This window comes from Streptomyces sp. NPDC054813, assembly GCF_053611365.1.
Genome location: NZ_JBSHAF010000007.1, coordinates 204,430 through 258,121 on the forward strand (window position 1 = coordinate 204,430; position 53,692 = coordinate 258,121).

Consider the following 53,692-nt stretch of genomic DNA (forward strand, 5'->3'; position numbering starts at 1 on the left):
CGCGCCCGGCCCCTAGCGTCACCCCCGCCCCCCGCCCGTCCACCCGGGGGCCCGGGGCGCCGGGCGGCCCGCCCCCCCCCGCCCGGGCGCGCCCGGGCGGTCGGGTCGTCGTCACAGGTGGTCGGGGCACCGCGGGTGCGGGTGCGGGTGCGGGTGCGGATGCGGATGCGGGGTGGGGGTGCGGACGTCGTCGTACGCGGACAGCGCGGCAGGGGATCTGCGGGGCCGGGATCTCCAGGGCCTCAGGCGCGTCCGCGGGTCCAGTCCGGGCCGGTGCGTGCCCACTCCTGCTCCCACTCGGCGAGCCGGTGCCGCAACGCGACCCGGCGGACGACACCGTGGCCGAGCAGTACCACGGCCGCGGCGCCGCCCGTCCCGCACAGGCCCACGGTGACCGTGTGCTGCCAGACGGCGACCTCGTCGGGTGGCGGGCCGACACCGTGCCCCCGACGGTCGAACCACACGTCCACGGTGTCACCCGCCCGGGTCCCGGCCGGCACCCGGGCCAGGGCGGTCTTCGTCCCCTTGCCGGGTTCGGTCCAGCGGACGTCCGTCTGATAGGCGTGCTCCCGGTCGCCGCCCTCCGCCGTCGGGAGCTGCTCCGGCGTGCTCCCGACGACCACCGCCCGGACCATGTGCCGCTCGGCCCGCTCCATCGTCGCCACCGACCGCGCCCGCTCATGGGCCCACAGCCCCGCCACCGCCCCCACCAGGGGCGCACCCACGCACAACAGGACCGCCACGGACAGCGCGATCCATGCCTCCACCAGGTCGGACCTGCGCCGCAGCGGGTTGTGCCGCCAGCGCCAGCCACGCACTCGGGTACGCATGTCGACCTCCTCGCCGCCACGGGAGCCGTAGGGCCGGACAGCCGGTCCGCAGCTCCCAGCGTGCCCCCCTTGCACGCGGGCGTCCACATCGATCTGTTACCCCGTACGGAGTACCTGGCCCACCTGCCGGAGCCACCAAGGCGACACCGGCCGAAGCGCACGTTCCGCCACGCGCCGCATCCCCGGCCCCGGCGCCCCGAGTCACCCGGCCCGCACGCGCCCCCACCAGGCCGACCTGCAGGCCGCCCGGCAGGCCGCTCCTGGGCCGACCCGCTGGGTTCGGCCCAGGTCAGGACCACGATCATTGCGGCCGTATGAACGATTCGAGGGCGCGGGAATAGCGGCCGGACGATCGTCCTTGGCCCAGAGTGCCGGTACCGGGACACCGGTGACAGCATCCGAGAGCGAGGAAGAACGATGCCCAAGGCGTACGTCTACACCAGGCACGGCGGGCCCGAGACCGAGGCCTTCGCCGATGTGGACCGTCCCGTTCCCGGCCCCGGTGAACTGCTGGTCGCGGTGCGGGCGGCGGGGGTCAACCCCGTCGACTGGAAGCTGCGCACCGGTTTCCGCCGCCCGGGCGAGGGCGAGGCGCGCTTCCCGGTCGTGCTCGGCAGCGAGGCCGCCGGAGTGGTCGAGGAGGTCGGCGAGGGCGTGAGCGGGTTCGCGGTCGGCGACGAGGTCTTCGGCAACGCGCCCGCCGGCGCGTTCGCCGAGTACGCCCTGCTGACGGCGTCCGTGACGGCGCACAAGCCGGCCGCGCTGTCCTTCACCGACGCCGCCACCCTGCCGGTCGCCGCGGCCACCGCCTACGACGGGGTACGCCAGCTCGACCTGCCCGAGGGCGCGACCCTGCTGGTCACCGGCGCGGGCGGCGGAGTCGGCGCGGCGGCCGTGCAGATCGCCCGCGCCTGGGGGCTGCGGGTCGTGGGCTTGGCGAGCGAGGCCAAGAAGGACTTCGTCGAATCGCTCGGCGCCGTGCACGTGCCCTCCGGCCCCGGCCTGGCGGAGCGGGTGCGGGCCGCCGCGCCCCAGGGCGTGGACGCGGTGTACGACCTGGTCGGCGGCGAGGTGCTCGCCGAGGCGGCCGATCTGCTCGCCGACCGCACCAAGCTGATCACCGCGGGCGCCGCCCCGGACACCGTCGCCGCGCTGGGCGGCAGCCGGGTCGAACGCGCCCGTACCGCGGCCGTTCTCGACGAGGTGGCCGAACTGGTGGTGGGCGGTGAGCTCGACCCGCATGTCTCGCGGACCTTCCCGCTCGACGAGGCCGGCCAGGCGCTGCGCACCGTCGAGGACGGGCACGCGCGCGGCAAGGTCGTGATCGAGGTCGCCGCATGAGCATCCCGGGGCCCCGCGAGGGCGCGCCGCACATCCTGGACAACCCCGCTCTCGCCTCGCTCACCGGCCCGCACGCCCTCTTCGCCGAACGGCGCGGACGGATCCTGCGCTACCCGGTCGACGTCTCCCCGTGGCTGGCCCTGCCCGACGAGCCCGACGCCGACGACTGGGCCGATCTCGCCGCTCTGGCCGGGCCCGGCACGGAGGTCGGGCTGCCCGGCTACCGCGGCGACCTCCCCGAGGGCTGGGAACTCACCATGAACATCGCGGGCGTGCAGCTGGTGGACGAGGGCATGGACGCCGTCCCGGAGCCGCAGGCGATCCGCCTCGGCCCAGCCGACGTACCCGAGATCCTCGACCTGATCGAGCGCACCCGGCCGGGCCCCTTCCTGCCCCGCACCATCGAACTCGGCACCTACCTGGGCATTCGCCGGGACGGCAGGCTGATCGCGATGGCGGGGGAGCGGCTGCACCCGCCGGGCTGGACCGAGATCAGCGCGGTCTGCACCGACCCGGCGTACCGGGGCGAGGGCCTGGCGACCCGGCTGATCCGCGCGGTCGCGTACGGCATCCGGGCCCGCGGCGAGACCCCGTTCCTGCACACCGGCGCGGGGAACACCACCGCGATCCGGCTGTACGAGTCCCTCGGCTTCCGACTGCGCCGCCGTACCGCCTTCCTGGCGGCCCGGGTGCCGCAGACGCTCGGTCAGGCCTCGCCGGTGCCCGCCGACGTCCCGGCGTTGTAGCGCTCCAGGTATCCCGCGAACCTGACCAGGTCATCCTCCGGCCAGTCCGCCAGGCGCTCCCGGAACGCGGCCCGGCGGCTGCCCGTGACCTGGGCCAGGATCTCCTGGCCTGCCGCCGTGAGATGCAGTACCTGGACCCGGTGGTCCTCCGGGTCCAGGCGCCGCTCGATCAGCCCCGCCCGCTCCAGCGCCCCCACCTGCCGGCTGACCGTCGACTTGTCCAGCGCGTAGTGCGCGGCCAGGTCGGTCGCCCGGCAGCCGCCGCGCTCCTCCAGATGCCCGAGGAGCGTGTACGACACCAGCGACAGCTCGGGGTGCATGCGCCCGGCGGACGCCCGGGCCCGGCGCGCGAAGGCCGTCATCTCGCGCTGGATGGTCTCGACGGCAACCTCGGCGGCCGTCATGGGAGGACCTTCGACGGCGGCACCTGCCCCAGCAACACCCTCACGGGAATACCTCCTCCGACGTTCTAGTTGTATAGTACAACTTGAATGTGAGTTGTATAAGCCAACTAGTTTGGCCGGAAGATCCGGAAGATATGGAGGTCGTACGCGATGAGGTCACCGGCACTGCGCCATGTGCTCACGCACCTGATCACCCCGCTGCTGATGTGCCTGGGCATGGGACTGGCGTACCTGGGAGCGTTCGTCCACCCGGCACCCCACCAGATGCCCGTCGCCGTGGTCGGCGCCGGACCGGAGGCGAAGGTGTTCGCGCAGACCGTCAAGGACACCGCGGGTGACCGGCTCGACGTCCGTACCGTCCCGACCCGCGCCGCGGCCGTCGACCTGCTGACGTCCCGGACCGTGACCGGCGCCTATGTGCCGAGCGCCAAGGCGCCCGAGCTGATCGTCGCCAGTGCCGCCTCCGACATGGACGCCACCGCCGTCGAGAAGGTCTTCACCCCCGTCGCCGCCCAGGAGGGTGCCCCGCTCAAGGTCACCGACGTGGCCCGGCCGGTCGCCGACGACCCCACGGGACAGGGCCTGTTCTTCCTGCTCATCGCGGTGAGCATCGGCTCCTACGCCTCGGTCGCAGCCCTCGGCGCGGCCGGCGGCACGCTCCCCATGCGGATCCGCGCCCTGCTCGCGCTCGGCGTCTCCGCCGTCGTCAGCGGCATCGGCGCGCTGCTCGCCGGACCGGTGTTCCACCTCGCCCACCACGACCTGGCCGGCGTCTGGGGCATGGCCTGGCTCTACTCGGCGGGCATCCTGCTCATCGGCGTCGGCCTGCACACCTTCCTGAAGCGGTGGACCACGCTGGCCATGATGGTGCTCTTCGTGATGCTCAACTTCACCAGCTCCGGCGGGTTGTTCCGGCCCGACCTGCAGAACGGCTTCTTCGGCACGCTGCACACCTTCTGGAACGGCGCCGGCTTCGTCGAGGGCGTCCGCAGCCTGCTGTACTTCGGCGACGACGGCCTGGGCCGCCACGTGTGGACCCTCGCGGTCTGGCTGCTGGCCGGCCTCGCGGTCACCGCTCTCGCGGCGGCGTACGAGCGGGCCAAGGCCAGGGCCGCGCGCCTGGTCGTACCGGACTCGCCCGCCGGGCTCACGGCGGAGGTGACCGAGGCCGAGGCCGAGGCGGAGGCGGAAGAGGAGGAAACGGTCGGCGTGTGACCGTCGGACCGGCGGCCGGATAGGCTCCCGGTGATGCTGCCACTCTCCGACACCACCGCCGTCGTCTCCGTGCTGCGCGCCGCGGGCTGCGTCTTCGCCGAGGACGAGGCGGACCTGATCCTCGCCACCGCCCGCACCCCGGACGAGCTGGCCACGATGGTGGACCGGCGCGCCGCCGGACAGCCCCTCGAACACGTCCTCGGCTGGGCCGGCTTCCACGGGCTGCGGGTGCTCGTGGAACCGGGCGTGTTCGTGCCCCGCCGCCGTACCGAGTTCCTGGTCGACCAGGCCCTCGCGCAGGCCCCGCACACGTCCGTCGTCGTGGACCTGTGCTGCGGCTCCGGCGCGGTGGGCGCGGCCCTCGCCGCCGCCCTCGGAGACGCCGAACTGCACGCCGCCGACATCGAACCGGCCGCGGTCGACTGCGCGCGGCACAACATCGCCCCCTACGGCGGACACGCACACCTCGGCGACCTGTTCGACGCGCTGCCCGCCGCCCTGCGCGGCCGGGTCGGCATCCTCGCGGCCAATGTGCCCTACGTCCCCAGCGGCGAGGTGGGCCTGCTGCCCGCCGAGGCCCGCGACCACGAGCCGCTGGTCGCCCTCGACGGCGGCGGTGACGGCCTCGACGTGCTGCGCAGGGTCGCCGCCGGAGCGCCCGAGTGGCTCGCGCCCGGCGGCTGCGTCCTCGTCGAGACCAGCGAACGCCAGGCCGAGGCAGCCGTCGACGCCTTCGCCGCCGTCGGTCTGACCGCCCGGCTCGCGGTGTCGGACGAGCTGTACGCCAACGTCGTGATCGGTGTACGGGACCAGGACTAGGTCGTCGCGCCGCTGTCCGAGGGGCTCGGGGACGGTGAGCGGTCGCCTGGGCGCTGCCACGGGCCGCCGTGGTCATGCATGCCGCCCCGGCCCATGAAGTCGCCCGAGAAGGCGGCGGAGGCGGTCGGCTTGCCGTCGTCGCGGGTGCCGACCAGGAACGCCGTCGCGTCCTTCTTGAGCGAGTCGGCGTCGCCGCGCACCTTGACGTCCGAGCCCACGGTCCACGTCCACGACGTGCCGTCGTCGCTCTTCACGGTGACCTGGTCGTCGGCCACCTTCTCGACCGTGCCCCGCTGCCAGACCCGTACCACGTACTTGCCGGTGTCCGGGTCCTTGACGGTCGCCTCGCCGTGCACACCCATGCCGCCCATGCCGAACGGGCCGTGCCCGGGGCCGTGCCCGTCCGGGGCCGAGGGCGCCGACGGTGCACCCGAGGCCGCGGGCGGGGTGTCGGAGCCGTTCCCTCCGGAGCCGGCGGCGAACGCCGCGGTGCCGCCCAGGGCCAGTGCCCCGACGGCGAAGGCCACGGTCACGGCACGCGCGCGGGCCGGCTGCCGGCGCCACAGGTCGCGCACCCGCGCACCCGGTTCGCGGTCCGGTCCCGGTCCGGCGAGCACCTCCCACCCCGGGTCGGCCTGCGGGGGATGGTCCGGCATCGGCGGGATCGACGGCTCGGTTCCGTCGCCGTCACGGCGGTGTTCCTGCTCGGGTTCGTGCGTCACGGCTCGCTCCCATCGGCGAACGGCACGCGGCACAGCGATGCGTGCCTCTCTGGAATTGTGGTGGTTCGCCGATAAGAACCCGGTAATCAGTCCCTGTGAATTCGATGAACCCGCGGGCGGGCGGCCCCGGAGCCGTCGCCCTTTGCGGCTACGGCAGGTCCAGCGCCCGTGCGATGAGCAGCGCCACGTCGTCGTGGTTGTCGGGGTGGTGCAGCTCCCGCAGCAGCAGGTCGCAGACCTCCTCCAGCGGGCGGGCGGGGCCGTCCAGGAGGGCCAGCAGCGCGTCCAGCCGCTCGTCCAGCGAGTGGCTGCGGGTCTCCACCAGACCGTCGGTGTAGAACACCAGCTCGTCGCCTGGCTCGAAGTCCACGGTCGTCGTGGCGAAGGGGATCCCGCCGACGCCCAGCGGGACCCCGGTGGGCAGATCGAGCAGTTCCGGCGGCCGGCCGGGGCGGACCCGGGCCGGCGGCAGATGGCCGGCGTTGGCGATCCGGCACTGCCGCAGCCGCGGGTCGTGCACGGCGTACACGCAGGTCGCGATGGAGTGGTCGAGGCCTGAGGTGGTCTTGTCCAGGTGTTCCAGCAGGACGGCCGGGTCGAGGCCGAGGGAGGCCAGCGTGTTGGTCGCGGTGCGCAGCCGGCCCATCGTCGCGGCCGCGTTGATGCCGCTGCCCATCACGTCGCCCACCACCAGGGCCGTTCTGCCGCCGTCCAGCGGGATGACGTCGAACCAGTCGCCGCCCACCTCGACGGTGGCGCCGGCCGGCTGGTAGCGCGAGGCCACCTCCAGGCCGTTGGTGACCCTGGGGTGGGTGGGGAGCAGGCTGCGCTGGAGGGTGAGCGCGGTGGTGCGGGCGTTCTGGTACCAGCGGGCGTTGTCGATCTGCACGGCCGCGCGGGCGGCCAGTTCCCGGGCCAGCAGCAGATCGTCTTCGTCGAAGGGCGCCGGCTTGCGGGTGCGCTTGAGTTCGAGGGCGCCCAGTACCTCGCCGCGGGCGATCAGCGGCACGGCCAGGTACGAGTGCAGTCCGGCCCGGACCAGCAGCTCGGCAGCCTCGGGGGAGCGGGCGATCCTCGGCAGGTCCTCGTCCTTGACCTGCGGCACCAGGACCGCCTCACCGGTCCGTACGCACTCGGTGACCAGCAGGTCCGGGGCGTACCGGGCGACCGTGCCCGGCGCGTCGGCCGCCTGCACCGCGTCCGCGTCCAGCTCCGCGCGCACGGCGAGAGCGCGGAGCATGGCCGGCTCGGCCGGTCCGAGCGTGCTGCGCCGGCCCTCGGCCACCGTGTCCAGCAGGTCCACGACCGCCACGTCGGCCAGCTCCGGCACGGCGACGTCGGCCAGCTCGGCGGCGGTGCGCTCCAGGTCCAGGGTGGTGCCGATCCGGGTCGAGGCGTCGGCGATCACGGCCAGGCGCCGGCGCGCGTTCTCGGCCTCGACACCGGCCCGGTAGGGCTCGGTGATGTCCACCACCGAGGTCGCCACGCCCAGGACGTTGTTCAGCGCGTCCTCCAGCCGGTAGGCCGACAGCGACCAGATGTGCTCCTCGTCCGGGTCGGCCGGCGTACTGCCCACCGCGGGCTGGTCGATCACCGGCTCGCCGGTCCGCAGCACCCGCAGGTACGCCGACTCCAGGGCGTCGGCATCCATATGCGGCAGCACCTCGCGGAGCGTCCGCCCCACGTGCTCCTCGGCCGGTACCCCGTTGATCCGTTCCAGTGCCGGGTTGACCGAGACGAACCGAAGCTCCGTGTCGAGGACGGCCAGCCCGATCGGCGACTGCTTCACGATCCGCTCGGACAGCGCCACGTCCTGCTCCAGCCGGCGCACCGTCGACTGGTCGGCGGCCAGGCCCAGCGCGAAGACGTCGCCGTTGGCGTCCGTGAGCCGCATGTTGCGGAACTCCACCACATGGGTGGAGCCGTCCTTGTGCCGGATCGGGAAGCCGCCCGCCCAGCTCTGCCCGGTGCTCATCACGTCCGCGAACAGCTTGCCGACCAGACCGATATGGCGTTCGTCCACCATCAGCCGGGCCGCGTACTGGCCGAGCGCCTCGCGGGCCGGGTAGCCGAACAGCTCCTCGGCCTGGGGGCTCCACAGCACGATGCGCCCCTTGGCGTCCAGCACGACCGAGGCCATGCCGAGGACGTCGAGCAGCCCGCCCGGACGCACGGGTCCGCGCACCGGCTCCTCGCCCTCGGCCGCTGACGCCTCGGCTGGACTCATCCCACGCACCGCCTTCGAACCTGCGCACGGCACGTCGTCCCCCGTGCCGACTCCCCTTGTTCTATCGCGCTCACACCCGACTCTCCGCCGCCGCCGCCGACTTTTCCACCATCTCTCAACACGGCGGCTTCCGTACTGCGAAACGACCACAGGTGCGGCAGGGGCGTGAGTTCACCTTCCCGTTCCGTCATTGGTCTGTACATGTCTGTCAGGGGCACGTCAGACTGACCGCCGCACGCGCGTCCCACCCCCCGAACCGAGGAGTAGGCTTCCATGCCCGCGTCCACCCGGCAACGTTGTCGCGCAGGTCTGACCGCCCTGGTCGCCCTCGCCGCGGCCTTCGCCCTCTCGACCGGCCCGGCGTCCGCCGCCGACACCTGGACCGAGACCGGCTCCGACCGCGCCGACCCGCTCACCGAGAGTCAGGGCCTGACCTCGGTCGAGGTCCCCGCCAACAGTGCCAACCGCTACACCGGCGTCGGCACCATCCCGATCGGCGTCTCCAGCCGCGGCTGGAACCACGTCGGCGACCCCGACGAGTCGTACGACGGCTACTACGTCGAGCCGTACCAGGCCGACTCCGGCACCGCCAAGATGTACCGGGTGCAGGCTCCCGGCGGCGCCTGGTCGGAGTACGTGCACACGCTCGCCTCCGGCGAGGCCCTCAACAACTCCTGGGACGCGATCTCACCCGACGGCCAGTACATGCTCTCCGGCGAGTACGGCACGATGACCCGCTTCTTGGTCTTCCCCACTCCGGGCGTCAACAAGAGCACCTCGCCGTCCGCGAACCTCCCGCTGGCCTCCGTCGTCAACCTGGACCACGCCGTGCGTGACGTCCAGGGCTGCGACTTCTCCGGCGCCACCACGCTGCTGTGCTCCTCGGACGACCCCGACGGCAGCCTCTTCGGCTACACCAAGCCCCTGCTGCAGATCGATCTGTCCGCCCAGCCCGGGTCGAGCAACGTCACCGGTCATGTCACCGCGCTGCGCCAGCTCCCGCTGCGCAGCTCCTGCTCGGGCACCTTCGAGGCCGAGGGCATCGACTACGACCGGCGCACCGGCACCCTGCGCGTCATCGTGATGTCGCCCGGGTTCTGCATCCTCACCGACAGCAAGACGTACAAGTTCACGCGGGGCTGAGTTCTCGGCCCGGGTGGTGAACCGGGTTCTGCACCACCGGGAAATCGGTGCTTTTCTGTTGGCATGGCGCGGTTCGCGGGGGAACCCGTGAGACCGCGCCATCGCCATGAGAGGAGCGACCACCATGGGTCCTGAGCGACTGCACGAGGAACCCGTCTCGCTTGAGATCAGCGGATGCAGCAAGGAAGACGCCCGGATCGTGTTCGACGCGCTGTGCCAGTGCTTCGAGTCCGACCGGGAGGCCGAGGACGTGCCCCAGCAGCTCCATGAGAGCCGCCCGATGGTGTGGCTCGGCACGTTCGAGGTCACCGACGCCCACGAGTGCACCCCGCCGCCCCGGCTCGCGGCCTCGGTCGAGGCCGACGCGCAGGGCGGCTACTGGGCGATCGACCGGCTCCGTACGACCCTCGACTCCCTGTTCACGGTGCGCAGCCTGTCCTCCGCCTCGGGCGACCAGGAGAGGGAACTGCACGTCCTGCTCGAAAGCCGGTGACCGGTGATCTGTCCGGTGATCTGAGACACGTAACCCCGGAGCCTTTGTGCAACTAGTTGCATAATCCGTGCGCGGTCCTCTAGAACTGGTACGACGACACCGCGCACGGAGGCCCCGATGAGCCGTTACCCGCACCTGCTGAAACCCCTCGACCTGGGGTTCACGACCCTGCCCAACCGCGTGCTCATGGGCTCCATGCACGTGGGCCTGGAGGAGGCCGAGCGCGGCTTCGAGCGGATGGCGGAGTTCTACGCGGCCCGGGCCCGCGGGGGAGTGGGCCTCATCGTCACCGGCGGCATCGCGCCCAACGAGGAGGGCCGGCCCTACGAGGGCGGCGCCAAGCTCACCACGGAGGAAGAGGCCGGACAGCACCGCGCCGTCACCGAGGCCGTGCACCGCGAGGGCGGCCGGATCGCGATGCAGATCCTGCACTTCGGCCGTTACGCCTACCACCGGGACCTCGTCGCGCCCAGCCCGCTCCAGGCCCCGATCAGCCCCTTCCCGCCCCGTGAACTCACCGACGAGGACATCGAGCGGACCATCGACGACTACGTCCGCGCCGCCCGCCTCGCCCGGCAGGCCGGCTACGACGGCGTCGAGATCATGGGCTCCGAGGGCTACCTCGTCAACGAGTTCATCGCCGCCCGGACCAACCACCGCACCGACCGCTGGGGCGGGTCCTACGAGAACCGGATGCGGTTCCCCGTCGAGATCGTCCGGCGGGTGCGCGAGGCCGTCGGCACGGACTTCATCATCGTCTACCGGCTGTCCATGCTGGACCTGGTCCCGGGCGGTTCGTCCCTGGCCGAGGTGATCACCCTCGCCCAGGCCGTCGAGGCCGCCGGGGCGACCATCATCAACACCGGCATCGGCTGGCACGAGGCCCGGATCCCCACCATCGCCACCTCGGTGCCGCGCGGCGCCTACACCTGGGTCACCAAGCGGCTGATGGGCGAGGTCTCCGTCCCGCTGGTCACCACGAACCGCATCAACACCCCGGAACTCGCCGAGGAGTTGCTCGCCGGAGGCGGCGCCGACATGGTATCCGTGGCCCGCCCGATGCTCGCCGACCCCGACTTCGTCAACAAGGCCGCGGCCGGCACGCCCGAGGCGATCAACACGTGCATCGGCTGCAACCAGGCCTGCCTCGACCACACCTTCAGCGGCAAGGTCACCTCCTGCCTGGTCAACCCGCGCGCCTGCCACGAGACCGAACTGGTCCTCGCCCCGACCCGGCGGCGCAAGCGCGTCGCGGTCGTCGGCGCGGGACCGGCCGGCCTCGCCTGCGCGGTCTCCGCCGCCGAACGCGGTCACCAGGTCACCCTGTTCGACGCGGCGGCCGAGATCGGCGGCCAGCTGAACGTGGCCCGCAAGGTCCCCGGCAAGCAGGAGTTCGACGAGACCCTGCGCTACTTCCGCCACCAGCTGGACGCCCACGGTGTGGATGTACGCCTGAACACCATGGTCGAGCCCGAGGACGTCACCGGCTACGACGAGGTCGTCGTCGCCACCGGCGTCACCCCGCGCACCCCCGACATCCCCGGCGTCGACCACCCCCGCGTCCTCGGCTACCTCGACGTGCTGCGTGACGGCGCCCCCGTCGGCGACCGGGTCGCGATCCTCGGCGCCGGCGGCATCGGCTTCGACGTCGCCGAGTACCTCACCGACGGCGGCGACAAGGCGAGCGAGGACCCGGCGACGTACTTCAGGCACTGGGGCGTCGACATGGACTACCGGGCCCCCGGCGGCCTCACCGCCCCCGAGCGCCCCGCGCCCCCGCGCACCGTCCACCTGCTCCAGCGCCGGACCGGCAAGGTAGGCGCCGGCCTCGGCAAGACCACCGGCTGGATCCACCGCGCCGAACTCAAGCACCGGGGCGTCACCATGGTCCCGGGGGTGCGGTACGACCTGATCGACGACGCCGGACTGCATGTCACCGTCGACGGGGAGAGCACCGTCCTGGAGGTCGACACCGTCGTGCTGTGCACCGGGCAGGAACCGCGCCGGGACCTGTACGAGGAACTGGTCGCCGCCGGCTGCAGCGTGCACATCATCGGCGGTGCCGACGTCGCCGCCGAGCTGGACGCCAAGCGGGCCATCAAGCAGGGCACCGAGCTGGCGGCCGCCCTGTAGGGGCCGTCCCTAGGATGAGCCCATGTCACTCCCGCACGCGATCCTCACCGCCCTGCTAGAGAAGCCGTCGTCGGGGCTGGAGCTGACCCGCAGGTTCGACCGGTCGATCGGCTACTTCTGGTCGGCGACACACCAGCAGATCTATCGCGAGCTGGGCAAGCTGGAGGCCGAGGGCTACATCCGCACCCTGCCGGCCGAGCAGCCGGCCCGCGGGCAGAAGAAGAGCTACGAGGTGCTGCCCGCGGGCCGCGCCGAACTGGCCCGCTGGACCGCCGCCGCCCAGGACCCCAAGCCGCAGCGCGACGTGCTGCTGCTGCGGTTGCGCGCGGCGGCGGTGGTCGGCACCGATGGACTCGAAGCCGATCTTCACCGTCATCTGGAGCTGCACCGACGGCAGTTGGCCGAGTACGAGGAGATCCAGCGGCGCGACTTCCCGCCGGGCAAGGACGCCCCCGAGGACCGGCTGCGGCACCTGGTGCTGCGGGCCGGCATCGACCTGGAGTCCTTCTGGACGCAGTGGCTCAGCCAGGCCCTCCGGGAGTTCGGCGAACTCCCGGAGACCTGAGCGGGGTCAGAGCCGGTACGGCTTCGAGCGCTTGCGCAGGTACCAGCCCGTGGCGATGACGCCCGAGCCGACCAGCGCCGCGCCGATGCCCAGCGTGAGCGGGCCGTAGTCGCGGGCGGCCCCGCCCAGACCGCCCATCACGCCCCGGGAGGGCGCGGCCGACCTGGTGGTGGAGGAGGTCGTCGGCGCCGCGGCGGTTCCGGACACGATCACCGACTGGGTGCCCGCCGTTCCGCCGTTGGAGCAGACGACGACCACCGTGTAGGTGCCCGGCGACACCCCCGACCAGGCGGCCGACTGGCTCACCGTGGTGCCTGCCAGAGCCGCTTGCCGCCCTTGGGCGAAGGCGGTCTGGCCACTGTTGAGCAGCGAGGCGTTGCCCCAGGTGCCGCCGCTCTGCGTGCAGGCGCTGGTGACCACCGAGACCGTGGTGCCGGTGGTGCTCACCGAGATGCCCGAGAGCGCGGCGGACGGGCCCGCGAGCCAGGTCGGGAGCGCGGCGGCGGCCGCCAGGGTCAGGCCGGAGCGGAGGAGAAGTCGTGAGTTTCGCATGTGGCTGCCCTCCGGCGGCACGGTAGGCGGAACGTCCCTTGCGCCGCCGAGGATCGGAGACTCCCGTGCTGCCTCAGGGTCAGCCAAAGCGGCGCAGGCCCGCACCGCACCCGGGGGCGGCCGTCCAGGTGACCTATTCCTCCGTCCGGCCCAGACCGTGATGCGGTTCACGCCCCCGTCGTGACGGCGCGCTGCGCCGACCACCCGCCCCAGGTCCCGTCCGGTAGCCGCGCCCGCAGCCGCACATGGTGCACCACCCCATGGTCCCGCCCCACATAGAAGCTATAGGTCGAGTGGCCTGTGGGTGGGATGCCGCCCCAGACCAGCGAGGTCGTCGTACCTCTGTCGAGCCGGATCTGGTACTCCGTGATCACTCCGTCCACGCGCGGCGGATCCCAGGCCAGGTCGAGGTAGTACGCCCCGCTCTGCTCATGGCTCCCGGCCGTGAACCCGGTCGGCGCGGTGTTCCGGCCGTCGTCGCTGCCCGGTGTGGTCAGGCGCACCGCCGCGCCGGCCGGCGAGAGGTTGTCGGCCGCGTCCCGGGCCCGGACGGTGAACACATAGCGCGTACCCGGCCGCAGCCCCGTGACCACGGTCGCGGTCTGGTTTCCGCCCACACTGTGGATCTTCGCACCGCCCTGGTAGATGTCGTACGACACCACCGCCCGATCGTCCTTCGCGGCGTCCCAGGACAGCTGCACCGCACGGCTGCCCACGGCCCGGCCGCTCGGGTGCGCCGGCCGGGTCGGCGCCGAACGGTCCGCCGCGACCACCGCCGGGGTCGTCGCCCGCACCGCACGGCTGCGCGGGCCGAGGCTGCCGTCGTCGCCCCGCGCCCGGACGGTGAACGCATACATGGTGGACGGCCTGAGCCTGGTGACGTCCACCATGTGCTGTGACCCCGGCACTTCATCGACCTTCGTGGTGCCGCGATATACCTCGTAGCCGCGGACTCCCGAGCCGGCCGGCAACGCGTTCCACATCACATGCACGCTCGTCGCGCTCCCGGCCGCCGCGGTGACCCCCGTCGGGGCGCCGGGCTGCCGGCCGCTGTCGTCGTCGGCGGTCCCGCCCCAGCCACAGGACGTCATGAACAGGAGGGCGCAGACCAGGACGACAACTCGGCGCACGGTTCCGCCTCCCCGGGGACGGCAGGACGGCAAAGGTCCGGACCAATATGGCCTGCCCGGGATGCGGACATCAAGAGGGCCGTATTGGAGACAGCGGGGGAGAGTTACGTATGCTGAGGGCTCTACGGCCGAACTTCCCAAGAGGAAAGGGGAGTTCGCGCCCGTGGCGCGGAACGCTGTCGTCGCTGATCCCGCGCCGACGCGGGCGGCCGGGGTGACCGGGCTGACACCGGCTCAGCGCCCCGGCCCCTGACGGATTCTCACGGAGTGTCACTTCGTTGCTCCGTACGGCCCTGTACGGCCCCCTCTTCCTGGCCCGGCCGCCCCGCCCCCACCACATTGGTCCGGTTGACTCCATGTCCCCCACGGAGAGGGTCCCTCATCGTGCGTCTCCAGACGCTGACGCTGGCCACGGCCGGCGCCGCCCTGCTCGCCCCGACCACACTGCCCGCCCCCGCCGCCTCGCTCACCGCCCCCGGTGCCCGGCACCGGATCACCGCCATCGACCTGCTGCACCGACTGGACCGGCTGCGCGACTGCACCGAGGTCTCCAAGGACCGCTATCGCACCGACGCCGGAACCGCCGCCACCGTCCCCGTGTGCGGCACCGAGCAGGCCGTCTTCTGGAAGGCCGACCTCGACATCGACTGCGACGGCCGGATCACCGGGCACTGCAACCGCACCGCCGACCCGGCGTTCTCCGCCGCCACCGCCTTCCAGCAGTCCGACGGCAGCCACCTCAACGCCGAGACGCTGCCCTACGTCGTCGTACCGGGCCCCAGCAGCCGCTGGGACTACCGGAAGTCCGGCATCCAGGGCGGTGCGGTCGCCGCCGTGATCTACAAGGACCAGGTTCAGTACGCCGTCGTCGGCGACACCGGACCGAGCGACATCATCGGCGAGGCGTCGTACGCCACCGCGAAGGGCCTGGGTGTGGACCCCGACCCACGCGTCGGCGGGGTGCCGTCCGGTGTCACCTACATCGTCTTCAAGGACTCCGTGGTCAAACCCATCGAGGACGGCGACGCGGCGCAGGCGGAGGGGGAGCGCCTGGCGGCGCTGTTCGCCGAGGGAGGCTGACCGGGCCACCCCCGGCAGGGTGTCAGACGGCCGCCCAGCCGTTGTCCACCGGCAGGATCGCGCCGTTGATGCTGCCGGCCGCGTCGGAGGCCAGGAAGACGATCGCGGCCGCCTGCTCCTCGGGTTCGGAGACCTGGCCGACGTTGCCGAAGTACGGGCCGAGCGCGGCCGGCCCGTGGGCACCGTCCGCCAGGTCGACCTGGATCCCGGTCCTGGTGCCGCCGGGCGCGATCGCGTTGGCCCGGATGCCCTGGTTGCGGTACATCACCGCCAGGTTCTTGGTCAGGCCGACGACACCGTGCTTCGAGGCCGTGTAGGCGGCGCCGGCCGCGCTGCCGCGCAGACCGGCCTCGGAGGCGGTGTTGACGATCGTGCCCCGGCCGGCCGCCAGCATGTGCGGCAGCACCGCGCGGGTGAGCAGGAACGGCGCGGTGAGGTTGACCCGTATCACCCGCTCCCACTCCGCGTCGCTCACCTCGCCCAGCGCCGACATCCGGTCCATGATCCCGGCGTTGTTCACCAGCACGTCCACCGCGCCGAACCGCGCCACGGCGGTAGCGACCACCTCGTCGACCACGGACTGCTCGCTCAGGTCGCCGGTGACGGCCACGGCCGTACCGCCCGCCTCCTCGATCTCCTTGACCGCGGCGCCCGCGACCTCGGCGTTCAGGTCGGCGACGACGACCCGGGCGCCCTCCCTGGCGAAGGCCAGGGCGGCGGCCCGCCCGATCCCCGATCCCGCGCCGGTGACGATGACGGCGCGCCCGTCGAGTCCGCTGGCCATGTGGTGCTCCCATCAGGTGGTTCGAGGGCGCTCTGCGCCCGGTTGCGGTCACACCATACGACTTAATGTCGTTGACTGACATAAAGTCGTGGCGAGAGGTTTCCCGGGCTTCGAGGAGAATTCCGTGCAGCACTCAGGGGCACGGGAGGAACAGATGACCGCAGCAGCGGGACGCACGGGACGGCCGCCCCTCACCGAGGAGCGCAAGGCCGAGACCAGACTGGAGATCGCCCGTGCCGCGGTGGACCTGTTCGTCGCCCAGGGGGTGGCGGCGACCACGGGTGAGCAGATCGGCCAGGCAGTCGGGGTCTCCGCCCGCACGGTGTGGCGCTACTTCCCGAGCAAGGAGGCCTGCGTACGACCGCTGTTCGCGGCCGGCATCGAGGTGGTCGCCGACTGTCTGCGGGCCTGGCGGCCGGGCCGGCCGCTGGAGGAGGCCTTCGAGAGCGCCGTACCGACCGACAGCCGCCTGGTGCGGGGCCCCGACCGCGCCACCATCGGCGCCCTGGTCCGGCTGACCCGCACCGAGCCGGGCCTGCGCGCGGAGTGGCTGCAGACCTACGACGAGGCCGAACCCGCGTTCGCCCGCGCCCTCGCCGAGCGCTCCGGGCTGCCCGCCGAGGACCTGCGGCCCACCATCCAGGCCGCCATGTTCAACGCGGCGCTGCGCGCGGCCGTCGAGCACTACGCCTGGCGGGCCGCCGAGGGGACGACGGACCCTGCCACGGCGGAGGCCGAACTCGCGGCGACCCTGCGCGCGGCCCTCACGGTCGTGGCGGACGGTCTTGCCTAGGGGCGGCGGAGCGGATCAGGAGCCGTTGTCCCGGCATACGGTGGGCGTAACCGGCCCTGACAGGACGCCCCACGTCGCCCCCGCCCTCGCCGGCCGGCTGACCGCACGCCTGTGGGGCCCGGCGCCGCACACCGGTACCGGGCCCCACAGGAGGACTTCAGCTCCTCAGGAGGACGGCCCCCAGTTGACGGGGCTGGTCGTGAAGGAGTCCGGCGAGGTCAGCGGCAGGTTCACGAACGACGCGGCCCGCGGGGAGCGTTCGACCGTGTAGATCCCGCCCGCCAGATCGGCCTGCTCCTGCGGGGTGGGCATGAGCGAGGCGTGGAAGCCGGCCGGCGGCTGGCTGTCGATGACGATCTGGATGCGGTGGCCGACCGGGATCCGGGTGAGGTTCGACAGCAGCGAGATGTCGTAGCGCGTGGTCCTGCCCGGCACCACCGCCTGCTGGGAGGCCCGGGTGAAGGGGTGGCCCGGCTTCAGCAGGGTGCCGTTGTCCCCGTACCAGTTGTCCCGGGAGTCCAGCGCGCGCCGGCTGCCGAGCAGGATGCCATCGGCCTGCTTGGTCACGGTTCCGTCGGGCGCGACGATGTCCAGCGTCGCGGTGAGTTCCGTCTCGGGTGTGGTCGACTCGGCGTAGAGGGTGACGTCGGTCGGCCCGTCGAGGACGGCGGCCCGGGTCAGCGGAGCCGTCGTGTACGTCAGGGTGTTCGCGGAACTCGCCGCTGGCCAGGTCAGTCTGTCGCGGCCGGCGGCCGACGGCCTGCCCGGGTGAGGGTGCCGTCGCCGAGGTAGTAGGTCCGGGCGTCGTCCGACGGGGGCCAGGCGGCACTGTCGACCCAGCGGTTCGCGCCGTTCTCGAACAGGTGCAGGGGCGTGGAGGTGGACGCCATACCGGTGGGCTCGTCCTTGAGCCAGGTGTCGAACCACTCCAGGCGGATGGCCTGAAGGGTGCTCTCGTCGACGTGTTCGCCGTGCGTCCAGGGGCCGACGATCGCCTGGTAGCGACCGGTGACCCGCTGACCGGCGGTGACGGGGGTGTTCAACGGCCGGTGGTGGTACGCGTTCTGCGCGGAGACGTAGGCGCCGAGGTCGCCGCCGGGGAACAGGTCGTTCCAGCCGCTCTCGGTGAGCGCGGGGATGCCGTTGGCGACGATCCGCGGAATGAGCTTCTGCACGTTCCGCGCCTGCCAGTACGCGTCGTTGTACGAGCGCGAGCCGCCGTTCTCCTGCTGGGCGATGGTGACGGACTGGGGGTCGGTGGCGGGGTCGTCCTCCGGACCGCGCGGCTCGGCCCGTGCGATGCCGGCCACGAAGGTGGTGGGGATGCCGCCGTCGGCGGTGAGGTCGTTGTAGAAGTCGGAGTCCGTGCAGAACGGCGTGATCGCCTTGAGGGGAGAGTGCTTGCCCACCGCGGCCGCGGTGAACCACTGGTTGACCCCGAGGTACGAGCAGCCGTCGAGACCGACCTGGCCGTCGCCGCCGGACAGCGTGTGGGCCGCCCAGTCGACGAGTTCGGCCCCGTCCTTGCCCTGGCGGCCGCCGAACCAGTCGAGTTGGCCCCCGGAGGCGCCGGTGCCGCGTACCGCGGAGGCCACGTAGATGTAGCCGCGGCGCACGAAATAGTCACCGGTGCCGGTCGGGTCGGAGCGGGCCGTGCCGTACGGGTTCTGCGTCAGCAGCACCGGATAGTTCCCGGTCGCCCGCGCTCCGCTCGCCGGGTCGGTCGGATAGGTCACCTCGACGGAGATGCTGACCCCGTCGTCCATCCTGACGGTGGTGTGCACCGGCGCGCTCACCCCGTAGGAGGCGGCCTCGGGCTGCCACCCGGTGCCTTGACGGGACGGCGGCATCGGCCGCCTGCCCTGAGGTCAGGGCGCCGAGCAGACCCAGCACGGCCGCTCCGGCGCGCAGGCGATTGTTCCTCATGGGTGTGTTCATGGGCACGTTCCTTGTCATGCGGGCCGACGGGCGGCACGAGCCGTACGGATCACGCAGACAACACGGGCTGTGCCGCCCCGACCGGCGGTCGGCGGTTCAGCGGGAAGAGCGGCAGGAGATGCCGGCCGAAGTCCAAGACGATCGTGACGACGAGCCAGGCGGTCAGGAACATGCCCACCGCGGTGGCGTGACCGATCGGGGCCGCCGGCTCCGGCGGGCGGCTGTTGCGTATCGGGGTTTGTTGTCTCCGACACCTTGATCACCCCTTGCTCCAGGAGGAGTCGGTGGGGTCGCCGAAGGCACGCCACCGACCGAATGTTCGGTAGCTTCAAGTAGGTGGGAAGTGCCGGTCAAGGGATCGCGCACGGCGGTGAGTTCCGGTTCCGCGGCAGCCAGGACCGCGGTGGTACGGCGTACGGGACGGACGCGCGGTCCGGGCCGCGCCGACCTGGAGCGACGGTGTGGCGGCGCAACGCGGCAACCCCTCCGACGCTGCCGGACCGGCGCCTGCAAGGGGTTGGCTTTCGGTCCGCTCCGGCGGGCCGGGACCGCCGCGGTACCAGCGCCCGTTCGGCGGATCGGGTCGGCTGCGAGAGAAGGCGCTTCCCGGCGGTGAGGTGAGGCGAGGTGAGGTGCGGAAGTGGGGACCGGCGGCAGCATCGTCATGTGCCGCCGGACACCCCCAGGGGTGGTCAGACCTTGCGGTAGGAGTACGCCTCCACGGCGGCCGCCTCCACGGCGCCGAGGTCCGCGCCGGTGGCCGCCGTCACGACCGCGGCGACCGCGCCCTCGACGAACGGGGCATCCACCAGGCGGGTGCCGTCCGGGAGTTCGTCGCCCTCGGCGAGCAGCGCCTTCACCGTGAGCACAGCGCTGCCCAGGTCGGTGAGGACGGCGACGCCCGCACCCCGGTCCACGGACGCGGCGGCGGCCGCGATCAGCTCTGCGCTGGTGCCGAGCCCACCGCCCTCGGTGCCGCCCGCCGCGGCGACCGGTACCGCCGTACCGCCGCCCGCCAAGCCCTTGGCCAGCTCGGCGACGGAGGCGGCGACCTCCGCGCTGTGCGACACCAGCACGATCCCGACCAGCTTGTCGTCACTCACCGGCTGCCTCCTGAAGTCCCGCGACGAGCAGCGCCGACGAGGTGGCCCCCGGGTCCTGGTGACCGATGCTGCGCTCCCCGAGATAGCTCGCCCGGCCCTTGCGGGCCTGCAGTGGTGTGGTCGCCAGGGCACCCTCCTCGGCGGCGGCCCGCGCGGCGCCGAAGCCGTCGCCGAGCGCGTCCACGGCCGGCACCAGGGCGTCGATCATCGTCTTGTCGCCGGGCGCGGCCCCGCCGAGCGCCATGACCTTGTCCACCCCGGCCCGCAGCGCCTCGGCGAGCTGAGCCTCGCTGACCTCGGCCGCATCGCCGAGCGCCTTGCCGGTACTGCGCAGCAGCGTGCCGTACAGCGGCCCCGACGCGCCGCCGACCGTGGAGATCAGCCGGCGCCCGGCGAGCGTCAGTACGGCACCCGGGGTGTCGGGCGCCTCCTCCGCCAGCGCGGCCACCACCGCCCTGAACCCGCGCTGGAGGTTGCTGCCGTGGTCGGCGTCCCCGATGGGGGAGTCGAGGGCGGTGAGCCGCTCGGCCTCGCGGTCGACGGAGGAGGCGGTCGCCGCCATCCAGCGGCGGAAGAAGTCGGCGTCGAGCACGGGATCTCCTTGCGTTGCGGTACGGGCGCGGGTCGCTGCTTTTCCTCGCTCACATGCCCCAGCGCAGGGCCGGCGTGTTCACCGGGGCGTCCCACAGCCGCAGCAGGTCCTCGTCGACCTGGCAGAGGGTGATCGAGGCGCCGGCCATGTCCAGGGAGGTGACGTAGTTGCCGACCAGCGTGCGGGCGACGGTGACACCACGCTCGGCGAGCACGCGCTGGACCTCGGCGTTGAAGCCGTACAGCTCCAGCAGCGGGGTCGCGCCCATGCCGTTGACCAGGACGAGCACCGGGTTGCGCGGCGACAGGTCCTCCAGGACGGCGCTGACCGAGAAGTCGGCGATCTCGCCCGAGGTCATCATGGCCCGCCGCTCCCGGCCCGGCTCGCCGTGAATCCCGATGCCCAACTCCAGTTCGCCGGGCGGCAGGTCGAAGGTGGGAGTGCCCTTGGCCGGGGTGGTGACGGCGCTCAGGGCGACACCGAAGCTGCGGGAGTTCTCGTTCACCTGGCGCCCGATGGCCTCCACCCGCTCCAGCGGCTGTCCCTCGGCCGCGGCCGCGCCCGCGATCTTCTCCACGAAGAGGGTGGCGCCGGTACCGCGCCGGCCGGCGGTGTAGAGGCTGTCGGTGACGGCGACGTCGTCGTTGACGAGCACCTTCCCGACCTGGATGCCTTCGTCCTCGGCGAGCTCGGCGGCCATGTCGAAGTTGAGCACGTCGCCCGTGTAGTTCTTCACGATGAACAGGACGCCGGCGCCGCTGTCCACGGCCGCGGCTGCCCGGGCCATCTGGTCCGGGACAGGAGAGGTGAACACCTCACCGGGACAGGCCGCCGACAGCATCCCGGGGCCCACGAATCCGCCGTGCAACGGCTCGTGCCCGGAGCCCCCGCCCGACACGAGCCCGACCTGGCCGGCGACGGGAGCGTCCCGCCGTACGATCACCCGGTTCTCCACGTCGACGGTGAGATCGGGATGAGCGGCGGCCAGACCCCGCAGCGCATCCGCCACCACGGTTTCCGGGACGTTGATCAGCATCTTCACGGCTGTCTCCCTCATAGGCTAGCAGTTGGGTCCCTGACCGGCATTTTTCCTGTTCAAGCCAGGTGTGGCAGGTTATTGATCTTGACGGTCCCGGGCGCTGGAAGGCGGGTTCTGGCGGTACTGATGCTGACCCAACGCTGACCTAATTGACGGGTCATCAGTCTTCGCGGGGATGTCTTGGAGTCGGGGGCGGGCGTCCTGTCCACCAGTATCGACCTTGCGGCAGCGAAGGTCATGTGCGCTGCGAGGCCCCGTTTCGTCAGCGCTGGGTGTGCCGCTTTCGCGCCCCCACGGCCTCGTGGGAGTCATGTTTAGGTTGTGTGTATGTGATTTCAGAGAGTGGCCCACCCCATGGATGTCGGGGGAACGCGCCGACAGGTTCTTGGTCTCATGGTGGTACAGCGGCAACGCACCGCTGACCTGCGCACATGGCGGCTATGGGCAGCTCGTCGGAGTCGTTGGCCCGGGAATGGTCCGGATCTTGCTCTGCCCGGGGCGGCCGCCTGGGGGTCGGCGGCGGTCGGGCTCTGCGGCAACTGCAGGTACTCCGGCCAGGCAGTGGCACCGGCGGCCAACACTGCCCTGCAGCTGCTACCGCAGGGCGACGTCCGCTGGCCGTGGCCGCAGGCGGTGGCCAAGCTCTCTGACGGGACGGTCCCAAGCCGGCGCGCCGTTCCCATGCGCCCTTCGGGGCCCGCCGGTCGGTGTGGCGGACAGGCGGGCCCCGAAGGCTGAACGTAAGTCACACGGCTGTGCAGGCATTCCCGTTCAGGCTGAAGCCGGAGGGTCTGACGAAGGTTCCGTCGGCAGTTCCCTGGAACCCGAAGGCCACCTGGCCGCCGGCCGCGATCTGGCCGTTGTGGGCCACGTTGCTCGCCGTGACAGCTCCTGACGACGAGGACAGGTTCGCGTTCCAGGCGTTGGTGATCCGCTGCCCGGAGGGGAGAGCGAACGCGAGCTGCCAGCCGTTGACGGGGGAGGAGCCGGTGTTGGTGATGGTGACGTCTGCGGTGAAGCCGCCCGGCCAGACGTTCGTCGCGTACGCCACCTTGCAGGACGTGGAGCCGCCGGGGTTGCCCGGGCCGCCACCGGAGGCCCCGGTGTTGACGGCGGAGGAGAACGAGGTCACGGCGAGGCCGGCGCCGTTCTGCCAGGGCTCGAATCCCGCCTGAACGCTCGTCAGATACCAGTTGATCTGCGCGAGTCCGCGCGAGACGGCCTGCCGGGCGAAGTCCATGACGTCGAAGGACCAGCTGGTGAGCGCCGACGGTGCGACGAACGACAGCACGTCGTTCGAGCCGTTGTTGCCTGACCACACCTGCCACTCGCGCCCGCCCACGGTGGCGTTACCGACCGGGGAGCCGATGGGCTGGATGGATCCGAACTTGTTGAACCAGATCATGATCTCGGTCCGGTTCACGCCGTCGGTGCGCGGCGTGGGGTCGAGCCAGATGTCGTACGCGGCGTCGTACACCGCATCGTTCACATAGGTGTAGGAGATGCTCGTGGGCGCGGTGGAGACGGTGCTGAGCTGAGCGGGGAGGTTGGTGCCGGGTGAGCAGTTGGTGTAGTGGCAGCCGTTGTAGACGGATGGGTACGACTTCGGAGCTCCGTTCGTGGGGACGGATCCGTCGGCCTGGGAGATCTTGAACCCCGACTCCGTCGCGGTGATGCACTGGGTGGCACTGGTGCCCCAGCGGTTGTTCTGGACCACGTAGCGGCCCTGGATGGTCGTCGTACCGAAGGGTTGGCAGATGGAGGTGTCGGCCTGCGCCACCGTCGCGGTGGTCAGAAGCGCGGTGAGCGAGACGAGCGAGGTGAGCAGCGCGCCGAGCAGGCCACGCACGCTGTGGGCATGGTGCGGTGAAGGACGCATGCGGATCCTCTTCAGAGGGATGGGGGGTAATGGGGAAGTGCTTCCATGACCTTGCGAGTGGGAGCGCTCCCAATCCTGGGTTCGGCAGGACTGTAGGGATGGTTCAGGTTCATGACAAGACTGTCGGCGTGAACCCGTTGAACCGATTTCGGAGCCGCAGGTCGGACAGGGGTGCGAGACGTGGCGCGCCGGCTCCGGTATCGCTCCCCGGACGGGTTCGCCGACGGGTCAGGTCGACTCGCGGACCACCAGTTCCGTACGGAGGATGACGTGACGCCAGGCCACGGCGCCCTCCTCCATCTCCTCCAGGAGCAGTCGGATCATGGCCCGCCCGATCTCCTCGATCGGCTGACGTACCGTGGTCAGCGGTGGTGCGGTCTGCTGGGCCAGCGGAAAGTCGTCGAAGCCGACCACGGAGACATCCTCGGGCACCCGGCGTCCGGCCGCGCGCAGGGCCTCCAGAGCCCCCGCGGCCGTGGTGTCCGACGCGGCGAGGACGCCGTCGATGTCCGGATGCCGTTCGATGAGCTCGGCCATGGCGCGGCGTCCGCTGTCCGTCGTGAAGTCGCTCTCGGCGACAAGGGTCGGCTCGCCCTTCAGGCCCGCGAGTTTCAGGGCCTCTTCGTAGCCGCGCAGCCGGCACTGGGCGGCGTACAGGTCGAGCGGTCCGGTGATGGTGGCTATGACTCTGCGGCCCCGCTGGACAAGGTGGGAGACGGCGCTACGGGCGCCCCCGATGTTGTCCGCGTCGACGTAGCTGACGTACTCCTCCCCGGAGCGGCGCCCCAGCAGCACCGTGGGCAGCCGGGCCTCGGCGAGCATGTCCGGCAGGGGATCGCCGGCGTGCACGGACATCAGCAGGACGCCGTCGACCCGGCCGCCGCGCGCGTACTCGAGGAAGCGCTGCCGCTCGGTGTCCGAGCGGACCAGGGTCAGCAGCAGTTGCATTCCCGTGTCTGTGAGCGCGTTCCCGAGTGAGCTGACGATCTCGGAGAAGAAGGGCTCCGCGAACTGCCGCCAGTCCGGCTCCGTCATGACCAGGGCGACGGCGTCGGCCCGCCGTCCCGCCAGGGAACGGGCGGCGAGATTGGGCACGTAACCCAGTTCCTCGATGGCCCGCTGTACGGCCCGACGCGTCGAATCCTTCACGCCCGCCGCATTGTTGATGACGCGGGAGACCGTGCCCCGCCCCACCCGCGCGTGGGCAGCCACCTCCTCCAGCGTCGGTGTCCCCGGGCGTCGCCTGCCCATGACCACCTCCCCCAAGAGATCACCGATCTTACTGGCTGGAGGGGGGTGAGCACACGAATTCACCAGTGGCATAGTTGCCGGCGATTGCTCTGCTCCCCATGGTTGGGAGCGCTCCCGTTACGGGCGGGGAAGTGTGGGCGTTGTCGTTGGTGGTCATGGTGGATTGGGCTGCCATGGCTCTGGTGATCTGCGTTTGCACGGGGAATGCCGGTCGCCCGTGTAGCCGTAGGTCAGGGTCCAGCCGTCGATTGCGGCGGTGGCGCGGTTGGTGAGGGTGAGGTCGGCGGTGAAGCCGGAACCCCAGTCGTTGGTCTTGCAGTCGACGCTGCACTGCACGGTCGCCGTGTTCGCGGTGGTCGTGCCGGTGGCGAGCATCGACAGGGGCAGGACGACCGCGGCGGCGACGGCGGTCCAACCCGCCGTTCGGCTCTGCGTTTGCGTCCGGGATCCATGTGCTGTTCCTCCTTGCGCCACGCGACTCACGGAGAGGTGCCAAGGACCGAATCCAGTGGGAGCGCTCCCATCGTGGGGATGGAGGCGAGCGCGGTCAAGACGCTGGGGACTTCAAAGTTCGAACTGAGCTGATCCAGCGAAAAGTTTCGCAGGGCCCTATGAAACCTCGCCGGTTGACGCTAACTTCCTCCCCACCAGTGGGAGCGGTTCCATCAGGCGACGCGTCCGTAGCGGCGCGCCAAGCTGTAAGGACTCGCTCATGCGACACCCCCCGCATTCAGTACTTTTAGTCAGCGACGCTCTCTCGAGCACTGCTCTGCCCCGTGCTCTCGGACCGGAGAGCCACGGCCGCGTGCGCCGTGGACACGAACTCCGAGGCAGCTCCGTCGACCGGTGCACGAGCGCCGAGCCGCACCGCACTCACTTTGCGCCACTCCCGCATCACGCCCGCCGGCAAGCCCGGGAACGGCAGCTCGAACCGCAGCGACACCGCCGAGCTCTTGGTCGACCACACCGAGACCCGCGGCATGAAATCCCCGCACGACCCGTACGGGTGCTGCGTCGGCGGTCGGTGCCTTCAGACACCGCCGGGCGACCCTGCGCCTGACCCGGCGACGCCCAGCACAACCGAGGCCTTGAAGAGCCGGCATCACGGCCGCGCCTTCGAGTAGATGCCGGACGTACCGGCGCACCGACCACTGGAACGCCACGTGTGCCCCAGGCGTGGCCCAGACGTCGGCTCGCGCGATCGTCCGTGCGGCCTCTGTCCGTAACTCCCCATCCAGAGAAGGAAACCCGCACTCATGAGTCACACCAGGACATCGCTGCTCGCCGCCCTGGCGCTGGTCGCCGGGACGACCGGGACAGCGCTCGTCGTCGGCCAGGCCGGCGCTGCCACCTCGGCCGTCCCCTGCACCGTCGACTACAAGGTGCAGAGCCAGTGGGACACCGGCTTCACCGCCGCCGTGACCATCACCAACAACGCGGCCTCCAAGTCGAGTTGGTCGGTGAAGTGGTCGTACGCCGGCAACCAGAAGGTCACCAACGCCTGGAACTCGAAGCTCAGCCAGAACGGTGCCGACGTCTCCGCCGCCAACGAGGCCTACAACGGCACGCTCGCGAGCGGCGGTTCGGTCAGCTTCGGCTTCAACGGCTCCTACAGCGGCACCAACAGCGTGCCCGCCACGTTCACGCTCGACGGCGTCACCTGCAACGTCGACAGCGGCGGCGGCACTGGCGGCGGGACCGGTGGTGGCAGCGGCGGCGGTACGGGCGGTGGTACCGGCGGCGGTACGGGCGGTGGCGGTGGCGGTGGCGACACCGGCAGCCGTGCCGACAACCCCTACACGGGCGCCAAGGTGTACGTGAACCCCGAGTGGTCCGCCAAGGCCGCCGCAGAACCGGGCGGCAGCCGCATCGCCGACCAGCCCACCGCCGTCTGGCTGGACCGCATCGCGGCCATCAACGGCGTGGGCGGCGGCATGGGCCTGCGCGCCCACCTCGACGAGGCCTTGAAGCAGAAGGGGTCCGGCGACCTCGTCGTCCAGCTTGTCATCTACGACCTGCCCGGCCGCGACTGCGCCGCCCTCGCCTCCAACGGCGAGCTGGGGCCCAACGACCTCGACAAGTACAAGTCCCAGTACATCGACCCCATCGCGTCGATCCTGTCCGACGCCAAGTACGCGGGCCTGCGGATCGCCACCGTCATCGAGCCCGACTCGCTGCCCAACCTGGTCACCAACGCCGGCGGCACCCCCACGACCACCGACGCCTGCGTGACCATGAAGTCCAACGGCAACTACGAGAAGGGCGTGGGCTACGCCCTGGACAAGCTGGGTGCCATCCCGAACGTCTACAACTACATCGACGCCGCCCACCACGGCTGGCTCGGCTGGGACAGCAACCTCGGTCCCGCGGTGCAGGAGTTCCACAAGGTCGCGACGACGAACGGCGCGAGCGTGAACGACGTGGCCGGCTTCATCGTCAACACCGCGAACTACAGCCCCACCAAGGAGCCGTACCTCAAGGTCACCGACACGGTGAACGGTCAGACCGTACGTCAGTCGAAGTGGGTGGACTGGAACCAGTACGTGGACGAGCAGTCCTTCGCCCAGGCGCTGCGCGACAAGCTCGTCGCGGCCGGATTCGATTCCGGACTCGGCATGCTGATCGACACCTCACGCAACGGTTGGGGCGGCTCCGCCCGGCCCACCGGTCCCGGAGCGCCGACCTCCGTGGACGGCTACGTCGACGGCAGCCGCGTTGACCGGCGGATCCACGCCGGCAACTGGTGCAACCAGAGCGGAGCAGGCATCGGGGAGCGGCCGACCGCGGCTCCTGCCGCCGGTATCGACGCCTACGTATGGGTCAAGCCGCCGGGGGAGTCGGACGGCAACAGCGCGGCCGTCCCCAACGACGAGGGCAAGGGCTTCGACCGGATGTGCGACCCGACCTACGGTGGCAACGCGCGCAACGGCAACAACCCCACGGGTGCGCTGCCGAACTCGCCGCTGGCCGGACACTGGTTCTCCGCCCAGTTCCAGCAGTTGGTCCAGAACGCGTACCCGCCCTTGTCGTGACCTGCTGACGCGGTGTGTCCGCCGGGGTCGGTCCCGCTCGGCAGAGAGAGGGACGGATCCGGCGGCGTCCCGTCATTTGAGGCGGGAGGCCGCCGGGTTCACCGGTCAGTCAGGTGGCGGCGTGGACGCACTGCGGGTCGGTCTGGTCCGGCTTCCACCGCTGCTTCTCGTAGATGAGGAAGGAGAGTGCGGCTGGCAGGGCCGTGACGGCGCCTGCCAGTCGCACGTCGGCCGGGCTGCCCGTCAGGTGCTGCTCGAGCCGGCTCCCGTGGATCACGGTTGGGGCGGAGCTCCGGGAATTGGCGAGAATGGCGCACGTGATGGCCGGCAGAGCAGGCGATTCGCGCTTCTGCCAAAATGGGACGTACCCGTTGGGCCTCTGCGCCGCTACCCTGCCATACAGATCTACCGAGGTTGTCGTGACCAAGCCACTGGCCCGCGCGCCTCAGCGCCGCGATGCACGGTCCAACCGGGCGCGCATCCTGGACACGGCCCGCCAGGAGTTCGGCCGGAACCCGAACATCACTATGGAGGAGCTCGCACGAGCCGCCGGTGTCGTACGGCGCACGCTCTTTGGGCATTTTTCCGGACGGGAAGCCCTGCTGGGTGCGCTCGCCGACGAGGCGTCCGCAGCGCTGCGGACGGCGGCGGAGGACGCAGTGGGGCTGGATGACCCGGCTGAGCGGGCCCTGGCCCGGCTGTTTCTTGGGATGTGGCCCGTCGGAGACAGGTACCGGATGCTCTTGGCGCTGGCTCGCAGGCACGTGGGAACCGAACGTGTAACGGGAATCCTGGATCCGATCCGAGAAGCGGCGACGGACATTTTGGAGAGGGGACAGCGGGAGGGAGTTTTCCATTCCCACCTGCCACCCGTGGTGCTCAGCGCCGGACTGGAAGCGCTGACGGTCGCCTTGCTGGAGAGCGTCAATGACGGGGTTCTGGATGATGAAGTCGTCCCACTCGTCATCGCCACCCTGATCGCTGCCGGGGTGCCGGAGAAGCGTGCGAGTGACGTGGTCGAGGACGTCTCTTTCGTGATCAACGCGAAGCCAGGCTTCGATGACGGCAGCTGATCCCTGTCGCTGCGCCTCCATCGAACCGAGCCGCGCCGCGGCCGCGAGGCAGGGGGCCGCTCCTGCTCGCAGTCTCCGGTCTCGGGTAGCTACCGCATGGCTCACCGGGTCGAGAGACGTCGGAGCTGTGGGGTTTCTCTGCCTCGACCCACTCTGGTGAGCCGTAGCTTCAGGGGGAATCCTGGATGACTTGCTCGGACCAGATCGTCTTGCCGTTCTGGCCATGGCGGCAGCCCCATCGTCCGCCGAGTTGCGAGACGAGGAACAGGCCGCGTCCTCCCTCGTCGGTTGTGCGGGCACGCCGCAGGCGGGGTTGGGTGCTGCTGGAGTCGGTGACCTCGCACACCAGGACGTGGTGGCGAATCAGACGGAGGTCCATCGGCGCACGGCCGTAGCGGATGGCGTTGGTCACCAGTTCGCTGACGATGACTTCGGTGGAAAAGAGGAGGTCGTCCAGGCCCCATATGGTGAGTTGGCGGGATATCCACTCTCGAGCTTTGGAGACAGCGGCCGGATCGGCCGGGATCTCCCAGTGCGCGGTGTCCGCCGCTGGGACGGCGCGGGTGCGGGCCAGCAGCAGGGCCGCGTCGTCGCGCGGGGCCTGGTCCGCCAGGTCGGCGAGGAGAGCCCGGCCGGTTTCGTCCAGGGCACGATCCGGACGGCAGTGCGCGGTGAGGGCCTTGGTCAGGCGTGGCAGGCCTTGGCCGATGTCGCGATCGCCCCGTTCGACCAGGCCGTCGGTGTAGAGGGCGAGCACGCTGCCCGGCTCGACGTCGATCACCGTGGTCTCGTACGGCATGCCGCTGAGGGCGAGTGGGGGCCCCGGGGAGATCCCGACTGCTTCGGCGGTCCCGTCGGGCCGGACCAGGACGGGTGGCGGGTGCCCGGCACTGGCCATGGCGCAGCGCCTGGTGACCGAGTCGTAGACCGCGTACAGGCATGTGCCGCCGACGATGTCGCGGTCGCCGGACGGGGCTTCGGCCGCGAGGCGCTGGACCAGGTCCGCGAGCCGGGTGAGCAGCTCGTCCGGTTCGAGTTCCAGGTCCGCGAGCGTCTGGATGGCGGCGCGCAGGCGGCCCATGGTGGCGCTTGCGGGCATGCCGTGGCCGACCACGTCTCCGGCGACGAGGGCCACCCGGAGAGAGGGCAGAGCAATGCAGTCGTACCAGTCACCGCCGATGTCCGCTCCCCCGCCTGCGGGCAGGTAGACGCCGGCGGTCTCGGCTGCCGGAGTGTCGGTCGTGGCCGGGGGAAGGAGACGCTGCTGCAGCGCTACGGCCGCCCGGTGCTCGCGCGTGTAACGGCGAGCATTGTCGATGGCGAGCGCACCCCGTGAGCCGATCTGCTTCATGAGATCCGCCTCGTCCTGGGTGAAGGGGGCGGATCGGCCGCAGCGCCAGGCCGTTATGGCGCCGAGCGTGTGCCCGCGGGCATGCAGCGGTGCCACCATCACCGAATGGGTGTCCTTCGGGACGAGATACTCGACCAGCTGCGGGTCTCTGACCATGGCGATGAAGTCGTCAAGGCCGAAGACGACCGGCTCGCCGTGCAGGAAGCTGCGCAGTAGGGGGTGGTCGGGAAGGGGCGGGATGGACTCGCCGCGCTTGATGCCGGCCGGCCAGTCTGCGCCGGCCGGCGCAAGGGCCGCGTTGCCCATGTCTCCACCGACCAGCCGCTTCGAGGGTTCGTCCCCGTCGAAAACGGAGTGCGCAAGGTCGACGGCGGCGAGGTCCCCGAACGCAGGTGCGAGGACGTCCGCAAGGTCCTGCGCAGTGCGCACGACATCCAGGGAACCTCCGACGCGCTCGGCCACCTCGCGGGCGAGATCCAGATTCCGGCGGGCGCGCATCTGGTCGGCGTTGTCGAAGTACAGGGCTGCGACCCCGGTGGGGCGTCCTCGTGCGTCTTCCAGACGGAAGGCGGACAGCGACAGCGCGTGCTGCCGCGCCGGATCGTGGCGCCAGCTCACGTGCTGGTTTCTGCGGACCACTGGGGCACCCGTCTCGAGTACCTGGCGCAGTAGTGCCTCGATGCGCTCAGCGTCCTTGGCGCACAGCACGTCGCTCAGCCGAGCGCCGGGCTGTACTGGACGGCCGTCGAGAGTGCCCGGCGTGGCGTTCGTCTGCACAGTGGTGAGTTCCGTGTCGTACACAGCGATCGTGATCCGGTTCTGTGCGGACAGTGCACGCAGGAGCGCCGCGCCGTGCTCGTGGCCGGCGACGTGGTGTGTGGGGGCCGCCAGGACGAGGACCTCCGCCGAGCCGGGGCACCCCATCTTGGTGGTCCGGAAGGTGACATCGATGGTGTCGCCGCACTGATGCCACAGCCGTACCCGGCCGGACGCCGGCATCTCCGCGTCGCGCAGGTCGTCCGGGAGGTCGGCCACCAGTTCCCGCACAGGGCGGCCACAGACCTCCTCGGCGTGGAACCCCGTCAGCTCCTCTGCTGCCCCGGTCCACCGGACCACCGCGCCTCGATGATCGAGTACGGCGGCTGCCGGACCGTCGAAGGCGTGCGACCTGCCGCTGGGACCGGAACCGGAGGCGCCCGTCGGTCCTTGGGTGGCGCCTGCCGAGCAGGCGTTCTTGACATTCTCTTTGTCCATATGTGGCTTCCTTAGCGAGAGCCTGCGGTTCGAGAGATCGGCATGCTGTGGCGGCCGTCGGCCACCCGGTCTGTCGCGCGTCACGCCGCAAGGGCTTTGGAGGGCAGGTCTTGTTCGGCCCAGACGACCTTGCCGTCCGTCGCGGAGCGGGAGCCCCACCTGCGGGACAAGTGAGCGATGAGGGAAAGACCGCGGCCGTTCTCGTCGATGGTGTGGGGATGACGGGGGCGTGGGTGGCTGGGGTTGCTGTCGGAGACTTCGCAAGTCAAGACCTGGTGCTGGATGAGCCGTAGGCGGATCGGCCCGCCGCCGTAGCGGACGGCGTTGGTGACCAGTTCACTGACGATCAGCTGCTCGGTGGCCACCAGATGATCAAGCCCCCACTCGCTGAGCTGACGGGCGGCTGCCTGCCGGGCGATGCGGACGGCGGCCGGGTCGTTCGGCAGTTCCCAGGAGGCGACCTGGGCCGCTTCGAGTCCGCGAGTCCGCGCAAGGAGCAAGGTGACATCGTCGGCCGGGGCCTGAGTCGGCAAGGTCTCGATCACGTGAGAGCACAGGTCCTCCAGGGACGGACCGGACCCTGCCAGGGCGGCGCCCAGGCGATCCAGGCCCACGTCGATGTCGTCGTCGCGGGACTCGACCAGGCCGTCGGTGTAGAGCGCGAGCAGCGTTCCCTCGGGCAGTTCCAGTTCCACGGACTCGAAGGGGATCAGACCGAGGCCGAGGCCGAGGGGGGCCCCGGCGGGCATGTCGGGGAAAGTGATGTGGCCCTGCGGGTCGATGACCGCGGGCGGGGGATGCCCGGCCCGCGACATCGTGCACCGCCGGGTGACCGGGTCGTAGACGGCATACAGACAGGTGGCGCCCACCGCCGCGGGGGCCTGGTCCGGAGCGTCGGCATCTTCCTCGCTCAGCCGCCTGACCGTGTCATCGAGGTGCGTCAGCAGTTCGTGGGGAGGCAGTTCCATGTCCGCGAGCGTGCGGACGGCGGTGCGCAGTCGGCCCATCGTCGCCGCGGCGTTGATGCCGTGTCCGACCACATCTCCGACCACGAGGGCCACCCGGGCACCGGACAGCTTGATCACGTCGAACCAGTCACCCCCCACACCGTGGTCCAGGTCGGCCGGCACATAGCGCGAGGCCACATCGAGGGCGGCGCCGCCGCCCACATGGTGGGGGAGCAGGTCGCGTTGGAGCGTCAGGGCCGCGGTGCGTTGACGGGCGTACTGGAGAGCGTTGTCGAGGCTGAGCGCGGCCCGGGTGACGAGTTCCTCGGCGAGGAGGAGGTCGTCCTCCTGGAACGGCGTCGATTCCTCGGAGCGGCCGAACACGGCCAGTCCCAGCACACAGCGCCGCGCCCGGATGGGTACGACCATCAGAGAGTGGACGCCGGTGTCACGAAGCTTCTGCGTCCGCACAGGGTCGTGACTGACCCAGGGGCCTGAACAGGTGTCCAGCACCGATTCCAGGTAAGACCTGCCCGTGCGCAGGGCGGTGGCGAACAGCGACGTCGGGAAGGGGCGGATCACCTCTTCGCGCACCCATGGCAACTTGAGGATGCTCGGGTCGACGGAGGCCACACCGGCACGGCGCAGCACAGGTGGGCGGCCGTTGGCGTTGCCGGTCCCCGCCGAGGGATCCACGCCGAACGGAACCGACTCCATCAGGTCGACGACCGCGTGGTCGGCCAGCAGGGGCACGGCGAGGTCGGCCAGTTCCTGCCCGGTCCGCATGACCTCGAGGGTGCTGCCGATGCGCGTGCTGGCTTCGCTGAGGATGGCAAGGCGCTCGCGCGCCCGCCGGTTGCCGGTGACGTCCACGCTCATGGAGCACACTGCCAGCGCCGTGCCGTCGGCGTCCTGGAGGCAGAAGAACGAGGCCGAGAACGCGTGCTCCCGGCGCCGGTCCGTCGACGACCACGCCCGGTACTCGTGGACCATGGTGGTGCCGCTCTCCAGCACCTGCCGCATCACCACCTCGAGCGCCTCGGCCTCGACGGCGGGCAGTGAGTCCCGCAGGCGGCGTCCGAACCGTCGCTCGCGAGGAGTGCCGTCGTGGCGCTCCATGGCGTCGTTGACCCAGGTACAGCGCAGCTGCGGGTCATAGACGGCGATGCCGATCGGTGCGTGGGCCAGGAGCGACTCGCGCACAGCTCCGTTGGATGCCCCCGAGGACAGGGTGCCTATGTCTGTCACGGACACCAGCCACCGGGTGTCGGCGTCCTGCCCCCACAGCAGCGAGATCCGCAGCGTCATTCTGATGGCGTGGAGGTCGCGGTGGCGGACCGTCACGGTGCCGGACCAGCCACCCTGGGCACGGCACTGCTCGGCGAACACCGAAGCACTCGGGGCTTTCTCGGCGGGCGGCAGCACGTGTGCGGCGGACCGGCCCACCACTTCCCTGGCCGAGTACCCGACAAGCTGCTCGGCGGCGTGTGTCCACCCCACCACGGTCCCTTCCGCATCGAGCATCGCTATAGCCGCATCGGGTGTCTCTCGGGGACTCACCGGTTCGGTGAGTGGCGTGTGGTTGGTGTTCGTCATCCGGTTCTTTCCATCGGTGTGGGTGCGAGAAAGCGTCGGCGTGTGCAGCGTCGGGCCGATCCGTGGCCGTGGTGGAACGGCGGCGGCTGGGGGGTGAGGATCGCCCCGGGAGGACCTGCCGCGCTGAGCGGGCGACATAGCGCGGACCTCGCCGACGGTTCAGCGATCTATCGGCACGATGTCCGCCGACCTTGGACGACTTTGTCCACTTCTGATGGAATAGTCAGATACGACGGCTTTATCGTCAAGCCCCCGAAACTGATCAAGCGCACCGATGTGACCGCGAGGTGAGCTGCCGATCTTGCTGATGGGGCAGGTCGTACGGGCCATTCTTGCCACCTCGACATTTCCGTACGACGTATGGTAAACCTGAAAGGGCAGTTCCGTACGCCGTATGGAAAAGTTTGCCCGACCATGCCAGGTGTCGCATATCGCCTGATGTTGCCGCCTGGTGCAGATCGCACCCATCGGGAAGGGAAGATCATGAAGAAGCTCACGAGGCGCGTTGCCGTCGCCGCTTCCTCCGTGGCGGTCGCGAGTGCCGCTGTTCTTGGTGCCGGGGGTACGGCTTCGGCCGCGACTTCTGCATCCGCGCACGCCCAGCGTCCGGCCGTCAGTGTCAACGTCGGCGACTACCGCTGGGACCACGGTGTCGGCTACCTGCTCGAACTGGGTTACTCCTGGGACGAGATCCATGGCTGGCACTACGACGGCCCCGACGAGATCAGCAGTCGCTGAACACCGCCCAGGCGGGAGTGGAAATCGATGGAGCCTTTGAAGACCGTCATGCAGGGGGTGGTCGTAGAGCTTGTCATCTCGCGCACCTGCACGCTGTCCATGTGCATGAGCCTGCGGTACGAGCCCGCTGATCCCTATGTCGTCCGTGCCGTCTTCTTCACCGACACTGACGAGCCGACCGAATGGGTTCTGGGGCGTGACCTTCTAGCCGATGGTCTGACCGGCTCCGCAGGGTGTGGGGACATCCGGGTCTGGCCGGGCGTCGGCCGTGGTGACGAGGTGATGTACATCGTCCTCGGGTCTCCGGCGGGCACCGCCCTGCTCGAGGTTCCCGTGCAGGACGTCAGGACCTTCCTGGAGGACACGGAGGCGCAGGTGCCACGGGGTACCGAGTCCGGGCGCATCGACTGGGAGCTCGAACTGGCGAACCTGTTCGCGAAAGGCTGAGAGAAGCCTCCCAACCATCGTGCCGCTGGGGATCTTTGTCCCGGCGGCAGAAGAGAAGGAAAGAGTATTCATGTCCCAGTACCAGCTTCGTGTCTACACACTGCGCGGCCCTGAGGCGCTCGTCGCCTACGAGAACATCTGGGCCAAGCACATTCCCGGTATGGCCAAGCACAGGATCGATACGCATGGCGTCTGGACGGTGCCTGCGGCCGCCGGGAGTGAGGCGCCCCAGCTGTACGCCCTCGTTTCCTACCGGGACGCCGACGACGTTCAGGAGCGGTTGGAGGCGTATCTCTCCAGCCCCGAATTCCGTGCGGACATGGAGGGCTTCGACATCAGTCAGATCGTCGGCGTCGCCGAGTCCGTGCTGACGCCCACCGCCGACTCGCCTTTGCGGTGACGGAATGAGGTCAACAGCGGTCCCCGCTACCGGATGTCGTGGTCGGGGTGGGTCTGGTCGTACTGGTGCCGTGCCTCAGCAATGACGGCGCGATGCGTGAGAGACCAGTCGGCGAGTGCTTTGACCAGGTGAGTCAGGCTGGCCCCGGTCTCAGTCAGGCGGTAGTCGACCTGAGCCGGGACGGTCGGGTACACGGTGCGGTGGACGAGTCCGTCGCGTTCCAGCCTGCGCACGGTGAGGGTGAGCATGCGCTGGGAGATGCCGTCGATGGCGCGTTGCAGCTCCCGGAAGCGACGCGGCCCGCCGGCGAGTTCGACGATCACGAGTACCGACCACTTGTCGCCGATGCGGTCCAGGACATCGCGGATCCCGCAGTCCGGGTGATCTTCGTGCCCGCAGGGATCGAGGTCGGCGGGCTGGGCGGTTACCTCAGTGTGCGCGGGTGACATCGAACTGCCTCCTTGTGGCCGGTACTTGGGCGGATCAGGATCAAGCCTAGTTACCGAAGAGAACCACAACGGAAGACTGTGACTGACATGATCTTGGTGACCGGAGCGAACGGGAACCTCGGCTCGGCCACTCTGGCGGCGCTGCATGCCCGCGGTGCGATCGCGACAGGCGGCAGCCGCACCCCGAGTGACGGGATGCGCCGGCTGGATTTCGACGACCACTCCGGCATTGACCTTGCCGGTGTATCGACCTTGGGCCTGATCTCCGCCGGCTACGCCGAGGACGACCAGGTCGTCGGGCGGCACGCGGCCGTCTTGGACGCGGCAGCCCGAGACGGCGTCCGACATGTCATCTATACGAGCCTGACCGGCGCGGGCGACCACCTCGGTTTCGCACTGGCGCACCGTGCGACCGAACGGCGCGTGCGCGCTTGCGGCCTGCCGTGGACGATCCTGCGCAACGGCTTGTATGCCGAACTCTTCGGCGCTCTGCTGATGTGGGCCGATGACGGAGTGGAGTCCGCATTCGGCGACGGCGCCCTGGCCGCGGTCGCCCGTGCGGACCTCGCCGAAGCCGCGGCGATCGTCGCAGCAGATCCGGCCCAACACAGCGGGCACACCTACGATCTGACCGGCACGCCGATCACGACAGCAGACGTAGCCGACCGGCTCGGAGTCCCGCACCGGACCATCGGCCTGGGCGAGTACCGGCGCAGGCTTCTCAATGAGATGCCGGACTTGCTGCCGTTCCAGCCGCCCATGCTCGCCTCGATCGCGACCGGCATCCGGCACGGTTTCCTGGACGGCACCAGCCCCGACCTCGCTGACATACTCGGCCGCCCAGTCAGCGACCCACTGGCTACGGCTGTCGCAGCCGCCTCTGCCACGAGACCGGGCCGCAGCCAGGTAACGGCGGGTAGCGCGCGGCCTGCAAAGACATGAGTGCTTCCACGACTATCGAACACCGTCGGGGTGTCGTGGTGCTGGCGCTGATCGCGGCCTTCATGGTCTTCGTCGACGGCACGATCGTGAACCTCACCCTCGCCCAACTCGCCTCGCACCTGCATGCCTCCCGCGCCGAGCTCGAATGGGCGGTCAACGCCTACACCCTCTCCTTCGCCGCGGTGATGCTCGGTGCCGGCGCGATCACGGACGCCCTCGGCGCGAAGTGGGCCTTCGTGGCCGGCCTGCTGGTCTTCACCGCGTCCTCTGCAGTCTGCGCGTCCGCCACCTCGATGCTGGTGCTCAACTTCGCCCGGTTGGTCCAGGGCGCGGGCTCCGCTCTGTTGCTGCCGAGCGCGCTCGTCCTGGCCACGGCATCCGCCACCGATGAGCAGGCGCGGAACCGACTCGTCGGCTGGTGGGCCGCCGCCGGGGGCGTCGGAATGGCCGCCGGACCGCTGCTGGGCGGGGCGCTCGTCGCGCTCGCGAACTGGCGTGCCGTGTTCGCCGTCAACGTGGTCATCGGGATCCCCGCCGCCCTCTGGAGCATCCGCTCGATGCCCGCAACCGCGGGCGGCGGTCGGCGCCTCGACATCGTCGGCATGGGCTGTGCGACCGTACTGATCGGCGGGCTGGTCTTCGCTCTCATCCAAGCCCCCGCGCAGGGCTGGCTGAGCCCCGCAGCCATCACCGCCGCCGCGCTGACGGTCACCGGGCTCGTCGGCTTCGTCTGGGTCGAACGGTCCACCCGGACACCTCTCCTGCCGCCCGGCGTCCACTCTGACCGCAGGTTCGTCGCCACAGCCGCACAAGGCGCATTGTTCAACTTCGCCTTCTACGGGCTGCTGTTCGCGATGAGCCTGATGCTCCAGCAAGGCCGCGGGCTCAGCGCGCTCGTCAGCGGTTTGCTGTTCCTGCCTCTGACCGGCCTCATCTCGATCGGCAGCATCTGTGCCGCCCCACTCGCGCGACGGATCGGACGTACCGCTGTCCTGGGCATCGGCCAGGCCGTCCTGACCACCACGTTCCTCGCGGTGGCGTGGGCCAGCACCTCATCCGCGCTCTGGCTACTGGTGCTTGCCCTTGTTCCCGCCGGGTTCAGCTCGGGACTGCTCGTGCCCACCATGACCTCGCAGTCCATCGCCGCCGTCGAACCTGCCCTGCACGGGGCCGCGTCCGCAGTCTTCAACACCTCCCGCCAGATCGGTGCAGCCATTGGCGTCGCCGCCTTCGGCCCGCTCCTCGGGCCCACGCACAACCTCAGAGAGGGGTTCATCACCTGCGTGGTCGTCGGCGCAGCCGCCTCCGCGGTCGCCCTGCTACTGACCGCGCTTGCACGACCGGCCACCGTTGCCGCACCCACAGGCAGCCTGAATGCCCAAGCGCCATGTGCAATCTCGGCCCATGACATTCCCGACAACCTGCCCGAACGCGCTTGACCACCACCCAAGGGGAACCGTGCTGCACAAGAACGCGCCGCTGTCGCCGGAGGGAAGAAGGCGCCTCGTGGAACGCTGCCGCACTCGTCCAATCGCGCACGTCGCATCCGAGATGGGCATCTCCCGCGCGTGCGCATCGAAGTGGGTCGACCGTACCGCCGCCACGGCGAGCTCGTGGGTGCCCGTACAAAGGGCCGCAGGAGTGACCGCCACCACGGGCGGCGAGTCCCCCTCGCTGTCCCGCGGCTTGATAACATACATCGTATGGAAAGAGCGAAGCGTACCCCTAGAGGTACTCGGAAGAGGGATGTGCCTCTGACCGAGGCAGGGATCTGCGCCTCCGCACTGCGGCTCATCGACGCGGACGGGGTCGAGGCGCTCACGATGCGCAAACTCGCCGCCGCGCTGGACGCGAACCCGATGTCGCTGTACCACCACGTGCCGAACAAGGAAGCATTGCTGCGTGGCGTCGCGAAAATGGTCGGTGCCCGGTTCCGCACCGTGACACTGGAGGACGCTCCCTGGCAGGAGCGCATGCGCCTGCTTGCCACGGATTTCCGGACGTTGGCATACCGCCATCCCAACCTCATGGCCTACTCGTTCAGCCAGCCGGACTTCATCCAGCCCGAAGATCCCTTCTGGGTCGCGCTCACCGCCGTGCTGGATGCCGCAGGGGTTCCGCAGTCGGATATCCCGCAGCTCGCCGCGCTCGTGTGCGCCGTCGTCATCGGCGTGATGATCGCCGAGCTCAACGGGGCGCTCCACCGGTGGTCGAACCTCCAGCCCGCCACGTCCGCCTCCGGCGAGGACGGGCCGACGAACGAGGGCTTTGGCGAGGACCGGATGTTCCGCCTGGTGCTGGACACGATCATCAGCGGCATGGAAAGTCGGCTCACGGCCGATCACGCCGGTGGGCGCGACGGCCGGCCCCCGCAGAGCTCCCCGCGCGCCTCCGGACGTGTCCCCCGTCAACTCCGGCCACCGGCCGCACGCTGCGAAGGAGAGCCTCCGGGGAATCCCGTCTCGGACATGGCGGCCGGTTTACACCTGAAAGAGGAGTGAGGACCAAAGCCAGGACATGCTGTTTTTGTTCAGTGACAAGGGAGTTCAGTCGTGCCTGCCATTCTGATCCACGGCGTCCCCGACACCCACCGTGTGTGGGACGGCGTGCGCCGACACCTGATCCGGAGCGACGTCGAGGCCTGGGATCTGCCCGGCTTCGGCACGCCCCGGCCGCGTGGCTTCGGATCCACCAAGGAGGAGTACGTCGATTGGCTCATCGAACGGCTGGAGCGGGTGGGCGAGCCGGTGGACCTGGTCGGCCATGACTGGGGCTGCATCCTCACCGCGCGCGTCGCTTCCCTGCGGCCTGACCTCGTGCGTACGTGGGCCGGCAGTAGCGCTCCGGTCAGTGCCGACTACGTCTGGCATCCGCTGGCCAAGATCTGGCAGGACCCGGTCGAGGGCAACCGGTTCATGGACGAACTTCACCCGGCGTCCTTCGCAAAGGATCTGATGGAGCACTTCGATGTCCCGGCTGAGGTGGCCGGGGACATGGTTCTGCGCGTGGACGGGACCATGAGGGACAGCATCCTCAAGCTGTACCGTTCCGCCGAGACGGTGGGTGCGCAGTGGGAGCCGGACCTGGCGAACGTGTCTGCGCCGTGCCTGGTCTTCTGGGGCACGCTCGACCCCGCCTGTCCGGTCGAGTTCGCCGGAAAGCTCGGCGGAGCCGTGCGGGCGTCGCGGGTCGTCGAGCTGGACTGCAACCACTGGACGGTAGTCCAGAAGCCGGCCGAGGTCGCTGCGGCCTTGGAGGCGCACTGGACTGCATAGCGAGGTGGCAGCCCTCGGGTTCGCCAACTGGGTCCGCCCCTCGGTGCCGATGACACCGAGGGGCGAGCCGCCGCCGGACCGCTCGCCGCCGCATCGGAGCCGGCTCGCTTCCGTCACACCCTCTGGCGGGCTCGTGCGACATGGTTCTCCACTCCGGCGACCGCCGCGTCCAGCGTGGAGTCGAACATGGTGTCGATCACGTCCTTGGAGGGCGGGGGCGCTTCTTCCTGGTCGGGGCCCGACGGCGCCGGTGGCAGAGTGGCCCACCGCTGCAGTGCCCCGTTCAGTTCGCTGAGCAGCAAACCCGTGAACACGCCGACCAGGGTCGCGGCGACGCGCGGAATCTCCTCCTCGGGCAGTTTCGCGGTGGCCAGGATGTCGACCAGTGCCTGCCAGAAGGGGTCCTCCGGCTGCACGTAGTCAGGGCGCGTGAAGGAATACCCCATCAGTTTCGGGTGACGGCGCGACAGTTCGCGGAAGTCCCGGGCCAGTTCACGCAGCCGGTCCTGCCAGGGGATGTCTCCCCGGTCCTCCGCGCTGAACTGCGAACCGACCCGGTGGGCCACGCCGCGCAGCACGGCGTCCTTGTTCGGCACGTGGTGGTACAGCGACATGGGATTCGCATCGAGGGCGGTCGCGAGTTTGCGCATGGTGAGCGCTTCGACCCCGTCGGCATCGATGAGCTGCAACGCCATGGCGTGGATGCCGTCCTTGGTGAGCGGTACGTCCCTCTTTCTCGTGCCCCGAGGGGGCTTCCGTTCAGTCGCCATACGGTGTACGGTACCAGGCTTCGCCGATGCGGGGGCAGCGGCACCGTTTTCAGCCCCCCTGCCCCTCCGGCTTCGCGGACAGGCCCGGACTTGGTGGCCTTGGTGGGCGACGAGGTCGCCACGGCATCCTGGCGCACTCGCCTTGCCCGATCTCGCGGACTGATGCCGGGCGAGCGGGCGCGGCATGGAGGGGCCGCCGCGAGGAAGCGCCTGAACCTGATGTGGCCCCGCCGCGCGAGCGACGCCGCCCCTGGCGAGCCGGACATTCCCGTTTCCCGGCCCCTGGCCGGCCTGCCGATTGAAGTTCCATACGTCGTATGGTACTACTGAAGACATACGGCGTATGGAAATCGGGTGCTGCCGTACCGGCGCCCCGCGACACCGAATGGCGCCCTGCCCGCCTTTTACCTTGAAGGAGCAGCCATGACCACACAGCCCCAGACCGACCTGCGGCCCATCCGGTCTCCGCGGGGGGTCCCGCTCTTCGGCCACACGCCGCAGATCCCCAGCACCAACCCGGTGGAGTACTTCGGCAGGCTGTCCAAGCAGTTCCCCGAGGGGCTCTACGGCATGGAGATCGCCGGCATCGAGCAGGTCTTCGTCTGGGACCCGGACCTGGTGGCCGAGGTCTGCGACGAGACGCGGTTCTTCAAGCAGATCGACAAGACGCCGCTGGCGCACGTCCGGGACTACGCGGGAGCCGGCCTGTTCACGGCCCACCAGCACGAAGAGGAATGGGGCATGGCGCACCGAGTCCTCCTCCCGGCCTTCAGCCAGCGGGCGATGAAGGGCTACTTCGGGCAGATGCTGGAGATCGCCCAGAACCTGGTGGGCAAGTGGGAGCGCAGGGAGGGCCGGCCGGTCAACATCACCGACGACTACACCCGGTTGACCCTGGACACCATCGCCCTGTCGGGTTTCGGCTACCGGTTCGACTCCTTCGCCAAGGAGGATCTGCACCCGTTCCTCAACGCGCTGCTGCAGGCGCTGGTCGAGTCGCTGCGGCGCTCGCAGGAGCTGCCGATGATGACCAAGATGCGCAAGGCCGATGACAGGAAGTACCGCGAGAACATCCGGCTGATGCGGGACCTGGTCGAGAACGTGATCAAGGAGCGCCGTGATGGGAAGGGCACCGATGAGGATGACCTGCTGGGTCTGATGCTGGAGGCCACGGACCCGGAGACCGGCAAGGGGCTGGACGACGACAACGTCCGTGACCAGGTGGTGACGTTCCTGATCGCCGGTCATGAGACCACCAGTGGTCTGCTGTCGTTCGCCACGTACTCGCTGATGCGCAACCCGCACATCCTGGCCCAGGCCTACGCCGAGGTGGACCGGCTGCTGCCGGGTGACACGGTCCCGGACTACGACACGATCATGCAGATGGACGTGATCCCGCGGATCCTGGAGGAGACCCTGCGCCTGTGGGCTCCCATCCCGATGATCGGCAAGTCCCCGCTGGAGGACACCGTCATCGGCGGCTGCTACGGGCTGAAGAAGGGCGCGCGGGTCAACATCCTCGAAGGTCCGCTGCACACCCACCCCAAGGCGTGGGAGCGGCCGGAGGAGTTCGACATCAACCGGTGGCTGCCGGAGAACCGGGTCAACCACCACCCGCACGCCTACAAGCCGTTCGGTAACGGCGTGCGTGCCTGCATCGGCCGGCAGTTCGCGCTCACCGAGGCCCGTCTTGCCCTCGCGCTGGTGCTGCAGAAGTTCAAGTTCGCCGACCCCGACGACTACAAGATGGACGTCAAGGAGGCGCTGACGCGCAAGCCCGGCGGCTTCGAACTGACCGTGCGGGCCCGTCAGGAGCACGAGCGGACCGTGTTCGGCGCGGTGGACCCGCAGGCCGACGACACGGGGGCGCAGGCCGCGGTCAGCGGTGTCGGGGTGAACCTGACCGTCGCCTACGGCTCCAGCCTGGGCTCGTGCGAGGACCTGGCGCGCACCATCGCCGACCGCGGTGAGCGCTCCGGGTTCGGTACCACCCTGGTCGGTCTGGACGAGCTGGGGGACAACCTGCCCACCGAGGGCCTGCTCGTCGTCGTGGCCTCCAGCTACAACGGCAAGGCCCCGGACAACGCGCAGCGCTTCGACGACCTGCTCGCCACCGGCCTCCCGGCGGGCTCGCTGTCCAACGTGCGGTTCGCGCTGTTGGGTGCCGGCAACACCCAGTGGGTGGCCACCTACCAGGGCTTCCCCAAGCGGATCGAGGCGGGCCTGCTGGCCGCCGGCGCCACCCGCGTCATCGAGCGCGGCATCGCGGACGCCGCCGGTGACTTCGACGGCATGGCCACCCGCTGGATGGACACCTTGTGGACCACCCTGGCCCTGGAGTACGCCGCCGACACCTCCGAAACCACCGGGCCGCGCTTCGAGGTCCAGCTGCTCACCGAAGCTGACGTGCGCCCCGCGATCGTCTCCGAGCAGGCCTACCCCCTCACGGTCGTGGCCAACGAGGAACTGGTCAGCGACGCGACCGGGCTGTGGGACTTCAGCATCGAGCCGCCGCGCCCGGCCGCGAAGTCCATCACCATCGAACTCCCCGACGGTGTCACCTACGACACCGGCAACCACCTGGCCGTGTTCGCCAAGAACGAGCCGCAGCTGGTCGCCCGAGTCCTCGAGCGGCTCGGCGTCGACCGCGACCAGGTCCTGCGTCTGGACCAGCCCGCGGGCGGCCGCACGCACCTCCCGGTGGGTACTCCCGTCACAGCCGGCCTGTTGTTCACCGAGTTCGTGGAGCTGCAGGACGTGGCCACCCGCTCGCAGATACAGACGCTGGCCAAGCACACCGACTGCCCGTGGACCCGGCCGCAGCTGGAGGCCTACACGGCTGACACCGCCGAGGCCGAGGAGCGCTACCAGACCGAGGTCCTGGGCAAGCGCGTCTCCGTGCTCAACCTGCTGGAGCGCTTCCCGGCGGTCGAACTGCCGCTGGGGATCTTCCTGGAGATGACGGGCCCGATCCGCCCGCGGTTCTACTCCATCTCCTCCGCCCCGCTGGCCAACCCCCGGCACGTGCGGCTGACCGTCGGGCTGCTGGAAGGGCCGGCCCTGTCCGGCGACGGCCGGTACCGCGGCACCTGCTCCTCCTACATCGCGGGCCTCAATCCCGGGGACGTCTTCTACGGCTACGTGCGCGTGCCCTCCCCGACCTTCGCCCCGCCGGTCGATCCCGCCACGCCGCTGATCCTCATCGGCCCCGGCACCGGCATCGCGCCGCTGCGCGGCTTCCTGGAGGAGCGTGCCCACCAGCACGCGAGCGGCACCCAGGTAGGTCTGTCCCAGGTCTTCGTCGGCTGCCGCCACCCGGAGCACGACTACTTCTACCGGCAGGAGATGCAGGACTGGGAGCAGACCGGGATCGCCCAGGTGCACACCGCTTTCTCCGCGGTGACCGGACACCCGGCCCGGTTCGTCCAGGACGCCATCGCAGGCGCCGCCGACACCGTGTGGCAGGCCATCCAGGACGGCGCGTACATCTACGTCTGCGGCGACGGTCGTCGCATGGCACCCGCCGTGCGTGAGGCGCTCGCCGCCATCTACCGCAGGCACACCGGCAGCGACGACGAAGCCGCCCAGCAGTGGCTCGCCCAGCTGGAAGCGGATGAACGCTACCAGCAGGACGTCTTCGCCTGACCCCTCCAGACGCCGGGGGCGCGCGGCGCATCTGCCGCCCCGCACGCCCCCGGCCACCACTCACCCGCGATGCACCCCACGGCCCCCGTCGGCCCGAACCGCCGGGAGTGCCGCTCACAGAAAGCAGATCTTCATGGACACCATGCTTGCCGGACGCTTCCACCTGGACAGCAAGAAGTTCGCTGTGGAAGAGGTTCCCGTCCCCGTGCCGGGCCCGGGCGAGGTCCTCATCGAGGTCAAGGCCGCAGGCGTCTGCCTCTCGGACGTCCATCTCCTGGACGGCTCCCTCGTCCCGTTGTTCGCCACCTCCGACACGGTCACCGTGGGCCACGAGATGGCCGGTGTGATCCACACTCTCGGCCCCGACCTCAAGCGCGGCCTGACCGTTGGTACCCGCGTCACCCTGGAGGCCGGCAAGACCTGCGGCCAGTGCGCCGGCTGTGTGCGCCGCCGCCCCTGCACCCAGATGCTCACCGCCGGTATCGATTACGACGGCGGCTGGGCCCAGTACACCGTCGCCCGCGAGGACACCCTCATCCTCATCCCCGACAACCTTCCCTTCGACCAGGCCGCGATCATCCCCGACGCGGTCTCCACCCCCTACGCCGCCGTCGTCGCCACCGCGGGGGTGCGCCCCGCACAGTCCGTCGGAATCTGGGGTGTGGGCGGTGTCGGCGCCCACAACGTCCGCGTCGCGCGTCTGGCCGGCGCCGCGCCGATCATCGCCGTCGACCCGCTGCCCGGAGCTCGGGAGCGTGCCCTGGCCTTCGGTGCGGATTTCGCCCTGGACCCGGCCGCTTCCGACTTCGCCGACCAGGTCCGCGCGGCCACTGGCGGGCGGGGTCTGGACTTCGCCTTCGACTGCGCCGGCGTGCCGGCGGTCCGTGAGCAGGCCGCCACCGTGCTCGGCCTGAACGGAGTGCTCATCCTGGTCGGTATCAGCCCCAGGCCGATCACCATCAGCGAGGGCCTGACCTTCAACTATCTGGGCAAGCAGGTGCGTGGCCACTACGGCGGCACCCCCGAGTCCGTCACCGAGCTGGTCCGGCTGGCCGAGGTCGGTCGTCTTGACCTGGCCCCGTCCATCACCGACCACATCCCGCTCGCCGAGGCCGCCGACGCGGTCAACCGGCTGGAGAACAAGATCGGCGACCCGATCCGCCTCATCCTCGTCCCCTGACAACTGAACAGAAAGTAGATCAAGACCACCCCGGGCAGGGGTGAGTGGGCGCCGGTGCTAGAGGGAGTACCGGCGCCCACGGTTTCCAGGTATCCGGGTCTGGCGCACACGGACTCCTGGGCAGGTGAAGCCGGGCAGGGCGAGCCCGGCGATGTCTCTGCGCGGGACGCAACCATGTACTGGCCGCCGCAGGAGGAATGGAACGCGAGGCCTCCTTGACCGCGTTCAGGTGTACGCCGACAGGTGCCGCGTGTCGGCCAGTCGAAGCCCAGCAACCTCGCGATCGCCTTGGCGGGGCCGGCGGGATGGTGTTCATACGACCCCGGGAACACCCTCCACGTCCAGCGCTGCCGCGTCCGAGAAGAGCTCCGGCGCGCCCAGGGCGCACTCCGCCCAGACCGTCTTGCCGTGTCGGGCGTGACGTGTGCCCCAGTGCTCGGTGACTTGGGAGACCAGAAGCAGGCCGCGGCCGCCCTCGTCGTAGCCCCTGGCGCGGCGCTGCTGCGGGGTGGTGCTGCTGTCGTCGGAGACCTCGCAGAGGAGGGTGCGGTCGTGGATGAGACGCAGCTGGATGGGGGGGGGTCGGCCGTAGCGGATGCCGTGGCCGACCACGTCGCCCACCACGAGTGCGACCCGGGCACCGGAGAGCGGGATGACGTCGTACCAGTCGCCGCCTCCGAGCTGGGCGGCAGCCGGCAGGTAGCGGCAGGCGACCTCCACGGCGGACTGCACGGGTGTACTGCGCGGGAGCAGACTGCGCTGGAGAGTGAGAGGTATACGCACGGATCACCACCGGCTCACGCCCTGGTGACCGGCCGGCCCTCACGGCATCGCCTCGGCGCGTCCGCATCCATGCTGGTGGCCGCTGTGCGCTCGCGGCACCACGCTGGGTGTCGCTCAGTTCCTGTGGAGCTGCTGCGGTGGAACCGACGACTCCCCGTAGATCGCTTCCAGGTGGTTTGTCTCCGGGTAACCGCGGTTCGTCCCGCGGCTCGGGAACCTCGCGCCGCAGACATTGCTCTACGTCGTGGATCAGCTCGTCCGCTCGCGGGCTGAGTTCATGCGCGGCACGGGACAAGAGACTGTCCGCGGTGAAGCCCACACCCGCGACGTTACGCCGCCCTGGTGGCTCGCGGCCTCAGCCGGCCGCATCTGGCTCAGCTGTGTCCGGGCAGCGGCCGCCGGGTCACCTGGTGGGCGTCGTCCGGAGGGACGCCGAGCATGCGCAGGACCATCTCGGCCAGGTCGGAGGCGGCCTCGTCGCCGTCGAGATCGGGGCGGGCCAGCCGCAGTGCCACGAGGGACATCAGGGTGCCGCCCAAGGCGGACAGGGCGGTTGTCGCGTTGCGGCAGGTGAAGCGGCCCGAGGCGATGCCGTTCTCCAGGTCGCGCAGGGCTCGCGGGGCGAGTCCGCGGTCGGAGTGGATGTAGGCCAGACCGCGGTCACGCAGGATCCGCATGAGTTCGGGGTGGGAGTCGGCCATGCGGGCGGTGAGCCGGAAGCCCGCCGCGACGAGTTCGGCCGGGTCGTCGATCCCTTCTACGCGCTCGTCTATGACCTGCCCGAACTCGTCCAGGGCGTCTGTCACCGCGGCGTCGAACAGCTCGGTCTTCGACTCGAAGTGGTTGTAGAAGGAGCCGAATCCGACGTCCGCGCGCTCGGCGATGGCCTGGATGCTCGCGCTGGTGTCGCCGGTCTCGGCGAGGATCTGCCGGGCCGCGCGGACGAGCGCCTGACGGGTCTCGGCTCGGCGTCGCTCGAAGCGGTTCTTGGGCGGGGCTGACGTCGGCATACCGCGAGTGTAACAACCGCCGCGATGAGTCTGCCATTACTGATGAGGTTATCAATTATTTGGGTCCAGCCTATTGACGGTGAGGAACGGCAAAGTTGATGATTTCCTCATTACAGCAGTGTTGCTTGGAGGACACCATGTCCCACACCCCCGTTAACAGGGCCGTTCCCCAGACGCCCCACCAGGACCTCCACAGTGAGCAGGGCGCCCTGCGAGGCGAGCACCCCGGACGCTCCCGGAATCCCTTGATCAAGGTGGCGGATCTGGCCTGGCTCGAGTTCGAGAAGCCGGATCTGGACCGGGCCGAGGTCTTCGCCCGTGACTTCGGGTTCGCGATCGCCGCCCGCACCGAGGGGGAGCTGTGGCTGCGCGGCACTTTCGCGGGCTCACCGTGCATGGTCATCCGGCGGGGGCGGGCGTCCCGGTTCGTCGGACCGGCGTTCCGCGCGGCCGAGCGGGCCGACCTGGACCGGCTGGCCCGGGCCACCGGCAGTACGGTCCGGGACATCGGCGTACCGGGCGGTGGGCAGTCGGTCGCCCTGCTCGATCCCTCGGGCCTGCCGGTCCGGGTGGTGCACTGCGCCGAGCAGCTGCCCGCGCTGCCCGAGCAGGAGCCGCTGATCCTCAACTTCGGTACCGACCACCGTCGTACGAACGCCACCCAGCGCCCGCCCCGGGAGCCGTCCCGTATCCAGCGGCTGGGCCATGTGGTGCTGGAAACACGGGTGTTCGCCCGCACCCTGGACTGGTACCTGGACACCCTCGGGATGATCGTGTCCGACTTCCTGTTCCTGGACGGGCAGCGCGGGCGCGGGCCGACGATGACGTTCATCCGGTGCGACCAGGGGAGCGTGGCAGTCGATCACCACACGCTGGCCCTGCACCTCGGGCCCGGAACCGGCTACGTCCACTCGGCCTACCAGGTCACCGACCTCGACGCGATCGCCGCCGGCGGGGAGTACCTGGCCGAGCGCGGCTACCAGCGCAGCTGGGGCATCGGCCGGCACATCCAGGGCAGCCAGCTGTTCGACTACTGGCGCGACCCCGACCACTTCATGCTGGAGCACTTCGCCGACGGCGACCTCTTCTCCTGCGACCTGGAGCCCGGCTGGGCACCGATGTCGGCGAGCGGCCTGGCCCAGTGGGGTCCGCCGGTCACCCGCGACTTCCTGGGCGCCACCCCTTCCCCCGCCAAGCTGCGCGAGGTCATGACGGCCCTGCGTGGCGACAACGAACTCGACCCGGCACGCCTGCTGGGCCTGATGAAAGCGATGAGCTCATGAGCACCAACGTTCTGCGTACCGCCGACGGGTGGTGGGTCGTCCGGGACGAACGCGCCGTCCGCATCCAGACCAAGGCCGTCACCACCGCCGAACTGCTCGCCGACCGGGACGCGGTCCGCGAGGCCGCCGACTCCGCCGAGAGCGGCACGCCCGTCGCCGACCTGGTGGTGCTGCCGCCGGTCACCACCCCGTGCCGGGTGGTCGCCCAGATGGTCAACTACCGCAGTCACGCCAAGGATTCGGGCTTCACCGGCGACATCCCGCCCACCTTCTTCCGCAAGGCGTCCGGCTCGGTCGGCGGCCCCCACGACGCGATCATCCGTCCCGCGCACGTGAAGTTCCTCGACTACGAGGTGGAACTCGGCCTCGTCATGGGCGCGACCCTGCCCGTGGGCACCGTCGTCGAGGAGCAGGACCTGCCGCGCTACGTCGCCGGCCTGGTCCTGACCAACGACGTCAGCGCCCGCGACGTCCAGCTGACCAAGACCCAGTTCTACGAGAGCAAGTCCTATCCGACCTTCACACCGACGGGTCCGTACCTGGCCCTGCTGGAGCCCGAGGACTTCACCCATCTGCTGAACCTGCGGCTGCGGCTGTCGGTCAACGGCGTGTCACGCCAGGACCGCACGCTGGCCGACATGATCGTGCGGCCCGCGCAGGCGCTCACCCTGCTCGCCCGCTTCCAGACCCTCGACCCGGGCGACCTGCTGCTGACCGGTACTCCCGGCGGCACGGCCCTGAAGGCCCCGCCCAAGGCCGCCGAGAAGATCGCCGCGTTGCTGCCGCCCGCACTGAAGTGGAAGGCGTTCTTCAAGGGCCAGGCCAAGAACCCCAAGTACCTGCGCAACGGTGACCTCATCACCGCGACGATCGCCACCGCGGACGGACGGATCGACCTCGGCGAGCAGCGGACCCCCGTTACGGACGCGCCATGAAGGCTGCATCCCGGAAACCGGTGGTGATCATCGGTGCGGGACCCGTCGGGGTCACGGCCGCCCTGCTGCTCGCCCGGCACGGAGTGCCCAGCGTCGTACTGGAACGGCACCGGGACATCTACCCGTTGCCGCGCGCCGTCGTCGTGGACGACGAGATCCGCCGGATCCTGCAGAGCGCCGGGGTACACGAGGAGTTCGCCGCCCTCGCGCGACCGGCGCCCGGACTGCGGCTGCTGGACGACGGGCGCCGGGTGATCGCCGAATTCCCGCGGTCCACCCACGGACACCACGGCTTCCCCCAGACCAGCATGTTCGACCAGCCAGAGCTGGAACGCCTGCTGCGTGACGCCTTGGCGCGTCGCCCTGAGTGCGAGCTGTGGAGTGGGGTGGAGGTCGTGTCCCTCACCCAGTCCGTCGCACGCGACACCGATGGACCGAACGATCCGACGGGTTCCGTCCGGGTCACTTTCCGTCGCGACGGCAGCGACGAGGAGGAGCACCTGTGGGCCGATGCCGTACTCGGCTGCGACGGTGCGGGCAGTCTCACCCGTGACACCATCGGCGCCGTGTGGGAGGACCTGCACTTCGAGGAGAGCTGGCGGGTCATCGACGTGCGCACCAGTCGCCCTGTGCGCACCTGGGAAGGCGCCGAGCAGATCTGCTCGCCCACCCGGCCGGCCACCTTCATGCGCGTCGGCGAGGACCGTTACCGCTGGGAGTTCCGGCTGGCCGACGACCAGAACCTGGACGGACCGGACGGATGGGAGCGCCTGCGCGAGCTGGTCGCCCCCTGGGTGGACCTGCCGTCCGACGCCTCGCAGGGCGGTGACTTCGAGGTGATACGGCAGGCGCAGTACACCTTCCGGGCCCGTCTCGCCGACCGGTGGCGCAGGGGGCGTGTCTTCCTGCTGGGCGACGCCGCCCATCTCACCCCGCCCTTCGTGGGGCAGGGTCTGTGCGCGGGCCTGCGCGACGCCCAGAACCTCACCTGGAAGCTCGCCCGGGTGCTCCAACAGGGTGCAAACGAGGGGCTGCTGGACACCTACGAACGTGAACGCAAGCCGCACGCCCGCCATGTGATCCGCGTGGCGGTCGCCGTCGGCTGGGCCATGACCGGCGGACAGGACCGCGGTGCGGCGTTCCGCCGGGCGGTCGTGGGTGCGGCCTGTCGCATCCCCGGTGTGACCGCGGCGGTGAGCCGTGACCTCAGTCCCGCCCTGACCGCCGGTCCACTCGTACGGCGCCGGCCCAGACTGACCGGCCGCGTGCTGGCCGGCACCTTCTGCCCGCAGCCCTGGGTGCGGCACGACGGCAGGCGAGTGCGTCTCGATGACGTCCTTGGGGACTCCTTCGCCGTCCTGACCGCTGTGCCACCCACAGCGCAGATGACGGTCGTGGCAACGGTGCTGGGCGCCCCGACGATCCGCGTCGACGACCTGGGCGACGACGGCACCCTGGCCGGCTGGCTGGCCCGCGGCCGTGCCGACGCCGTCCTGCTGCGCCCCGACCGCGTCGTGATGGACACCGTCCCGGCCGGCGCCGGCGACTTCACGGACACCGTCGCCTGGGCCCCCCTGCTGCACACGGCCCGCCGTACCGCCGATGCCCGGCCCGCCTGACGAGGAGCACCACACCATGACCACCCCGCACCCCGAGCCGTATACGGAACCCTTCTTCACTCCCGACCCGAAGTCGGCCGCCCGTAGCCGCATCGCGGACTTCGCCCGGTGGGCGGCCCGGTACCGGGGCGCCGAAGGGCTCCAGGACCCCACGGACTACCGAGCCCTGCACCAGTGGTCCGTCACCGACCTCGAAGGGTTCTGGGCCTCGGTGTGGGAGTACTTCGACATCGACGCGACGACTCCGTACGAGCGGGTGCTGGCCGAGGAGACCATGCCCGGCGCCCGCTGGTTCCCCGGCGCCACCCTCAACTACGCCCATCACGCGCTGCGCAACCTGCAGCCGGACGCTCCCGCGATCACCGCCCTGGACGAGACCGGAGCCGGCTACGAGATCACGGGCCGGGAGCTGCGCGCCCGGGTCGCCTCCGTCGCCGCCACCCTGCGCGACCTGGGCGTCGGACAGGGCGACCGGGTGGTGGGCTATCTGCCCAACACCCCCCACGCCGTCATCGCCTTCCTCGCCACCGCGAGCCTCGGCGCGGTGTGGTCGGTGTGCGGCCAGGACTACGCGCCCAAGGCCGCCGCCGACCGCTTCGCCCAGCTCGAACCCACGGTGCTCATCACCGCTGACGGCTACCTCTTCAACGGCGCCACTCACGACCGCCGCGACGCCTCGCTCGAACTCGCCGCCGCCTTGCCGACGCTGAAGGCCACGGTGCTCGTGGACCACCTGGGCCTTGCCTGGCCCGAGGGCGGGGACTCCGGGCTGACGGTTCCCTGGGAGGACGCGGCCACCCGCGCCGAGTACCTCACCATCGCCCCGGTGCCGTTCGACCACCCCCTGTGGGTCGTCTTCTCCTCCGGCACCACCGGCCTGCCCAAGGGCATCGTCCACGGGCACGGCGGGGTCCTGCTCGAACACCTCAAGATGCTCGGCCTGCACACCGATCTGGGCACCGGGGACCGCCTGCTGTGGTACACCACCACCCACTGGATGATGTGGAACCTGGTCGTCTCCACCCTGCTGACCGGTGCGGCCACCTGCACCTACGACGGCAGCCCGGTACCACAGGCGCGTCCGGACGTCCTGTGGGAGCTGGCCGCCCGCCACAGAGTCACCGTCTTCGGCACCAGCCCCCAGTACCTGCTGACCATGGCCAAGCTGGGCATCGAACCCTCTGTGCACGACCTGTCGGCCGTCCGCGTCGTCGGCTGCACCGGCTCCGCCCTGCCCGCCTCCGCCTACCCCTGGGTCCGCGACCACGTTCGCGCCGACGTCCAGCTGGCCTCCACCAGTGGCGGAACCGACATCGTCTCCGGCTTCGCCGGCAGCGCCTCCACGACCCCCGTCTGGGCGGGGGAGCTGTCCGCCCCCAGCCTCGGCGTGGCCCTGGCCGCCTACGACGCGACCGGCACCCCTGTCCTCGACCAGGTCGGCGAACTGGTCGTCACCCGGCCCATGCCGTCCATGCCGCTGTACTTCTGGAACGACCCCGACGGCAGCCGCTACCGAGACGCCTACTTCGGCGCGTACCCCGGCGTGTGGCGGCACGGCGACTGGATCACACTCACCTCGCACGGCTCGGTGATCGTCCACGGCCGCTCCGACGCCACCCTCAACCGCAACGGCGTGCGCCTGGGCAGTGCCGACATCCACGACGTCGTCGAACGCCTCCCCGAGATCACCGAGGCTCTCGTCATCGGCGCGGAGGAACCCGACGGCGGCTACTGGATGCCGCTCTTCGTGGTCCTCGCCGAGGGGGTCGGCCTGGACGATTCCCTGCGCGAGAAGATCCGCGACGCGATCCGCGCCGGCGCCTCTCCCCGCCACGTCCCCGACGAGATCCTCGCCGTACGGGCCCTCCCGCACACGAAGACCGGCAAGAAGCTCGAGGTTCCCGTCAAGCGCCTGCTCCAGGGCGCCCCCGCCGAGCAAGTCCTGAACCCCGAGGCCGTCGACAATCCCGACCTGATCGCCTACTTCGCCCGCCTGGGCGCGGAGCGGAACAAGCGGGCAGCACACGACACATGACGTCGGCCAGGGGACCCCAGGCCCACGTGACAGCACCGGGTCCATGTGCCCTGCCCGGCTCCGCAGACCCCGTCCCCAGGGGGTGGCGGGGGGGGGGGGCGCGCGGGCCCCCCCCCCCCCCCCCCCCCGGACCCCCCCCCCCCCCCGGA

General features: G+C 70.6%; 46 protein-coding genes and 3 pseudogenes. 26 read left to right on the forward strand and 23 right to left on the reverse strand.

What is annotated here, in order from left to right:
* Window positions 1-242: 242 nt before the first annotated feature.
* A complete protein-coding gene (locus ACWGJB_RS16455) occupies window positions 243-830 on the reverse strand; it encodes an Rv1733c family protein (protein ID WP_453380848.1) in 588 nt (195 codons plus the stop codon).
* Window positions 831-1,247: 417 nt separating this feature from the next.
* On the opposite strand from ACWGJB_RS16455, the gene ACWGJB_RS16460 reads away from it, so the two are divergent.
* Both ACWGJB_RS16460 and ACWGJB_RS16465 read left to right on the forward strand, forming a co-directional pair.
* Window positions 1,248-2,171, forward strand: coding sequence for an NADP-dependent oxidoreductase (locus ACWGJB_RS16460; protein WP_453380849.1), 924 nt, complete (start codon window positions 1,248-1,250; stop codon window positions 2,169-2,171).
* Window positions 2,168-2,917 (forward strand): GNAT family N-acetyltransferase, encoded by a 750-nt coding sequence (locus ACWGJB_RS16465; protein WP_453380850.1) that lies wholly within the window; start codon window positions 2,168-2,170, stop codon window positions 2,915-2,917. The genes ACWGJB_RS16460 and ACWGJB_RS16465 overlap by 4 nt, the downstream gene beginning before the upstream one ends.
* Here the strand turns inward: ACWGJB_RS16465 and ACWGJB_RS16470 are convergent.
* The gene (locus tag ACWGJB_RS16470) at window positions 2,878-3,321 is read right to left on the reverse strand and encodes a MarR family winged helix-turn-helix transcriptional regulator (RefSeq protein ID WP_453380851.1); all 444 of its coding nucleotides are present in this window, start codon (window positions 3,319-3,321) and stop codon (window positions 2,878-2,880) included. The two genes, ACWGJB_RS16465 and ACWGJB_RS16470, sit on opposite strands and share 40 nt — an antisense overlap.
* Window positions 3,322-3,471: 150 nt before the next feature.
* On the opposite strand from ACWGJB_RS16470, the gene ACWGJB_RS16475 reads away from it, so the two are divergent.
* A complete protein-coding gene (locus ACWGJB_RS16475) occupies window positions 3,472-4,536 on the forward strand; it encodes a hypothetical protein (protein WP_453380852.1) in 1,065 nt (354 codons plus the stop codon).
* 33 nt (window positions 4,537-4,569) lie between these two features.
* Entirely contained in the window at window positions 4,570-5,355 is a 786-nt protein-coding gene (locus ACWGJB_RS16480) for a putative protein N(5)-glutamine methyltransferase (RefSeq protein WP_453380853.1), read from the forward strand.
* On the opposite strand, the gene ACWGJB_RS16485 is transcribed toward ACWGJB_RS16480, so the two are convergent.
* Window positions 5,352-6,077: a hypothetical protein gene (locus tag ACWGJB_RS16485; protein ID WP_453380854.1), complete on the reverse strand. Its 726-nt coding sequence runs from the start codon at window positions 6,075-6,077 to the stop codon at window positions 5,352-5,354. The genes ACWGJB_RS16480 and ACWGJB_RS16485 overlap by 4 nt on opposite strands.
* A 148-nt stretch (window positions 6,078-6,225) precedes the next feature.
* On the reverse strand, window positions 6,226-8,304 hold the full coding sequence (locus ACWGJB_RS16490) for a SpoIIE family protein phosphatase (RefSeq protein WP_453380855.1): 2,079 nt from the start codon (window positions 8,302-8,304) through the stop codon (window positions 6,226-6,228).
* Between the two features lie 273 nt (window positions 8,305-8,577).
* On the opposite strand from ACWGJB_RS16490, the gene ACWGJB_RS16495 reads away from it, so the two are divergent.
* From ACWGJB_RS16495 to ACWGJB_RS16510, 4 genes are all read left to right on the forward strand, one after another.
* On the forward strand, window positions 8,578-9,447 hold the full coding sequence (locus tag ACWGJB_RS16495; protein ID WP_453380856.1) for a hypothetical protein: 870 nt from the start codon (window positions 8,578-8,580) through the stop codon (window positions 9,445-9,447).
* A 124-nt stretch (window positions 9,448-9,571) separates the two neighbouring features.
* Window positions 9,572-9,940 (forward strand): hypothetical protein, encoded by a 369-nt coding sequence (locus ACWGJB_RS16500; protein WP_453380857.1) that lies wholly within the window; start codon window positions 9,572-9,574, stop codon window positions 9,938-9,940.
* A 117-nt stretch (window positions 9,941-10,057) separates the two neighbouring features.
* Window positions 10,058-12,073, forward strand: coding sequence for an FAD-dependent oxidoreductase (locus ACWGJB_RS16505; protein ID WP_453380858.1), 2,016 nt, complete (start codon window positions 10,058-10,060; stop codon window positions 12,071-12,073).
* Between the two features lie 22 nt (window positions 12,074-12,095).
* Complete coding sequence (locus tag ACWGJB_RS16510) at window positions 12,096-12,638, forward strand: PadR family transcriptional regulator (RefSeq protein WP_453380859.1); 543 nt, start codon at window positions 12,096-12,098, stop codon at window positions 12,636-12,638.
* 6 nt (window positions 12,639-12,644) lie between these two features.
* Here the strand turns inward: ACWGJB_RS16510 and ACWGJB_RS16515 are convergent, their stop codons facing one another.
* Window positions 12,645-13,190, reverse strand: a complete 546-nt coding sequence (locus ACWGJB_RS16515; protein ID WP_453380860.1) for a hypothetical protein — start codon at window positions 13,188-13,190, stop codon at window positions 12,645-12,647.
* 167 nt (window positions 13,191-13,357) lie between these two features.
* A complete protein-coding gene (locus tag ACWGJB_RS16520) occupies window positions 13,358-14,320 on the reverse strand; it encodes a fibronectin type III domain-containing protein (protein WP_453380861.1) in 963 nt (320 codons plus the stop codon).
* Window positions 14,321-14,704: 384 nt separating this feature from the next.
* Here ACWGJB_RS16520 and ACWGJB_RS16525 point away from each other — a divergent pair, with 384 nt between their 5' ends.
* Window positions 14,705-15,400, forward strand: coding sequence for a glycoside hydrolase family 75 protein (locus tag ACWGJB_RS16525; RefSeq protein ID WP_453380862.1), 696 nt, complete (start codon window positions 14,705-14,707; stop codon window positions 15,398-15,400).
* Window positions 15,401-15,422: 22 nt separating this feature from the next.
* Here ACWGJB_RS16525 and ACWGJB_RS16530 read toward each other — a convergent pair whose 3' ends face one another.
* Entirely contained in the window at window positions 15,423-16,184 is a 762-nt protein-coding gene (locus ACWGJB_RS16530; protein WP_453380863.1) for an SDR family NAD(P)-dependent oxidoreductase, read from the reverse strand.
* A gap of 154 nt (window positions 16,185-16,338) precedes the next feature.
* Between ACWGJB_RS16530 and ACWGJB_RS16535 the strand changes: the two genes are divergently transcribed.
* On the forward strand, window positions 16,339-16,977 hold the full coding sequence (locus ACWGJB_RS16535; RefSeq protein ID WP_453380864.1) for a TetR/AcrR family transcriptional regulator: 639 nt from the start codon (window positions 16,339-16,341) through the stop codon (window positions 16,975-16,977).
* Between the two features lie 165 nt (window positions 16,978-17,142).
* On the opposite strand, the gene ACWGJB_RS16540 is transcribed toward ACWGJB_RS16535, so the two are convergent.
* From ACWGJB_RS16540 to ACWGJB_RS16580, 9 genes and pseudogenes are all read right to left on the reverse strand, one after another.
* Window positions 17,143-17,817, reverse strand: coding sequence for a CocE/NonD family hydrolase C-terminal non-catalytic domain-containing protein (locus ACWGJB_RS16540; RefSeq protein WP_453381009.1), 675 nt, complete (start codon window positions 17,815-17,817; stop codon window positions 17,143-17,145).
* Window positions 17,709-18,827, reverse strand: coding sequence for a CocE/NonD family hydrolase (locus ACWGJB_RS16545; protein ID WP_453380865.1), 1,119 nt, complete (start codon window positions 18,825-18,827; stop codon window positions 17,709-17,711). The genes ACWGJB_RS16540 and ACWGJB_RS16545 overlap by 109 nt, the downstream gene beginning before the upstream one ends.
* 137 nt (window positions 18,828-18,964) lie before the next feature.
* Window positions 18,965-19,087 (reverse strand): hypothetical protein, encoded by a 123-nt coding sequence (locus ACWGJB_RS16550; protein ID WP_453380866.1) that lies wholly within the window; start codon window positions 19,085-19,087, stop codon window positions 18,965-18,967.
* A 520-nt stretch (window positions 19,088-19,607) separates the two neighbouring features.
* A complete protein-coding gene (locus ACWGJB_RS16555; protein WP_453380867.1) occupies window positions 19,608-20,018 on the reverse strand; it encodes a PTS-dependent dihydroxyacetone kinase phosphotransferase subunit DhaM in 411 nt (136 codons plus the stop codon).
* Window positions 20,011-20,610, reverse strand: coding sequence for a dihydroxyacetone kinase subunit DhaL (gene dhaL / locus ACWGJB_RS16560; protein ID WP_360492005.1), 600 nt, complete (start codon window positions 20,608-20,610; stop codon window positions 20,011-20,013). The genes ACWGJB_RS16555 and dhaL overlap by 8 nt, the downstream gene beginning before the upstream one ends.
* A gap of 49 nt (window positions 20,611-20,659) precedes the next feature.
* Window positions 20,660-21,652, reverse strand: a complete 993-nt coding sequence (gene dhaK / locus ACWGJB_RS16565; protein ID WP_453380868.1) for a dihydroxyacetone kinase subunit DhaK — start codon at window positions 21,650-21,652, stop codon at window positions 20,660-20,662.
* A 742-nt stretch (window positions 21,653-22,394) separates the two neighbouring features.
* Window positions 22,395-23,528 (reverse strand): GH12 family glycosyl hydrolase domain-containing protein, encoded by a 1,134-nt coding sequence (locus tag ACWGJB_RS16570; RefSeq protein WP_453380869.1) that lies wholly within the window; start codon window positions 23,526-23,528, stop codon window positions 22,395-22,397.
* A gap of 228 nt (window positions 23,529-23,756) precedes the next feature.
* On the reverse strand, window positions 23,757-24,779 hold the full coding sequence (locus ACWGJB_RS16575; protein ID WP_453380870.1) for a LacI family DNA-binding transcriptional regulator: 1,023 nt from the start codon (window positions 24,777-24,779) through the stop codon (window positions 23,757-23,759).
* A gap of 207 nt (window positions 24,780-24,986) precedes the next feature.
* Window positions 24,987-25,231, reverse strand: a pseudogene (locus ACWGJB_RS16580) (cellulose binding domain-containing protein); the annotation flags it as partial.
* A gap of 804 nt (window positions 25,232-26,035) precedes the next feature.
* Between ACWGJB_RS16580 and ACWGJB_RS16585 the strand changes: the two are divergent.
* Window positions 26,036-27,811 (forward strand): glycoside hydrolase family 6 protein, encoded by a 1,776-nt coding sequence (locus ACWGJB_RS16585; RefSeq protein WP_453380871.1) that lies wholly within the window; start codon window positions 26,036-26,038, stop codon window positions 27,809-27,811.
* 109 nt (window positions 27,812-27,920) lie between these two features.
* Here ACWGJB_RS16585 and ACWGJB_RS16590 read toward each other — a convergent pair whose 3' ends face one another.
* Window positions 27,921-28,088 carry a hypothetical protein gene (locus ACWGJB_RS16590; protein ID WP_453380872.1) on the reverse strand — a complete coding sequence of 56 codons (168 nt, stop codon included), beginning with the start codon at window positions 28,086-28,088 and terminating at the stop codon, window positions 27,921-27,923.
* A 142-nt stretch (window positions 28,089-28,230) separates the two neighbouring features.
* Between ACWGJB_RS16590 and ACWGJB_RS16595 the strand changes: the two genes are divergently transcribed.
* Entirely contained in the window at window positions 28,231-28,884 is a 654-nt protein-coding gene (locus tag ACWGJB_RS16595; RefSeq protein WP_453380873.1) for a TetR/AcrR family transcriptional regulator, read from the forward strand.
* 169 nt (window positions 28,885-29,053) lie between these two features.
* Here the strand turns inward: ACWGJB_RS16595 and ACWGJB_RS16600 are convergent, their stop codons facing one another.
* Together ACWGJB_RS16600 and ACWGJB_RS16605 are read right to left on the reverse strand one after the other, a co-directional pair.
* Window positions 29,054-31,489, reverse strand: coding sequence for a SpoIIE family protein phosphatase (locus tag ACWGJB_RS16600; RefSeq protein ID WP_453380874.1), 2,436 nt, complete (start codon window positions 31,487-31,489; stop codon window positions 29,054-29,056).
* An 80-nt stretch (window positions 31,490-31,569) separates the two neighbouring features.
* Window positions 31,570-34,032 (reverse strand): SpoIIE family protein phosphatase, encoded by a 2,463-nt coding sequence (locus ACWGJB_RS16605; protein ID WP_453380875.1) that lies wholly within the window; start codon window positions 34,030-34,032, stop codon window positions 31,570-31,572.
* A 483-nt stretch (window positions 34,033-34,515) separates the two neighbouring features.
* On the opposite strand from ACWGJB_RS16605, the gene ACWGJB_RS16610 reads away from it, so the two are divergent.
* From ACWGJB_RS16610 to ACWGJB_RS16620, 3 genes are all read left to right on the forward strand, one after another.
* On the forward strand, window positions 34,516-34,770 hold the full coding sequence (locus ACWGJB_RS16610; protein WP_453380876.1) for a hypothetical protein: 255 nt from the start codon (window positions 34,516-34,518) through the stop codon (window positions 34,768-34,770).
* A 48-nt stretch (window positions 34,771-34,818) separates the two neighbouring features.
* On the forward strand, window positions 34,819-35,217 hold the full coding sequence (locus ACWGJB_RS16615) for an SsgA family sporulation/cell division regulator (RefSeq protein WP_453380877.1): 399 nt from the start codon (window positions 34,819-34,821) through the stop codon (window positions 35,215-35,217).
* Between the two features lie 70 nt (window positions 35,218-35,287).
* Complete coding sequence (locus ACWGJB_RS16620; protein ID WP_453380878.1) at window positions 35,288-35,617, forward strand: NIPSNAP family protein; 330 nt, start codon at window positions 35,288-35,290, stop codon at window positions 35,615-35,617.
* A 26-nt stretch (window positions 35,618-35,643) separates the two neighbouring features.
* Here ACWGJB_RS16620 and ACWGJB_RS16625 read toward each other — a convergent pair whose 3' ends face one another.
* Window positions 35,644-36,066 carry a winged helix-turn-helix transcriptional regulator gene (locus tag ACWGJB_RS16625; RefSeq protein WP_067378418.1) on the reverse strand — a complete coding sequence of 141 codons (423 nt, stop codon included), beginning with the start codon at window positions 36,064-36,066 and terminating at the stop codon, window positions 35,644-35,646.
* 87 nt (window positions 36,067-36,153) lie between these two features.
* Here ACWGJB_RS16625 and ACWGJB_RS16630 point away from each other — a divergent pair, with 87 nt between their 5' ends.
* The 5 genes and pseudogenes from ACWGJB_RS16630 (at window position 36,154) to ACWGJB_RS16650 (ending at window position 40,283) form a co-directional block, all read left to right on the forward strand.
* Window positions 36,154-37,008 (forward strand): NmrA family transcriptional regulator, encoded by an 855-nt coding sequence (locus tag ACWGJB_RS16630; RefSeq protein WP_453380879.1) that lies wholly within the window; start codon window positions 36,154-36,156, stop codon window positions 37,006-37,008.
* Between the two features lie 35 nt (window positions 37,009-37,043).
* Window positions 37,044-38,447, forward strand: a complete 1,404-nt coding sequence (locus ACWGJB_RS16635) for an MFS transporter (RefSeq protein ID WP_453380880.1) — start codon at window positions 37,044-37,046, stop codon at window positions 38,445-38,447.
* Window positions 38,448-38,466: 19 nt separating this feature from the next.
* A pseudogene (locus tag ACWGJB_RS16640) lies at window positions 38,467-38,610 on the forward strand (IS481 family transposase); the annotation flags it as partial.
* A 146-nt stretch (window positions 38,611-38,756) separates the two neighbouring features.
* Window positions 38,757-39,509, forward strand: a complete 753-nt coding sequence (locus ACWGJB_RS16645) for a TetR/AcrR family transcriptional regulator (RefSeq protein WP_453380881.1) — start codon at window positions 38,757-38,759, stop codon at window positions 39,507-39,509.
* Window positions 39,510-39,560: 51 nt separating this feature from the next.
* Window positions 39,561-40,283 (forward strand): alpha/beta fold hydrolase, encoded by a 723-nt coding sequence (locus tag ACWGJB_RS16650; RefSeq protein ID WP_453380882.1) that lies wholly within the window; start codon window positions 39,561-39,563, stop codon window positions 40,281-40,283.
* 113 nt (window positions 40,284-40,396) lie between these two features.
* Here ACWGJB_RS16650 and ACWGJB_RS16655 read toward each other — a convergent pair whose 3' ends face one another.
* Window positions 40,397-41,053, reverse strand: a complete 657-nt coding sequence (locus ACWGJB_RS16655) for a TetR/AcrR family transcriptional regulator (protein ID WP_453380883.1) — start codon at window positions 41,051-41,053, stop codon at window positions 40,397-40,399.
* 423 nt (window positions 41,054-41,476) lie between these two features.
* Here ACWGJB_RS16655 and ACWGJB_RS16660 point away from each other — a divergent pair, with 423 nt between their 5' ends.
* Window positions 41,477-44,698: a bifunctional cytochrome P450/NADPH--P450 reductase gene (locus tag ACWGJB_RS16660; RefSeq protein ID WP_453380884.1), complete on the forward strand. Its 3,222-nt coding sequence runs from the start codon at window positions 41,477-41,479 to the stop codon at window positions 44,696-44,698.
* A 133-nt stretch (window positions 44,699-44,831) separates the two neighbouring features.
* Complete coding sequence (locus ACWGJB_RS16665; protein ID WP_453380885.1) at window positions 44,832-45,878, forward strand: zinc-binding dehydrogenase; 1,047 nt, start codon at window positions 44,832-44,834, stop codon at window positions 45,876-45,878.
* Between the two features lie 312 nt (window positions 45,879-46,190).
* Here the strand turns inward: ACWGJB_RS16665 and ACWGJB_RS16670 are convergent.
* Window positions 46,191-46,649 (reverse strand): annotated as a pseudogene (locus ACWGJB_RS16670) (hypothetical protein); the annotation flags it as partial.
* 386 nt (window positions 46,650-47,035) lie between these two features.
* Window positions 47,036-47,671: a TetR/AcrR family transcriptional regulator gene (locus ACWGJB_RS16675; RefSeq protein ID WP_453380886.1), complete on the reverse strand. Its 636-nt coding sequence runs from the start codon at window positions 47,669-47,671 to the stop codon at window positions 47,036-47,038.
* 137 nt (window positions 47,672-47,808) lie between these two features.
* Between ACWGJB_RS16675 and ACWGJB_RS16680 the strand changes: the two genes are divergently transcribed.
* The 4 genes from ACWGJB_RS16680 to ACWGJB_RS16695 are packed head-to-tail and all read left to right on the forward strand — an operon-like array spanning window position 47,809 to window position 53,543.
* Window positions 47,809-48,954: a VOC family protein gene (locus ACWGJB_RS16680; RefSeq protein WP_453380887.1), complete on the forward strand. Its 1,146-nt coding sequence runs from the start codon at window positions 47,809-47,811 to the stop codon at window positions 48,952-48,954.
* Window positions 48,951-49,889, forward strand: a complete 939-nt coding sequence (locus ACWGJB_RS16685) for a fumarylacetoacetate hydrolase family protein (protein ID WP_453380888.1) — start codon at window positions 48,951-48,953, stop codon at window positions 49,887-49,889. Before ACWGJB_RS16680 ends, ACWGJB_RS16685 begins: the two co-directional genes overlap by 4 nt.
* Window positions 49,886-51,508, forward strand: coding sequence for a bifunctional 3-(3-hydroxy-phenyl)propionate/3-hydroxycinnamic acid hydroxylase MhpA (gene mhpA / locus ACWGJB_RS16690; RefSeq protein ID WP_453380889.1), 1,623 nt, complete (start codon window positions 49,886-49,888; stop codon window positions 51,506-51,508). Before ACWGJB_RS16685 ends, mhpA begins: the two co-directional genes overlap by 4 nt.
* Window positions 51,509-51,524: 16 nt before the next feature.
* On the forward strand, window positions 51,525-53,543 hold the full coding sequence (locus ACWGJB_RS16695) for an acetoacetate--CoA ligase (protein ID WP_453380890.1): 2,019 nt from the start codon (window positions 51,525-51,527) through the stop codon (window positions 53,541-53,543).
* The last annotated feature ends 149 nt before the right edge of the window (window positions 53,544-53,692 follow it).

What these genes read in the sequence shown, in the direction of transcription:
- ACWGJB_RS16550 (WP_453380866.1), bottom strand. Translation starts at nt 19,087, where the DNA reads ATGTTCCTGACCGCCTGGCTCGTCGTCACGATCGTCTTGGACTTCGGC.
- ACWGJB_RS16600 (WP_453380874.1), bottom strand. Translation starts at nt 31,489, where the DNA reads ATGGACAAAGAGAATGTCAAGAACGCCTGCTCGGCAGGCGCCACCCAA.
- ACWGJB_RS16605 (WP_453380875.1), bottom strand. Translation starts at nt 34,032, where the DNA reads ATGACGAACACCAACCACACGCCACTCACCGAACCGGTGAGTCCCCGA.
- ACWGJB_RS16655 (WP_453380883.1), bottom strand. Translation starts at nt 41,053, where the DNA reads ATGGCGACTGAACGGAAGCCCCCTCGGGGCACGAGAAAGAGGGACGTA.
- ACWGJB_RS16630 (WP_453380879.1), top strand. Translation starts at nt 36,154, where the DNA reads ATGATCTTGGTGACCGGAGCGAACGGGAACCTCGGCTCGGCCACTCTG.
- ACWGJB_RS16535 (WP_453380864.1), top strand. Translation starts at nt 16,339, where the DNA reads ATGACCGCAGCAGCGGGACGCACGGGACGGCCGCCCCTCACCGAGGAG.
- ACWGJB_RS16685 (WP_453380888.1), top strand. Translation starts at nt 48,951, where the DNA reads ATGAGCACCAACGTTCTGCGTACCGCCGACGGGTGGTGGGTCGTCCGG.
- ACWGJB_RS16470 (WP_453380851.1), bottom strand. Translation starts at nt 3,321, where the DNA reads ATGACGGCCGCCGAGGTTGCCGTCGAGACCATCCAGCGCGAGATGACG.
- ACWGJB_RS16680 (WP_453380887.1), top strand. Translation starts at nt 47,809, where the DNA reads ATGTCCCACACCCCCGTTAACAGGGCCGTTCCCCAGACGCCCCACCAG.
- ACWGJB_RS16500 (WP_453380857.1), top strand. Translation starts at nt 9,572, where the DNA reads ATGGGTCCTGAGCGACTGCACGAGGAACCCGTCTCGCTTGAGATCAGC.
- ACWGJB_RS16570 (WP_453380869.1), bottom strand. Translation starts at nt 23,528, where the DNA reads ATGCGTCCTTCACCGCACCATGCCCACAGCGTGCGTGGCCTGCTCGGC.
- ACWGJB_RS16665 (WP_453380885.1), top strand. Translation starts at nt 44,832, where the DNA reads ATGGACACCATGCTTGCCGGACGCTTCCACCTGGACAGCAAGAAGTTC.
- ACWGJB_RS16620 (WP_453380878.1), top strand. Translation starts at nt 35,288, where the DNA reads ATGTCCCAGTACCAGCTTCGTGTCTACACACTGCGCGGCCCTGAGGCG.
- ACWGJB_RS16495 (WP_453380856.1), top strand. Translation starts at nt 8,578, where the DNA reads ATGCCCGCGTCCACCCGGCAACGTTGTCGCGCAGGTCTGACCGCCCTG.
- ACWGJB_RS16575 (WP_453380870.1), bottom strand. Translation starts at nt 24,779, where the DNA reads ATGGGCAGGCGACGCCCGGGGACACCGACGCTGGAGGAGGTGGCTGCC.
- ACWGJB_RS16510 (WP_453380859.1), top strand. Translation starts at nt 12,096, where the DNA reads ATGTCACTCCCGCACGCGATCCTCACCGCCCTGCTAGAGAAGCCGTCG.
- ACWGJB_RS16545 (WP_453380865.1), bottom strand. Translation starts at nt 18,827, where the DNA reads ATGCCGCCGTCCCGTCAAGGCACCGGGTGGCAGCCCGAGGCCGCCTCC.
- ACWGJB_RS16490 (WP_453380855.1), bottom strand. Translation starts at nt 8,304, where the DNA reads ATGAGTCCAGCCGAGGCGTCAGCGGCCGAGGGCGAGGAGCCGGTGCGC.
- ACWGJB_RS16460 (WP_453380849.1), top strand. Translation starts at nt 1,248, where the DNA reads ATGCCCAAGGCGTACGTCTACACCAGGCACGGCGGGCCCGAGACCGAG.
- ACWGJB_RS16610 (WP_453380876.1), top strand. Translation starts at nt 34,516, where the DNA reads ATGAAGAAGCTCACGAGGCGCGTTGCCGTCGCCGCTTCCTCCGTGGCG.
- mhpA (WP_453380889.1), top strand. Translation starts at nt 49,886, where the DNA reads ATGAAGGCTGCATCCCGGAAACCGGTGGTGATCATCGGTGCGGGACCC.
- ACWGJB_RS16615 (WP_453380877.1), top strand. Translation starts at nt 34,819, where the DNA reads ATGCAGGGGGTGGTCGTAGAGCTTGTCATCTCGCGCACCTGCACGCTG.
- ACWGJB_RS16505 (WP_453380858.1), top strand. Translation starts at nt 10,058, where the DNA reads ATGAGCCGTTACCCGCACCTGCTGAAACCCCTCGACCTGGGGTTCACG.
- ACWGJB_RS16515 (WP_453380860.1), bottom strand. Translation starts at nt 13,190, where the DNA reads ATGCGAAACTCACGACTTCTCCTCCGCTCCGGCCTGACCCTGGCGGCC.
- ACWGJB_RS16480 (WP_453380853.1), top strand. Translation starts at nt 4,570, where the DNA reads ATGCTGCCACTCTCCGACACCACCGCCGTCGTCTCCGTGCTGCGCGCC.
- ACWGJB_RS16625 (WP_067378418.1), bottom strand. Translation starts at nt 36,066, where the DNA reads ATGTCACCCGCGCACACTGAGGTAACCGCCCAGCCCGCCGACCTCGAT.
- ACWGJB_RS16585 (WP_453380871.1), top strand. Translation starts at nt 26,036, where the DNA reads ATGAGTCACACCAGGACATCGCTGCTCGCCGCCCTGGCGCTGGTCGCC.
- ACWGJB_RS16695 (WP_453380890.1), top strand. Translation starts at nt 51,525, where the DNA reads ATGACCACCCCGCACCCCGAGCCGTATACGGAACCCTTCTTCACTCCC.
- ACWGJB_RS16530 (WP_453380863.1), bottom strand. Translation starts at nt 16,184, where the DNA reads ATGGCCAGCGGACTCGACGGGCGCGCCGTCATCGTCACCGGCGCGGGA.
- ACWGJB_RS16475 (WP_453380852.1), top strand. Translation starts at nt 3,472, where the DNA reads ATGAGGTCACCGGCACTGCGCCATGTGCTCACGCACCTGATCACCCCG.
- ACWGJB_RS16455 (WP_453380848.1), bottom strand. Translation starts at nt 830, where the DNA reads ATGCGTACCCGAGTGCGTGGCTGGCGCTGGCGGCACAACCCGCTGCGG.
- ACWGJB_RS16660 (WP_453380884.1), top strand. Translation starts at nt 41,477, where the DNA reads ATGACCACACAGCCCCAGACCGACCTGCGGCCCATCCGGTCTCCGCGG.
- ACWGJB_RS16465 (WP_453380850.1), top strand. Translation starts at nt 2,168, where the DNA reads ATGAGCATCCCGGGGCCCCGCGAGGGCGCGCCGCACATCCTGGACAAC.
- ACWGJB_RS16675 (WP_453380886.1), bottom strand. Translation starts at nt 47,671, where the DNA reads ATGCCGACGTCAGCCCCGCCCAAGAACCGCTTCGAGCGACGCCGAGCC.